We start from the raw sequence: 55,795 nt of genomic DNA, 5'->3' as shown, positions 1-55,795 counted from the left end.
ACCGAAGTCGTCACACCGCGGTCGGCAACTCGAGAATGCGGACCTCTTCGATTTTTCGTTCGACGCCGCCGACCTCGCCGAACTCTCGACGCTCGACCGTGGCGAGAAGGCCGCCCGCGACTCCGACGTCGAAGAGGAGTTCTGAGTTCAGCGCTTCGGCGCACCGTCTAGGGTGGCAGGGTGCAAGACCCAACCTCCGACGACGAGCACGATCACAAGTCACGGCACGAAGACTTCTCGACGCGCCACGCCCCGACGCCGATCGAGCTCCCCGTCGACGACGCGGAGGCCTCGACCGACGTCCCGCTCGCGACGCAGATCCTCCGATTCGTCATCAGCGGCGTCCTCTCGGGCATTCTCGACTTCGGTTTGACGACGATCCTGCAGTTCGGGGTCGGGCTGCCTCCGGTGGTGTCCAAGGCCATCGGCTTCATCTGTGGCACCACCTGCGCGTACATCATCAACCGGCGCTGGACCTTCCGTGCATCACCGAGTACCGCTCGGTTCATCGCGGTCGCGCTGTTGTACTGCTGCACGTTCTTCGTCAACGTCGGCATCTACACCTGGCTCGCCCACGTCTGGGAGCACACGTTCCTCAACAGTCTCATTGCATATGTGATCGCACAGGGGACGGCTACGGTCATCAACTTCGTGGTGCAGCGCACCGTCATCTTCCGGGTCACGTAGTCGTGTCGACCGCGATCGTCGTCGGCGCAGGTCCGAACGGACTCGCGGCGGCGGTCCGACTCGCACAGGCAGGACTCGACGTGACGGTCCTCGAGGGTGCCGAGACGATTGGTGGCGGCACCAGGTCCGGGCCCTTCGACGAGGCGCACCCCGAGATCGTCGTCGACCACTGTTCGGCGTTTCATCCGCTGGGCGTCTCCTCGCCGTATCTGCGAACACTCCCTCTCGCCGAGCACGGTCTGCGCTGGTCCTGGCCGGAGATCGACTGCGCACACCCACGCGACGACGGTGGCTCCGCGTTCCTCTTCCGCGACATCGAAAAGACCGCCGCCGGATTCGCCGACGCCGGATATCCCGGGGCGGGGGACAGGTGGCTCTCGCTTCTCGGCGCGGTCTCCAGGCGGTTTCCCGACATCGCCGACGACGTGCTCTCGCCGATGCTCTCGCTGCCGCGCCACCCGTTCGCGCTGGCCCGATTCGGACTGCCTGCGCTGGCACCGGCGACGAGCATCGCCCGGTTCCTCGGTCCGTACGCGGGCGCGCTGTTCACCGGCATGGCCGCGCACGGTTTCACCCGACTCGACCTGCCCGGTTCGTCGGCAGCGGGCCTCATGCTGACGGCGGCGGGCCACCACGGCGGCTGGCCGGTCGCGGTGGGCGGGTCGTCGGCGATCACCTGCGCGCTCGCAGGTCTGTTGCGTTCGCTCGGCGGCCGCATCGAGACGGGACAGACCGTCTCCGACATCGCGCAGGTCAGCGCCGACGTCGTCATCCTCGATGTGCTGCCGCAGGCAGCCGCCGACATCCTCGGCGCGCGTCAACCCGCCCGCGTCGCACGGTCGTATCGGCGATGGCACCGCGGGCCCGCCGCCTTCAAGGTCGACTACGTGATCGAGGAGGAGGTCGGCTGGACGGCACGTGACTGCGCTCGTGCGGGCACCGTGCACCTCGGCGGCGAAGCATCGGACATCGTGCAGGCCGAAGCCGACGTCGCCGCGGGACGGATGCCTCGCCGTCCGTTCACCCTCGTCGGACAGCAATGGGTGGCCGACCCGAGTCGAGCGCCGGGCAGACTCAAGCCGCTGTGGGCGTATGCCCATGTGCCGCAGGAGTATTCGGGCGACGCGACGGAGTATGTGACCGCGCAGATCGAGCGATTCGCACCCGGCTTCCGCACCCGGATCGTCGCTGTACGTGCGACGACGCCCGCCGAGCTCGAGCGAGCGAATCCGAACTATCCCGGAGGCGACATCGGCGGCGGACGCAACGACCTCCTCCATCTGGTGGCCCGCCCACGACTCACCCCGGAGCCGTACGCGACCGGCGTCCGTGGTGTCTACCTGTGCTCGGCCGCGACCCCACCGGGTGGTGGCGCGCACGGGATGTGTGGCTTCAACGCCGCTGAGGCTGCTTTGGCTGCACTGTCGGGCGCGTGAACGACCGACTGGTAACGCCGGCAGGTGTAACCACCGACACACCCAGTGTGCGCGCTCCGGCACAGCCGTGCGTGCACCGGTTCGGGAGCAATGCGGTATTCCGACCGAATGCGTTGCGGCAGTGATCTGTCGGCGTTGCCCACCAGCGGTGAGCTCGTCGGGTGCCGGTGCCGGGGCGCTCACAGGAAGTGGGTTAGTGTGGGGCCGTCGGGGCTGACACGTGCCGCGTGGAGCCCCCGAAGAGACGAATGGGATGCAATGTCGACAGCAGCACAGCCGACCACTACAACGACCGAGCAGGCCGAATCGTCCGATTTGTCGCCGAAGACCGGCTCGTCGTCGGATCGCTTGCTGGTCCAGCGCACGCTCTTCACCGGCCCGGACACACGGATCGAGCCGGGCATGTACGCCGACGTCGATCTCTCCCGGGTTCGACTCGATCGACGTCGCGCACACCTCGGGCCCGGCGCCCGACTGTCGGTGAACACCTACTTCGGACGTTTCCCCGCGTCGTTCTGGCAGAGCTACACCCGCGTGCGGTCGGTCCGCCTCGACTTCGACCACGACTGCGCACCCGGCACGACGCTGCGGATCGACATCCGGGCGTCGGATATCAGTGGTCGCGAACGGCCCGTACAGACCGCGGAGGTCTCCGGCCAGGGTCATGCGAGCTTCGACCTCGACGTCAAGCGCTTCGTCGACGGCGGTGCGCTCTGGTTCGAGCTGACAGCCATCGACGGTCCCGCCAGCATCTCCGACGTCGAGTGGAGTGTGGATTCGCGGGTTCGTGATCGCCCGGTGTCGGTGGTCATGTGCACACACAACCGGCCGGTAGACGCCGTGGCGACGGTGATGGCGCTCGCATCCGATCCCGTCGTGCTCGAGCGGGTTGCAGCTGTGTACATCGTCGACCAGGGCACTGACCGCGTCGCAGACCAGGAGCGGTTCAGTGAGGTGGCCACTGTCCTCGGTGACCGCCTGCACTACATCACCCAGCCCAACCTCGGGGGCGCCGGCGGATTCAACCGCGGTATCCACGAGGTCACCAAGGGTGGCAGCCACGAGACCGACATCGTCGTGATGGACGACGACATCACCTGCGAACCGGAATCCGTGCTGCGACTGACCTCCTTCGCCAACAGCACGGTTCGGCCGATGCTCGTTGGCTCGCAGATGCTGCTCGCGTCGGAGACGTACCGCGTGCACATGACCGGGGAGTGGGAGGCACTCGACGAACTCAAGGCTGGGCGGCCGGGCGCCTACGGCAAGCAGGGCCTCAACGCTCTCGAGAAGCAACAGGATGCGCGGACCGACGCCGGCTGGAACGGCTGGTGGTCGTGCCTGCTTCCGGTCGAAGCGGTCTATGCCGCCGGACTCTCGCTGCCGCTGTTCTTCCAATGGGACGACATCGAATTCGGTATCCGCGCGCGCCGCAACGGTTTTCCGACGGTCACACTTCCCAATGCCGGTGTCTGGCACGCCGACTTCCACCTCAAGGACTACGACGACTGGTCGCGCTACTTCAGTTGGCGTAACGCGCTCGTCGTCGCGGCGATCCACGGACCCTACGATCCGAAACACGTGGCCGCGGTCGTCGCCAAGGAGATCGGCTCGCACATCGTGTCGATGCGCTACGGACTGGCCGCGACCTTCCTGCTCGCCGTGAGAGATTTCCTGAGCGGGCCATCGATACTGGCCGACGGTGGCGTGTCGAAGCTGCCGGAGTTGAAGGAACTGCGCGCGCAGTATCCCGACACCGTCATCCGCGACAGCGCCGACGTCGTACTCGACGCCGACCCGAACACCAGGATCTCGCGACGCGGACCACTGCCCGACGAGGACAAGGAAACCCGCGTCCTGGTCAAACGTGCTGTGCAGCAATGGCTCGGGCGTGTCTCACCAGCGCCGGTCTCCATCTCCGCCGACGACGGACGCTGGTGGCATGTCGGACTGTTCTCGTCGGCCGTGGTGACCGACTCGTCGCAGACCGGGGTGCGGGTCAGGCGGCGCGACAAGCAGACCGCGGTGCGGCTCGGTCGCGACCTCGCCGAGTTGTGCGTGCGACTGCGTCGCGAGGGACTTGACGTGGCGGACCAGTGGCAGCGCGCCATGCCCGAACTGACCAGCCGCGAGAACTGGATGAGATTGTTTGACGGCGACTGAACGACTCCGCACTGTCCTGCCCGCGCTTGCGGTCGGGATCCTCGGAGTGTTCTTGTCCGCCATGGGGTCCTGGCGTCCCTCGCTCTGGTACGACGAGGCTGCGACGGTTTCGGCCATACATCGCCCGCTGTCGGCGATGGTCGACCTGCTCGCGCGGACGGACGCTGTGCACGCCCTCTACTACCTGTGCATGCATGTCTGGACCAAGGTGTTCGGACTGTCGGAGTTCTCGCTGAGGTTCCCGTCCGCACTGGCGATCGGGGTCGCGGCCGGCCTGTTCGTCGTCCTCGGTGAACGGTTGTGGGACACGCGCTTCGGCGTCATCGCCGGACTCGTGTTGCTCTGTCTGCCGCGGACCACCTGGGCGGGCTCGGAGGCCCGATCGTATGCCGGGACGATCGCGCTGGCGATCGCGATGACCTTGATCCTGCTGATCGCGCTGGACGTCGACGTCACTGCATCGCGGCGTCGACGTTGGGGTTGGTGGGTGGCGTACGTGATCGTGTGTGTTGTCGGCGTGATGTGGTTCTTCTTCACCATCACACTGCTCGCCGCGCACCTGATGATCGTCTGCGCACGGGCCCGCGGGGATGCAGGGAGGCCTCGACGGTTCTCGAGTGTGATCGCTTTCGTGATCGCGGCGTTCGCCGTCTGTCTGGTCATCGCGCCGTTCGCCCAGGTCGTGATCTCTCAGCGGGGCCAGATCTCGTGGGTGGAGCAGATGACCCCGCGGATGCTCGCCAATTACGCGAGATACGAGTTCTTCGACGGCGCAACCGTTTTCCTCGTCCTCGGTGCCGTTGTCACCGTGGTGGGGGTTGCCGTCGCAGCCGTTCGGGGCGCACGGGGGCGATGGTCGATCCTCGGTGTCGGTCTGCTGTGGGCGGCGGTGCCTGCAGTATTGGTTTTCGTCTTCTCGTGGCTGGTCGACGCGGTGTACACGCCCCGCTATCTCATCTTCACCGCCGGTGGCGTGGCGCTGATCCTCGCGTGGGCGGTACGACAGATCGCCCGCGACCGCATGTGGGCCGCAGCGCTTCTCGTTGTGGCCTTGGCCGCTGCCGCAGCACCGACGTATCTTGCCGACCGCAGCCCGTACGGCCGGCTGGGTGGCACGGACTTCTCCGAAGCAGCCGACTACGTCGGCGACAATGCCCGCCCCGGCGACTGTGTTGCATTCTCGTCGCAACCGACATGGAGTCCGGTGTCGCAACGGGTGGTCCTACGCGCCAAGCCGGATGACTTCGTCGGTCTGCGTGATGTCGGACCGTCGGTCGATGCGATCCGCGCCGACTCGCTCTGGGACGGCGACAAACCCGTCACCGCGTATCGACGATTCGCGGAGAACTGCACCGTGATGTGGGTGATCACCGACAAAGACCGCGATCGCGGCTACGTCACCTATCCCGGGGCGACCGCGTACTGGGTCTTCTCGCCCAACCACTTCACCTCGACTGCGCTGTATCAACAGCTTTCGGCGTCCGGCCTCCACGTCGTGCGGCAGACTCCGTTCAACAACTCGCAGGTCGTCGAGATGCGCCGCTGACGCCGAGTGTGCGCTCCGTGCCGCCGACAGTGCGCTCCGTGTCGTCGGCTGTGCGTCAGCGGTTGACCTTGGCGATCACGTTGTCGGCGTAGGAGTTGAGATGGTCGATCTTGGTCTGCAGCGGTTCGGTGTCGTCGCCCATGACGTACGGGAGCCGGAAACCGACGATCACGTCGGTGATGCCCTTGTCCTCTAGACGTTTACATCCGTCGACCGTGTACGCGTCGAGAGAGATGACGTGGATCTCGAACGGGTCGTTGAGCTTCCCCTCCGCCTTGCGGATGTCGGTGATCTTGTCAAGCAGGGCGTCGAGTTCTTCAGCGGGACCGCCACCGTGCATCCAGCCGTCGCCCCGGACCACTGCTCGGCGCAGCGCGGCGTCGGCGTGCCCTCCGACGAGCAGCGGGATCGGTTCTGTCGGAGCGGGGGTCATCTTGATGCGTGGGATGTCGTAGAACTCGCCGTGGAACTCGAAGTACTCGCCGGACGTCAGTCCGCGGAAGATGTCCATGCATTCGTCCATGCGCTTGCCGCGTCGGGCGAAGTCGACGCCCATGAACTCGTAGTCCTCCGGCCACGGACTGGTACCGACACCGAGTGCGAGCCGGTTATTCGTCAGGTAGGCAACGGAACTCGCCTGTTTGGCGACCAGCGCGGGCGGTCGTACGGGCAGCTTGAGAACGAAAGGCGTGAAGCGGATTGTCGACGTCACTGCTCCGAGCGCAGCGGCCTCGATGAATGTCTCGATGAACGCCTTGCCGTCGAGGAACTCCCGATTGCCGTCCGGCGTGTACGGATAGGTGGCGTCGGACTCCTCGGGATACGCGAGCGAGTCGGGGATGGTGAAGCCTGCGTACCCGGCCTTCTCGGCCGCCTGGGCGAGTGGTGCATAGAAGTTGGGATCTGTCATCGCTTCGGCGAAGGTGAACCGCATGTCTCTCCCTGTGTGGATCGATGTCTCTCACAGGTTAGAACACGTTCTAGTTCTGGTGTGGGCGGACCGCGAATTGCGCACGGCCGGCGGCACGGGGTGCACAGTCGACAGTAAGGAGCGCACGGTCGGCGGCAGGGAGCGCACAGTCGGCGGCACGGGGCGCACAGTCGACCCTTCAGTCGGGCCGCACGAACCGCTCGCGACGCCCGAGCTGCTGCAGGCGGAACCACTCGCGGAAGCCCGCGACGTCGCGCTGCTGCACGAGGAAGTACCAGCCGAACCGTGCGTATTCCTGGGGCAGCAGTTTGCGCAGACCCGGCTGATTCATCAGGAAGCCGCGGTTGCGATAGGTGAAGAACCGTTTGACCGCGTTGTCGGGGTACTGCGTGTGCATGCGGCCGCCGAGGATCGGGCGGAACTCGTCGGACCCGTACGGGTGGAGATACGCCGTGGTCAGGCACGTGCCGAAGCGCAATCCGGAGCGTACGAGGCGTCGATGGACCTCCACCTCGTCGCCGCGGAAGAACAACCGGAGGTCGGGGACGCCCACCACGTCGAGCGCGTGCGCCGAGAACAACGCGCCGTTGAACAGCGACGCGATACCCGGGAGCAGGTCGTCGTCGCCGGCGGGCTCGCCGTCGCCCTCGAACAACTCTGACCGCTTGCGCCGCCACGCCACTCCGCGGCGTAATGGAAAGGCGAGTGTGTCGGGGTCGTCGATGTTGACGACCACCGGCGAGACCTCGTCGAGCCGATGCCGCGCCGCGCAGTCGAGCAGCGTCGACAACACCTCACGACCCTCCGGGCGCCCGTCGTCGTCGGCGCACCACACCCAGTCGGCCCCGAGCGCCAACGCCTGCAGCATGCCGAGGGCGAATCCGCCCGCACCGCCGAGATTGCGCTCCGAACCCACATACGTCGTTGGAATAGGCTGCGTAGCAACGAGATCGGCCACCTGCTGCTCGTTCCCGTTGTCGACGACGACGAGGTGGTCGACGGGACGCGATTGCGCGGAGACCACGGCCAGCGACTCGGCCAGCAACTGCGCCCGACGATGCGTCACCACGACCGCGATGACCCGCGACGCCGTGCCCGCCGAACCACTCATGCCGACGTGCCGTCGGTCTGCGCCATCTCGTCGAGCACCTCGCGCACGTGCGCGGCAGCGGCCGGTCCCTCATAGGCGCCGACCACTTCTTCGATGCCGCCGTCCATCCGGATCTCACCGTGGTCGATCCAGAGAGCACGGTCGCACAGTTGCGCGAGGAACTCGTTGGAATGACTGGCGAAGACGAGGATGCCCGACCGTTCGACAAGCGACTGGAGCCTGGTACGCGCCTTCTTCATGAACTCGGCGTCGACGGCGCCGATACCCTCGTCGAGGATGAGGATCTCGGGATCGATGCTGGTCACGACGCCGAGCGCGAGCCGGACGCGCATACCGGTCGAATACGTCCGAAGCGGCATGTTGAGGTAGTCGCCGAGTTCGGAGAACTCCGCGATCTCGTCGGTCTTGGCGAGCATCTCCTTACGGCTGACACCCAGGAACATGCCTCGGACGATGATGTTCTCGTAACCGGAGATCTCCGGGTCCATGCCGACACCGAGGTCGAAGACCGGAGCCACCCGGCCCTTGACCCGACACGATCCGCGGGTCGGCTCGTAGATGCCCGACATCAGCCGCAGGAGCGTCGATTTGCCGGCGCCGTTGTGGCCGACGAGGCCGATGCGATCGCCGTGTTCGAGGTGCAGGTTGATGTTCTTGAGCGCCTCGACCACCACGACGTTCGACGCGTTGGCGCCGATCACGCCTCCCGCGGCGCCGAGCACGGACTTCTTCAGCGACCGTGTCTTGGCGTCGAAGATGGGGAAGTCGACGCAGGCATCCCACGTGTCGACGCGGACGGAATCGTTCTTGGAGATGGCTTTCGGGGAGTCGGACACGATGCTCACACCCAATACGGAACTCGGGCGCGGTAGTTGCGCATGATGAACAGGGCGAGCAGGCATCCGACGACGGTGCAGCCGATGACGATCGCCCAGTGGTAGAAGGCCACCGACTCACCGAGCAGTGGCCCGCGCGTGATCTCCAGGTAATGGAACATCGGGTTGATCTCGACGATGCGTGCACGCGACGATCCCTCGCCTGCGACCTTGTGCAGCGACTGCGCGCTCCAGATGATCGGCGTCATGAAGAACACCAGCCGTACCGCGGTGGTCAGCAACTGACCGATGTCGCGGAAGCGGGTGGTCAGGATGCCGAAGACCATCGCGACCCACACGCTGTTGATCACGAACAGGATCATCGCCGGGATGATCAGCACGACGGTCCAGCTGAGGTGGATGTGCTTCCAGAAAATCGCGAGCAGCACGAGGTAGATGACGATGTTGTGCGCAAAGATGATCAGCTGTCGCCACGCGAGCCGGTAGACGTGCACCGACAGCGGGGACGGGATCTGCTTGATCAATCCCTCGTTCTTCGCGAACACCTCGGAACCGTCGAGGATGGAGCCCTCGATGAAGCCCCAGAAGATGAAGCCGAGGGTCACGTACGGCAGGAAGGTGGTGATGTCCTCGTCGAACAACTGCGAGTACAGCAAGCCCATCGCCACGGCGGTGATGCCGGTCGCGATGGTGATCCACAGCGGCCCGAGGACGGATCGCCGGTACCGCTGCTTGATGTCCTGCCAGCCGAGCAGCGCCCACAGTTCCCGCGCGCGCAGTCCGTCGGAGAGGTCCTTGAACGCCCGCCGAAACGACCTCGAATCCGACGTCGTGGGTGGTGGCGGAACTTTCCGCTCGCTGACTACCGCTGACACGGGGATTCAGCATACAAGCGAGTAGTTTGACGTTCCGGAACGGGCGCCGTGGCAGGGACCGGATCTGGACCGATGCTCAGAGGTATTGACCGGTGCTCGGCCCGCCGCCGGGGCCTCCCGGGCCTCCAGGAGCGACGATGCCCGGGGGTAGCGCACCCTGCCGCATCTGCTCGAGTTGGGCGCGCGCCGCCATCTGCTGGGCGAAGAGTGCCGTCTGGATTCCGTGGAAGAGTCCTTCGAGCCAACCGACGAGCTGGGCCTGCGCAATTCGCAGTTCGGCGTCCGACGGCGTCGAATCGTCCGAAAAGGGCAGTGCCAGGCGTTCCAGTTCTTCGCGCAGTTCAGGTGCCAGGCCGTCCTCGAGTTCGCGGATCGACGTCTGGTGGATCTCGCGGAGCCGATTGCGAGACGCCTCGTCGAGAGGAGCCGCACGGACCTCTTCGAGCAATTGCTTGATCATGGTGCCGATGCGCATGACCTTGGCGGGTTGCTCGACCATGTCGGCGACGCTGTCTTTCGATTCGCCGTTGTTGTCCTTCTGATGTGCGTGGTCACCCGGACCGACAACCTCGACGTCGTCGTGTGCGGGGGAACCGAAACCGCGGGGATCGAACGCTCCGGACGATGTGCCTTCGCTAGCCATGCGTCCCATTGTGCCGAAAGCCTCTGACGCCCGTTGCGAGTCGTGGGTATTGACGGCGCCGAGCGGCGGCACGAATGTCCACACGTCGATCCGACGACCTGTCCGAACTCGCCGACCGCGCCGTCTATCGTGGCTGGCATGAGTCTCGATGTCGCCGCGGTGCGAGGACTGTTCCCCTCGCTCGGCGACGGTTGGATTCATTTCGACGCCCAGGCGGGCATGCTCATCCCCGACGCAGTGGCGAGCGCCGTGTCCTCGGGATTCCGGCAGCTCGGTGCGGCCCCCGGGGGTGTTTATCCGGGAGCGGTCCACACCGCGGAGGCGGTCGACGGTGCGCGCAGAGCGGTGGCTGACCTCGTCGGTGCGCGGGCGGCGGGCATTGTGCTCGGACCGTCGCGGTCGGCGCTCATCTGGGCGTTGGCGGAGTCGATCGCGCCCAACACCTGGCTCGGCGGCGACGTCGTCGTGAGTCATGCCGACGACGAGCCCAACATCGTGCCGTGGATGCGCGTCGTCGGACGCTATGGCGGGTCGGTGCGGTGGGCGGAGCTCGACGTCGAGACGGGTGAGTTGCCCGTGTGGCAGTACAAGAAATTGATCGGTGCGCGGACCGCGGTGGTCGCGGTGACACTGGCGTCGTCGACGCTCGGTGCGATCACCGACATCCCGGCGATCGCGCAGATGGCGCGCACACGCGGCGCGATGCTGGTCGTCGACGCGACGAATGCTGCGCCGTACATGCCTCTCGATATCAACGAACTCGGCGCAGACGTCCTCGTCGTGTCAGCGGAACGGTGGGGCGGTCCGCGGGTCGCCGCCATGGCGTTCCGGGACCCCCGCACGATGGAACGGCTCGTGCCGATGTCGGTCGATCCGCGTGCAGTCGGACCTGCGCGCCTCGAACTCGAACCGCTACAGGGTGGATTACTGACCGGCCTCGTCGCGTCGATCGAGCACCTGGCCTCACTGGATGCCGGTGCCATCGGAAAGCGGCGTCGACGGCTCGTCGCCTCCCTCGACGCGGTCAGCGAGTACCTGGACCGGCTGATGGTCTACCTCACCACCACACTCGAGCAGCTCAGCCAGGTGTCGGTGGTCGGATCGCCCGGTAACCGCGTCCCGACGCTGAGCTTCACCGTCGATCAGGTGTCGGCCGACAAGGTCGTCCGACGCCTCTCCGACAACGGGATATGTGCGCTCGCCGACCTGCCATGCCGATCGCTGACACGGATGGGCGCGAGCGACTTCGGGGGTGCGGTGAGTATCGGTCTGGGGCCCTACTCGACGCCGTACGAAGTTGACCATCTGGTCAGGACGCTCGGGTCGTTCGGTTAGTCGATTTCTGCGACGGGGCGATGTGGGTCGGTCGATCCACACGGTTTCGCATTACGCGACAATGCATACTAAGTTGGCCAATGTGAACGATCCCGGATTGTCGCCGCGTGCATCACGCACAAGCTCTTGGCCGCTCCCCGGATCGCAGGTGCCGAGCGCCCCGATGTCCACTTCCGACGACGGCCTGACCCCCGAGCAGACCGCTCTCTGGCACTCGTTCGTCGACGGCGGCTGGGCTCTGATGGCCCAGGTCAACAGCGTGTTCAGTGCTCATGGATGGACGACGACCGATCTGCGCATCCTCGAGGTCCTCGCGTCGCGTCAGCAGTTCGGGATCAGCGAACTCGCGACGACCGTGCACATGGGCGTCAGCACCGTCTCGCGCCAGATCGGTCGGATGATCGACACCGGCGACGTCGTCCGTGTGCGTTCCGACCTCGACGGCCGGCACCGTCTCGTGCGGATCACCGACGACGGCCGCGCCACCCTGTCTCGGATCGCAGCCGTCCGCGATCACGTGGTTCGCGAGTACGTCGTCGACGTGCTCGGTGTCGACGACTTCACGAAGGTCTGCCTCGCGATGCGGAAGGTTCGCTCCTCCTGGACATGATGCCGGCCGTGCAAGCCTGTGCCGTGTGCCTTTCTGCGCGGACTGAGGCAGCATCGGTGACATGCGTGCAATCAGTGTCGAGCCCGATACCGACTCTCTGTTCGTCGCCGACGTGCCGGACCCGACGCCGGGACCTGGCGAGGTCCTCATCGAGGTCGCGGCCGCCGGGGTGAACCGTGCCGACCTGCTGCAGAAGCAGGGTCTCTATCCGCCGCCCGCCGGGGCGTCGGACATTCTCGGTTTGGAGGTTTCGGGGCGGATCGTTGAGCTGGGTTCGGAGGTCACGCAGTGGTCGGTCGGCGATGAGGTCTGTGCGCTGCTCGCGGGTGGCGGCTATGCCGAACTCGTTACCGTGCCCGCTGCGCAGGTGCTGCCCAAACCGTCGAACGTTGATCTGATCGAGGCGGCCGGTCTGCCCGAGGTCGCCTGCACCGTGGTCTCGAATCTGCTGCTCACCGCGCACCTGCAGCTCGACGAGTTGGTGCTGATCCACGGCGGATCGAGTGGGATCGGCACGCACGCGACGCAGTTGTGCCGCGCGCTCGGAGCGCGGGTCGCCGTGACCGCACGCACACAGGAAAAGCTTGCCCGATCAGCGGAACTCGGCGCGGAGATCCTCATCGACTACTCGTCGCAGGACTTCGTCGAGGTGATCTCTGAGCACGGTGGCGCCGACGTCGTCCTCGACATCATCGGCGCCGCGTACCTGCCGCGGAACGTCAAGGCGCTCGCGACCGGAGGTCGACTGGTCATCATCGGCATGCAAGGTGGAGTCAAGGGTGAATTGCCCATCGGCACAATGATTTCCAAGCGCCTTTCGGTGTACGGCACCGCGCTGCGGTCACGACCTGTGACGGGCGCCGACGGCAAAGCTGTAATAGTCGAGAAGACCTACGCGCGCACCTGGCCGCTGATCGAGGCGGGCTCGGTGGTTCCGGTGACCGACTCGGTGTTCGAACTCGCCGACGCCCAGGCCGCCCACGAGCGCCTCAACAGCGGCGATGCAATCGGCAAGGTGCTGCTGCGGGTGGGCTGATGACGACGCCGCGCGAGCGCTCACGTACCCTCTTCGGCAGGGAAGCGTGGCAGAGCGGCCGAATGCACTCGCCTTGAAAGCGAGCGTGGGTAAAACCACCGGGGGTTCAAATCCCTCCGCTTCCGCAGCAGGTCAGGGGCGGTTTCTGGGTTAGCCGGGAGCCGCCCCTTTCTGGTTCATCTGACACGAATCTGACACGCATAGCTACGCTAAAACCATGGCGAAGCGCAAAGGCGTAGAGAAAGTCACGCTGGATTCCGGCGATATTCGGTATGAGGCGCGGCTGGACATGCCGCTGCCCGACGGCGGCCGCAGGCAGCAGAAGCGGCGGTTCCGCACGGCCAAGGCGGCCGCGGACTGGCTGGCCGACGCGCAGGAGGCGGCACGGGCAGCTGCGACACCGAAGAGCTCGATGACGGTGAAGGATGCTGTGGAGTCCTGGCTGGCCGGCCGCCGGATCACCGAGACCACCCGGGCCGCGTACACGGCGGCGTTGGCACCTGTCGTCGACAGGTTCGGGGACACGAGGGTACAGGTGCTCGAGGCGGCCGACGTCGAGGAGCTGATCGCCGACCTGCAGCAGGGGAAGGGGCCGGGTGAGCGTCGATGGAAGCGGACGTCGATCAATCCGATGCTCACGAAACTGAAGAGCGTCTGGCATGACCTTGAGCGACGGGGCGTGATCGAACGGGATGCCATCCAGTGGATCGAACCGCTGCGCAAGCGTGACGACGAAGAAGCGGCCGAGGGCGCGATGGATGTCAGCGACCGGCTCTCCGATGCCGAGGTCGAGAAGCTGCTTGACGCGCACATGCTGACCAAGGAGCTTGAGCTGGCGGCGGCTGTGGGTGGACCCCGGTCAGAGGTCGTGATGGCGGTGGCCAGGGCACCGTTTGTCGAGCTGGCGTTGTTGGGGCTGCGCCGCGGCGAGATCGCTGGGCTGCGCTGGGGCAGCGTCGATCTGGACGCGGGGACGATCCGCGTGGCTGAGCGGACACGCGTTGTGGTGAGCGGACGCCAGGTCGACGGGGTGAGTGCGCCGATCATCGACCGCAAGCGCGGCAAGTCGCGGTCATCGACGCGAGTGTTGCCGCTGCCAGCATCGACGCTGGCGGTGCTGCGGGCGACGCGGGAGCGTCAGCGCAGGTGGCGTCGGGATGCGATGCACGAGGGCAGACAGTGGGGCAGTGGCCGTGACGGTCACGTGTTGCTGCACGCCGTGGACGGCCGACCGGTGGCACCACGGACGCTGGATGACTGGTGGACTGAGGCGCTGGTGTTCGCGGGCGTGACGCACCGGCGGCTGCATGCCAGTCGCCACACGGCGGCATCGAGGCTGTTCGCGGCGGGACTCAGCGCCGCCCAAGTAGCGGAGTGGCTGGGGCATTCCGACGGCGGGGTCCTGGCGCTGCGCACCTATACACATGTTGCGGGGTCGGAACTTACTGCTGCCGCGAGTGTGTTCGATCGCGGTGGCAACGACGAGGACAAGAAGTAGTAGCCCGTCACGCGGCGGCGGTGGCACACCGAAGGGCGGCCGGACGACGGTGGATGATTTCCTATCGGCATCGGCGCCCGTCGACTCAATCGACGTAGCCGCAGATTCTCCGGGCGACCTTCTCGTCCCACCCGCCCTCGAGTGTGGAGCGGATGCTGCCGTCGGGGCGCAACCACACCGCGCTGCCGCCCGGGCCGAATCCAGCGGAGGTGAGCCCCGCCCGGCGGGCCTCGTCGGCGTCGATCCGCTCGCCTCCGAGCTGATAGCTGATGCTCTCGTCCGTGATTACTCTGTCCGCGCCGGCACCCGTGATGGTCGCAGTGGTGGTAATCACAAAGCCGAGGATGTAGGTCAGGTCATCCTCGTCGATGTAGTAGCGGACCTCTCCGGTCTCCGGGTCGGTTCGTTGGATGAGGATTACGTCGAAGTACCGACCGTCGTACAGCTCGCCGTCGATGATGCGATCCGGATCGAGCCGGTAGGTTTCTTTGCGTGCCAACATGATTCGCCTCTTCCTGTCACGCAGCAGCCGTGGTTGCGAGCGCCTTGATGCGGTCGGGGCGGAATCCGGACCAGTGCTCGGCACCGGCGATGACGACCGGAGCCTGCAGGTGGCCGAGCGACATGACGAAGTCGCGGGCGTCGGCGTCGGTGCTGATGTCGACGACCTCGTAGCGGATGCCCTGCTTATCGAGGGCTCTGCGGGTGGCGCGGCACGGCCCGCAGGCCGGGCGGGTGTAGACGGTGATGGACATGGGGATCAGCTCCTTGTCGCTGGGGATCGATTCTGTGTCCATTCTACCTCGAAATACGTTGTGGCACAAGGTATTTCGCGACATTTGTACTGCTTTGGGGTGGTTTCCGGGGGTGGCTGGTGGGGGTGCTGCACGCTCGTCCGCAGGGCGGGTCGCAAGTAACACATCGGACAGATGCATGGCTGTCCGCAGCCCCCGGTTGCACCTTTCCTGTGTGTTCGTTCCGCAACGCTCACCGCAGGGCTGTTCGCGAGAACCACATCGGACAGATGCAGCCCCCGGTTGCACCTTTCCTGTGTGTTCGCTCCGCAACGCTCACCGCAGGGCTGTTCGCGAGAACCACATCGGACAGATGCAGCCCCCGGTTGCACCTTTCCTGTGTGTTCGCTCCGCAACGCTCACCGCAGGGCTGTTCGCGAGAACCACATCGGACAGATGCAGCCCCCGGTTGCACCTTTCCTGTGTGTTCGCTCCGCAACGCCGGATGTAGCACTTTTTCGTGTGTGTAGCACTTTCCGTTCTGAAAAGTGCTACACGCTTCGAAGCTGTTTCCGCTGGTCACAGCCTTTTCGCAAATTGTCTTGTAGCACTTTTTTTGATTGATTTTGAAAAGTGCTACATAGCATTGCGCTGTTTCCGCTGGTCACAGCGATATTGATGTCTACTGATGCCGATTTGTAGCACTTTTTAGCAACCCCTGCTACTAGGATTCTGATGTCGCCGTTCTGCGCCACTCTCGGTCCCCCTCCGTGACCGTGTTGCGGTATGCCCGCTGCATCGTCGTTATCTATGCCACCCAGGACCGCGGGCCGAAAAGTGCTACATTCCGCCAAAAAGCACCCTCTACCTGCGGCGATGCTGTAGCACTTCCAAAAAGCGGAAATGCTACACGTCTCCGATATGCCTCTGACCTGCGATGATGCAGTAGCACTTTTGGCTTCAAAAGTGCTACACACACGAAAAAGTGCTACAGCTACCGATCCGGCCGCATCACGGCACCCACCCGTACCAAAAGTGATCTGCATCACATTTTGAGTGACGTTTGGTTATTCGGATTGGTTATTCGGATCGCGCCTTCCACCTGCGAAATGTCACCTCGTTTGAGCGCATCCTGCATTATTCGCTTGAGTTTGTCAGATGCGTTGTGCGGCATGCGATTTGGTGTCTGAGCTGCGTAATGTGGTTCCCGAGAGATCACGAAAGAAGGAAAGGATCTGCAATGTCGATGCTGCAACCGACACAGCTACAGCCACCGCGGGTGACTGTTGCCTGTGCGGCCACGCTGTGCCCACCCGTCGCGCCCGTCGTGTCCGTAGTCATTCGGCCTCTCGCGGTGGATACCGATACGGCGGGTGCCCTGATCGGCCGCGCCCCGCGCACCCTGGCCAATTGGCGCAGTGCTGGTACGGGGCCGGCATACATCAAAACCGACGACGCGGGTGGCGTCGTGTACCTCGTCGCAGATCTAGAGGCGTGGCTTGAGGAACGCCGCGCCGCAACCGCGGCGCGAACTCCCGCCGCCGCCTGAAAGCAAGAAGCCCCGGCTGCAACCGGGGCGTCTTGATCAAACTCGAGAACTAGGACTGGGTATGTCTGCAACTGTTCCCTGCAATAACCATGCTACATCGTCATCTTCGTCGCAACTGCTTCGGGCAGGTGAGCCGCAATGACCGACTTCACCGACGACAGCCACTTCGACGAAGAGTTCGCCGCCCAGGATGCCGCGGACCTCGAGTACGAGGATCTCGACTCCGTCGGAGTCGATGTGGCCGACTGCCTTCGCGACGCCGACGGTCGCCAGTACACCGCGACCACCGCGATCATCGCCAAGCGTGTCTGTTCGGAATACCTGGCTCAGGCCAACCTGGCCGCACTGCGCGAGGCCGATCCCGAGCAGGTCACCGATGGGTTGCTCGGTCGCATCAACGACGCGATCGCGCTGCAGAACGCCGCTCTCAAGGCCGACGAGCTCGTCGGACTGAAGCTGGTACCCCTCAAACGACTCGGATTCGCCGAGGTAGCCCGCCTGGTGCTGGCTCTGCATACCGTGCGCGTCTTGCGCCCCGGGTCGAGTGCGTCCGATCCAGATACCTACTACCCGATCGTGTATGACGGCGACCCAAACAGCCCGCACTGTGGCACCTACCGGACAGCACATGTGGAACTGCGGCTGGTCGCACGGCGGTACTGCCCGGACCTGACCGCCAAGGAGTTCGCCGAGGTGCTGAATGTGCTGCGTGATGCCGGGTCGCCGGTCGATCGCGGCCAGAACCAGAACCTCATCGCGGTGCGCAACGGCATCGTGGACTACTCCACCCTGCGTGTGGACGACTCGCTGCCCTTCGACGACCCGAACCGGGTCATCACCATGCCCACCTTCAAGCCGTTCAGTCCCGACTACGTGTTCCTGGCCAAGCTCGACACCGACTGGAACCCCGACGCCGAGAACGTCACCATCCACAACGACGACGACGGTACCGACTGGGACGTCGAGAGCTGGATGCGCGGCTTCCACAACAGCGTGGATGCCGACGGCAACGAGATCGCCGCCGACGAGGAGATGATCGAGCTGCTCTGGCAGATCATCGGCGCCGCCACCAGGCCGTACGTGTCCTGGAACAAGGCCGCGTTCCTGTACTCCACCCAGGGCAACAACGGCAAGGGCACGCTGCTGAGCCTGATGCGCAACCTGCTCGGCGGCGGGAACTACGCCTCCATCCCGCTCGATGACTTCGGCAAGGAGTTCAGGCTCGAGCCGCTCACTCGGACCAGTGCGATCCTGGTGGACGAGAACGACGTGGGCGCATTCGTCGAGAAGGCGGCCAACTTCAAGGCGGTGGTCACCAACGACGTGATCACGATCAACCGGAAGAACCGACCCGTGATTGCCCACCAGCACTTTGGATTCATGGTGCAGTGCTTGAACGACAAGCCGATCTTCAAGGATAAAGGTGGTTCGATCTACCGACGGCAGTTGTTCGTGCCCTTCACCAAGTGCTTCACCGGCGCCGAGCGCAAGTACATCAAGGACGACTACCTCAAGCGGCAAGAGGTTCTCGAGTACGTGCTCAAGCGGGTGCTGACCATGCGCTACTACGAGCTCGCCGAGCCCGAGGCCACCAAGCTGCTCCTCGAGGACTTCAAGGAGTTCAACGACCCGGTACGCGCCTTCTGGAACGACGTGAACCGGCAGTTCGCCTGGAACCTGCTGCCCTTCCAGTTCCTCTACGACCTCTACCGGGGCTGGTTCTCGAGAAATGTCCCGAGTGGCAAGCCCATCGGGCGCAACAAGTTCATCGACGAGCTGGTCACCCTGGTGAACGCCGACGAGACCGGGCCATGGGAGTGCAAGGACCGCGGCGTTAGCCACCGCCCCGGAGCCAGCATGATCCGGGCCGAGCCGATGATCGTCGAATTCGATCTGACTGACTGGGTCAACCAGAGCGCCCCGCAGAGCAAGCCGCTGCTGCGCGCAACGCTGCGCTCTGACCAGTTCAAGGCCAGCTACCGCGGCCTCGTTCGTCGAGAGAAAGACCCGATGCTGGCCATCGCCAACGAAGCCGGACACCGCCCGTCGGCGGGCATCGGTGGCAGCGCCACCGCGACGAGCCACGCTGAATCCAATCCTGTCGGTGAGGAAAACCAGACCAGCACCGAGAACACAGAGAACACCGGACAAACCGCATCACAACTAGACGCTGAGGTCCGGGCCGCAGTCGCCGGCACAAAGCTCGACGGCCTGTTGTTACCGCACTCCGGACAACCCGCCGTGGTGATCGGTGCGGAGTCATGACCGCCACCACACCCCGCGAGCGCGTCATCGAGACATACCTGCGCGACGCCTGCAAAGCCCGCAACGTCCTCTGCCTGAAATTCGTGTCCCCAGGCCACATCGGCGTCCCTGACCGAGTCCTGCTCGGACTCGACGCCGACGGCCAGCCCGTCACCCTCTTCATCGAAGTGAAGCGACCCGGCGGCAGGCCGCGGCCATCCCAACTCCATTGCCACGCCGAGCTGATCCGACACGGTGCCCGGGTCGCTGTGGTCGACACCAAGGCCGGCGTCGACGAACTCCTCGACGCTGCGTTCGGGCCGGCCGGGCGCGACGACCGGACGGCACGGAGCGTGGACCGGATCAAAGGTGTCGCGGTAGTTGCCGCGATGGGCACCAGCACGAAAGGAGGACCACGATGAAGATGGTCAATCCGTTAAGTCTTGACACCGATGTCGAGACCTACGGCTATCGCTACTACTTCGCGACGCTCGTGGGATTCGCGACCCTCTCGGTGGCCGGCAACGTCCTGTACGGCGTGGCCCCGACGGTGCCGCCGTGGGTTGTCGCCGTCAGCCATGGCGCGCCGCCTCTGGTGTTCGCGCTCATGGTCCACCTGGGTGCCGTCATGGCCAACAGCTTCGGTGGAGCGATGAGGCGGCCCGGGCCGCGACCAGAACACGGCGAGCGCCACGTCGACTGGTCGTCGGTCATCGTGGTCGTGCCGCTCGTCCTGGCGGTGACCGCGGTGGCGGCGATCGCTCTCTACGTCTCGTTCGAGGGTTTGACCGGCCTGGCGGCGACGATGGGCTGGGGTGCATATTCGTGGACGCTGCCACTGCTGCTCGACATCCCGGCGGGGGTGGCCACGCTCGGCGTGCTGCTCGCGACGCACGCCATGCGGTCGGACGAGCATGCGGTCGACGGAGCGGATCGGCAGTCCGTTACCGCCCCACGGACCACGTTGGTCACTGACCAGGGTGACCACGTCGCGGACCGGCCCGTCGCCGTGGTCACTGACCACACGGACCAGTCAGTCAATGACCAGCTGACCAACCCAGTGACCACGGCGACGGACCAGGCGGTGACCACGCCGGTCGTACTCGTCACTGACCAGGTGGACCACCCTGTGACCAGCCGTGCGGATCGGGCGGTGACCACCGCGACGAACCGGGGTGATCATGCCCCGGTCACCGCCGCTGAGCTGGTCGAATCCGTGGTCAGTGACCGTCCGACTGCGGTCACGGACCACCGTGACCATGACGGTGACCGCGTGGTCACGGACCGGGTGACCACGCTCGACGGACCGGTCACTGACCACGATGACCAGGTGGTCACTGACCAGCTGACCGCTGTCGCGGACCACACGGTGACCACGGCGGGAGAGGAGGCCACCGAGCCGGTCACGGACCAACCGGTGACCGTCCCCCTCGACATCCGATCCGTCGCCGAACGTGTGCGGGAGGAACGCGATCTCGACGTCGCCGTCGACGTGCTCGCCGAGGCGCTCGGTCTGTTGGCCGAGGGCATCAGTCGTCGCAAGGTGGCAGATCAGGTCGGCGTGGGATCACACAACACTGTTAAGAGGTGGGCTGACGCGGCCGCCGACCTCGATCCCGCCTACGCCGCCGCGATCGGGCGGCCCCGGGAGCCGGGCTTGGTTGCCGTGGGATAGCTCGCGACGACCGCTTGGGAAGACCCCGCCGGACCACACCGGCGGGGTCTTTCCTCTATCTGCGGCCCGTGCTAGTACATTCTGTGCCTTCACGATTGGCCGTACCGACGGCGAAACATGGCTACGCCAAAGGCATCTCGACGGCGTGGCCGCCTTCCCTCTGCCTTCAGCCTGCCTTCGCGTGTGCCCGAAACGGTGTCATACCCTCCGTCTGCCTTCCATCTGCCCGTGTGTTGCCTCCAATACGCCTTCTGTCTGCCTTCCGCATGGTCGATACTGAAGGCGGAACGCAGGCAAACATATTGTCTGCGTTATTGTTTCGGCCCGATCTGGCCGAATGTGCGATATTCAATTTCGATATTCCCCGCGGCTCCTGATGCCTACACCAAACCGGGCCAGTTGACGGGCCATCACTCCCGACCGAGAGCCCCGTATCCACGCGGTCACAGCCTCCTCGGTCCGGCTCCGACCCCAAAGAGGGCCCGGTACCCCTCGCATCATCACGGCCGCATCATCGCCCACGGCACCGCGCTCGGCGTCGACCCCGATCCGGTACTCGCCGACGGGGTACATCCGATCCGCTACCTCTGCGCCAACATCCCTGGCACAGTCCACGGCTCCGGGATGGCGTACGCGGGGCGAGCGCGTGCGCGAGGCCCGTGTACCCGTCGAGCCATCCGGCCGTGCCATCCTCACGGCGCGGAGTCCCGTGGCAGGGCTCTCGGAGCGGTGCCCTGTCACAGAGCTCTCTCCCGCGCGGGCGCGGGCACCGTGTTGACATCGGCCACGTGGTGGCCGATCCACCACCCGGCGACAGGACGCGAGCGAGCGAGTGTTCGGAGGCGGTGCGTGGGTGACGTTGGCGCGCAGCGCCATCCGGGCGCAAGCCCGGTCCAGCCCCCGGCGAGCGCCAGCGAGACCGGCCGCCCGCAGGGCGGCATCAGACAGGCGAGCGCAGCGAGAAGGAGCGCAGCGACTGTCCTGTCTTATGGGGCCCTATGACACCGATGCGGATTCCTGTTTGAGACTGTATAGTTATCCGCATAGTCGCATAAGAATGCAGCAGCTCGGGCGGTGGTCCGGGAGCGGAGCGAGGGGCCCGGACCGCCGCCCGGGATCGAGTCGAGAGAGAGGAGGCGCGGGTATGGCAACGGATCGTGCATCGCGCGCCTCGATGGATCACTGGGGTTTGCGCTCACGCGGGGCGGGGCAGGATCGTGGCCGCCGTGCGGCGATCATGAAGGAGGCTGAGCGCAAGACCGCGGGCATGGAGGAGACGCTCAAGCAGGCGGCGCTGAATCCGGCGATCAATCCGGAGATGACGTGGGCGAACGTCGACATGGTCAACGATGGCGACGGCGGCTTCAAGCCGATGCAGTCGATCGAAGAAGCGTTGCAGTACGGCGACGCCCGGGTAGCTCGGTTGACGAAGACTCCCAAGGCCGGGACGCCGAAGCCCGACGCCAAGACGCGGGATGCTCGTGAGGGCACGGGTGAACGGATCGGCGACACCATCGTGGGGCAGCTGCCGCTCGGAATGTGCGAGCCCGACGGCACCTATTTCAATCCGCGCGATCCGAAAACCGGCCGCGGCAAGGTGTACGCCAAGGGCTCCAAGGCCGGTGAGCCCATTATGCTTCCGCGTTATCGCGCCAAGGACATGGACCAGGCGGTGCGATATTTCGAAGCGTTTGTCGCGTTCCAGGCCCAGCTGCTCCCCGGCGGCCAAGAGTCGATCCACTGCTACTCGTTGCAGTTTGACGAGGGAAGACCTCACGTGCAGATGCTCTGCGACGTGTTCGAGGACGACATCAGCAAGAAGAACCCACAGGGGTTGAAGTCCGGCTACCAGAGGGCATTCGGATCGCATCGCAGCGATCGGCTGGTGCAGTCGACGGATCGCCGGACCGGGACGCCGCTGTTCGACGAGCACGGTGACCCGAAGATGGTCCGAGAGGCTGGCAGCCGCAAGATGTCGCGGTACCACGAGGAGTTGCGCGAGCACATGCTCGCTCTCGGGTATGACATCGAGTCCGAGATTGACGTGGACCGGCACATGCGCCGCCTCGATCACGCGGATTACCAGGCGCTGTTGGACGCGCAGGCTGAGCACGAGGACGTTGTTGCCGAGGACCTCGCGTTCGTTGCGGCCACCGCGAGCGAGATCGAGGATCACCGCGATGCAGTAGTTGATGCGCTGGTCAATGCTCACGAGGCCGCGGCAGAGGTGAGGCGGGACGAGATCGAGCTATCGATGCGGGAAACGAACTTCGGTGAAGAGGCCGCCGCGATCCGCCTCGCCCTCGACGACAGGGTCGCGGAGATCGACGCCGCCACGGTCGCGCGTACAGCACAGCTGGATCAGCGCGAAGCCGCGCTCGATGAGCTGGCTGCAGAGATTCCGCGACTCCGCGCCGCTGCCGTCGATGAGGGCCGCGCTGAAGGCCGCGAAGCGGGTCGCGCCGAGGTGGCGACGGAGCTCGCTGCGGCAACTGCGGCAAAGGACTTGGCTGAGCAGGCCCGTGCAGCCGCTGCCGAGCACGAACGGCGCCAGCGGGAAGCTGCCGATGAGGCCGAGGTCGATCGTGCTGCGGCGGCCGATGATCGCCGTGCCGCCGCCGCCGAGCGACAGGCCATCGGCGAAACCCTGGACCGAGTCGACGATTTGGCCAGCCGGGCTGAGAAGTGGGCGGACTACGACCATGGCGCGGCGACCGAGGCTATCCCTGACCCGCACATGCGGACCGCGCTCGCCATAATCCCAGCCTTCGAGCAGACGCCCGCTGGCTATACACGCGGGCCGGACGGCAAGCCGGTGAAGAGCACCGCGTTGGAGGTCGCCGGAATGCTGGCACCGGCGCTGGCCGAACGGGACCGCCAGGCTGCGGCACAGGTGCGCCGGGCCGACCGCGACGTTCGTGTCGAGCTCGAGCGCCGAACAAACGGCGGCTCTACGGCCGACGCCATCGCCCGCATCGAGGAGGGCGAGCGGACGATGGCTCAGCAGGACCGTGCGCGCGAGCTCGACCCGCCGGATCAGTCCCAAGGACAGGATCGGTGATGGCGACCGACGAGACGGGATACGGCACGCCGATGATCGGTACGCCCTCGGTTCGCGAACAACTCGCCGCCGCCCGCGCCAAAGCCCACGGCGAACACCGCTGCGGCTGGTGCAGCGAGTTGGCCGTAATGGTCGGCACGGTGTACGACCGGCCCCCGGGCCGCGACTGGCCCCTGTTGCGCTGCGACGACTACGCCTGCTTCGACCACATCCGCGACCTGACGGCGCGCATGGTGCGGCGGCGGGCCGCGCTACCGCGTTGGATCTGAGAGCTTCCCGACCGCCCGGTCGGGATGTAGGTAGAGAGAGGAAGAACCGATGCCCGAGAACAACGGCACCGCCACTGCGCGGTTGCGTGAAGCAGAGGCCCAGCGGGAAGCCGAGGCGCGCCGACACCAGCGTGAGGAGCAGACTGCGAGCGATGAGCTCGATGAGCAGCGTGAGGCCGATCAGGCGATCCGCGCCGCCTCCGGCCAGGAGAAGCGCGACACCGCCGACATCGACAAGGAGCGGTTTGATGAGATGCGCGATCTGCTGAGCCGCCCTGGCGGCGAGGCCGCGGTGAAGAAGAAGTTCGGCGACGGCGCGATGAACTCGCCGGAAGCCCGGTTGGTCAAGCAGCAGCAGGCGACGGTGAATGCCCGCGTTCGGCAGCAGATCAAGGACGCGAACGAGGCGGTACAGGACCCGATGAAGACGGCCTCGACCGCTGCGACCGGCGTCGACGTAGACGCCATCGACCGCATCGAGGCGGCTGAACGGACCATGGCCGAGCAGGATCGGGCCGCTGCCCGGTCGCGCGGTCTCGATCAGGATCGCGGCCTGTCGCGATCACGGTGACGCGGAATGCAGACCCCGCCGCCACGAGAACCCACAAAGAGACCCCCGGAGCCGCTTGCTCCGGGGGTCTCGTCGTCGCTGGCGTCACCGACGGAGGTCGGTGGCATCCAGGTCGGGCAGCCGAACACGGACGCCGGCCATCCCCGAAAGCAACAGACGTCCGAATCCGGGTTCGACCGCATTCAAATCCGCGACAGTGAGAGCGGCTCCGCGTTCGCGCGCGTGACTGGCCTGGGCGCCGGTGCGCGACGCAGTGCCGCGCTCTTCGGTTGGGGTTAGCGTGACTGCGCGTTCGAGTAGCTCGATTTCGTTCGAGCCAAGCAGTAACAGAAAAGCGGGGAACGTGTTGCGCAAGATTTCGCACGACGCGTCAGACCAAACTCGTTTGAACTGAGAACTATTTTGCAGCCCACCGAGCAACCTGATCTTCCAACCGCGCCCCTGTGAAACCCAACTCTCAAACAGTCGAGCGGGCGGAGCGGCCGCGTTGGCGAGCTCGTCCAAAACATAAAGGACAGTGCGCAGATCGTCGTAGTGGATGCTCCAGTGCTGCGTGATTTGCGCAAGCGTAATCGACGCGGGTGGTGCTGCGGCTCCATCGCTCGGCGCGACGATATAGAGCGTCGCGCCCTTGGTCGCCAGCATCGACGGTTCGAACGGTGTGTGCCCGGTTGCGACGGCGTCCGAAGACCAGCTCGACATCGCGGATTGACAATTCATCCCGATCGAATCCCGCTGTTTCGCGTCCATCGATCGAGCCGCGAGAAGGGATTTCGTGTGTCGTGATCCGAGCACCAAGCACCTCCGGATTGCGACGCTCCAGTTCGCGCTGTCCATGTCGCGCGGTTCGGGTGCGGCGGCAGCGGTCGCGTCGACGCCCTCCTGCGTGATGCCGACGCCGACCTGTTCGACGCCCTCCATCGGATCAGCTGCAGCAGGTCCCACGTCCTCGCAGGCATCCAGCGCCCAAGCGACCCCGCCGCCCCACACGCGCTGCTTGGTGTACGGGTCGGTGTAGTAGCCTCCGGCCCGCAGGAAACACGCTAATCGCCTGCGCGCCAACGATTTCCAGAATGATGAATCCCCGCCGCCCCCACCGTCACCGCCGTCGCCCATCTCGAGCAACAGGTCAGCGAGGCGGATCGCGTCATCGTCACAGGTCAGGGCGGCGCAGGGATCTGCGGAGACGGGTGTGACGTCGATACCCCGCAGTTCACTGGGGCGCACCCGTCCGGCCAAATCCATGACGTAGACAGGGCCGTAGCGGGCGCGTCGCTCGATCGTCAGCTCGCACAAGTCACCTTTTGAGCTCATAGCCACGACCGGCCGCGGCCCCCAGGCCAGCACATTGGGTGCCAAAATCGAACGAGTTTTCGAAGCGCCCGTTTCGCCCGCCACCAGAACGTGTGGCGGACCCGCAGCGAGATCACCATCGACTCGCCCGCGGTTGCGCCAATCACGCACCACCGGTCGGCCATCAGGCAGATCGATGATGCCCACGTACGGATTGTCCGGCAGTGCCGGTGGCGTCGTGCCCGCGGCGTTCCTGCTCATGATTTTCTTCATCATTGCTCCTTCTCTGTATGTCCCGGTGTCGCGGCCCACCGGGCCGCGATGGCCGTGGCGCCTGCGGCGCTGGCCCTGTCGGCTGCTTGATCGCGGGCGTCATCGACGACGGCCGCGAGATCGTCGGGCGGGATGGTCTGGCTCGCCCACAACAACAGCGCCCTTGCCAACAGCCCGGGCGTGATGCCGTGCTCGCGCGCAAGTCCCCGGAGTCCGTCGAGTTCGTCGACGGTAAGCGGCACCCCCTGCCTGGTGGTCAACGAGTCCGACATCGGTTATCTCCCTTGGTTATTCGATGTACTCGAATCATGTTCTCCACCTGCACCTTTCGGTCTGCCGATTCCTGGAATGTAGTTATTCATATGCATTATTCCGTTGTGCTGCAACATAATTCGTGCTTGCAGTGCGTCACGTGCTGAGCGTAACGTAACCGGCATCGGCAGTACAGCCATAGGAATCGAGAGGAGGCAGATATGGTGCAGACGCAGTCCGGTCGCAGCATCATCGGGATGATCGTCAACGCCAAAACCATTGTCGCCGCAGTAGTTTTCATCGCCGGTGCATTTGTCGGCGGCAGCCTGGTCGGCGACGAAGGTGGCAAGGATGCGGACCGGCAGCGAGTCACGATTGAGCACTGCCTACCGCTTCAGACGGCCGAACAGCTGGCCGCGTGCCTGGGCGGTGCGAAGTGAGGGCCACCCGTTACGAGCGCGAACGGGCGAGCTGGCTCGCTCGTCACTCGAAGGACGGCAGCGTACTCCGCCGCCACAGCCAGATTCTCGATCGTGCCGCCCGCCGCGCTGAGCTCGACGGAGCGGGCGTCGCCCAACCCGCGGGTCAAGATGAAGTCGAGCGTCACTGGATCAAGGTGCATCTGCTGGGCGATGCGTTCACGTCGAACCGGATGTTCGTCACCGTCATCGTCGCGGTCGTCGCGGCCGTGACGGTGCTACCCGGCCTGGTCATCGGCGCAGGAATCTATCGAGTCCTCTGGCTCGCTTCACCGCGAATCACGCGGCCGCGTATGTGGCCCAGTGTCGCAGCGGGTATGGCGGGTGCGGCCGCATTGCTGGCAGCAACGCTGTGGCTCTTCGACGTTCCAATGCGGTTCGTGAAGCTGCACGTCGATCGCTACTTCCCGAGCAATTTCTTCGAGTTGAACTCGATCTCCTCATGGGGGTGGCAGTTGGTGATCGGCCTCCTGTTCGCCACCTGGCTGTTCTATAGCTGGGGCTGGGCGGGCGTACCGAAGAAGAAGTTGGTCGCGGCGAAGCAGCTTCCGGACGGCACCTGGGAGCGCATCGACGACAAAGACCTGGTTCGCCTCGATCCCGGCGTTGAGCCGGACGAGGAAGCGAAGGAGTCCGAGGAGCCGCAACGTCAGCTCGAGGCTCCGAAAGCCCAGGCCGTGCCTGTCGAACCGGAACCGGTCGTGGTGCCGAAGCTGCCGGAATTGACGCCGGACGAAATCGCGGCCCAAGAAGCCGTGATGGACGAATCCCTCGGTTTCGGTCATGCCGGCGAACCCGACGTTCTCGACCAGATGCCGACCGACATCGACGATGAGCCGGAGTTCAGCCACGAGGACGAACGAGACGACGAGGAAATCCGATGAGTGACACCGCAACCACCACCGACACCGCAGCCGTAGACAACCTGCAAGCTCTGCAGCTCGCGCTGTTCCTGATCGACCACGACGCCGACTCAGACGACGAGGGATTCCAATGACCCGCGGACGCCTGATCGGCATCGCAGCCCTCCTCGTCGTGCTCGGCCTCCTGGCCCTGATCGTCACCGGCGCCGTGCTCGGCGGCGGGTGGCGTTGGGCCGGGGCGGGCGCGGGGGCGGCATGTGCGGCGCTGATAGTCGCGGGGTTTGTGGCGGGCGGACGAGACAGCAAGGGAGGCAGCTGATATGAGCAACCAACAGCCAATCACGGTCCACGTCCAGACCGGCACGGGGGAAGTCCTGCGCATCGTCGGAACCATCATGGCGTTCGGTGGGATCGGGATGGTGGCCTGGGCCTTTGGCCAGGGATCGTGGGCGCCCTACATCAGCGTCGCGTCGACGGCCGCACTGGTGTTCTTCGTTCGACAGCTCTGGGGGCGGCGGTTGATCGGGCTGCCGACCAGGGCGGCCACCGGAAGCGACGGTTGGGTGGTCGCCGACGCCATGTCGGGCGCGGCGCAGGGCCGTCTCGCTCGGACCAAACTCCCCACGCTACTCGCGATCTCGGTCCTGTACGGCGGTGCGTTCCTCGCGGCGCGAGAGCTGATCGCGGTGGGGTTGCGACCGATCACCGGGGGACCGGTCGCCGGTTACGCCAGCATCGCGATCACTGCGGCGCTTACCTTCTTCGTCGGCCAGATACTCCGCCGTGCTCGCACCACCGGGGCCGCCACTCAGGCGCCCGCCTGGGCGGCTGTGATGGCAGGTCGCGAGGACCAAGGTGATGAGGAGTTCGTGCTGGCCGTCGCCCGGTGGGCGGCCCAGGCAGCCACTGTCTATCTGCAGCGGTGCAACGTCGCGGCCCTGGCTGTGGCCTCGGTTGGATACGGGGTCGGCTTCCTCGGAGTGCGGCAGGCGATTTCGATTCTTCTGCACATCTTCTCGAACCTATACATCGCTGCTGGTGTTTCGCTTTTGCTGGGATCGGTGGTGGTCATGCCGGCGCTGTGGCCCAACATGATCGCGAGCCTGCGGCGCAACGGCGTGATCCGTTCGGCTCAGCCTGCGGCGGTGGCGGTACAGCAACCGTCCGCACCTGCACCAGCGCCCACATCGACACCGGTCGTCGAGCATCCGGTTGCCTCCGCACCCACGCCCACTCCGCAGGCCGTCGAACAACCGGCCGCACCCGCTCCCGCCGTCGCACCCAAGAAGGTCCGCAGGGTCCGCAAGGTCGAACAGTCCATGCAGGTGACGGTCGTGCGCAAGACCAATAAAAAGGAGAACTCCGATGTCCAAGCATGAGTTTCGCGACGAGGATGGCAACATCGTCGACCCGAGTGAGATCGAGAGCGGTGGCTACGAGGTAGTCGATGATGTACCCGCCGCCGACGCACTCGCTACCGCCAACCCGGCACCGAAGCACAAGGGCCGCAGAGTCGTTGCCGTCAGCGCCGCGGTCATCGCCCTGTTGGCCGGTGGCGGAGGTGCTGCCTATGTCCTGACCAGTGGACACAACGACGCTCCGGCGCCCGCGGCGACCTCATCGTCGAATATGTCGTCGGTGGCCCCGTCGTCGACACCGAGCAGCCCGTCGAGCTTGGTACCCGCAGCGGCGAACGGTGTCAACGCGGTTCAGCCGCCGCTGCTCGCTTGCCAGTCCGGAGTCGACAAGGCAGCGTGGCCCGCGGGTGACTCACGTCCGAACGCAATGTTGAAGGTCATCGATTCGGTCCAGCTCCCGCCCTCGTTCTCAGGTCGGGTGGGCGCACAGCTGTCCGAGCAGATGCACCGGGTGCAGATCCTCCAAACCGGTGACACCGGCCTCGGAATCTACTGGGACGAGCGCGATTCGCCGCTGAGCTCCGGCTGGTGGAAGGTCAGCGTCGAGACGGGCTCAGGCCGCCCCGTGGTCGCGGGCGAGGGCAGGGGCGCCGGTGGCGACAAGGACTTCCCGGGAGCCTGCACGTCGTTCTTCAAGCCAGACACGTACCTCGTCGTCGGGAGCGGCGTCCCGGGAGCGGCACAGGCGGATCAGCCCGGCCAGATTCCGCTCAGCGCGCTCAAGGTGGATGCGTCGTCGTTGAAAGCTGGCGCACCGCAGGTGGTGTGGGCGGTGGCTCGCGACAAGCTCCTGAAGACGGAACTGATGTGGGCCAGTGGTGGGAGCGCCTCGAGTTCGTCGAGCGCGTCCGTTTCGACCACCCCGGCAACCGGGGAGGGTGAGCGATGAGCGACGAAGAGGAACTGTACGTCGACGAAGACGGCAACGTGATCGATCCGTCTGAACTCGAGGCTGGTGGGTACGAGATCGTCGATGACGCCGACGCGGCGTCGGATCATCCTGCGGCACCACCGATGACGGAAGTTCCGACATCGACCGGCCCGACGCCGAAAGCGCCGAAAGCTCTGCTCGCTGTCGGTGCAGCAGTTGTGGCGCTGGTCCTCGGCGGCGTGGTCTACGGCGCGCACGCGATCGGATCACAAAACACTGCCGGCGACATCAAGGCGGCGGCGAGCAGCAAGAAGGACGAGCTCGAATCCCGTTACCAGTCCGAGTCGGCGTCGGTGCGCGGTAGCGCCGAAGCCGAGCGTGCAGAACTCGCACCGACAGCGTCGTGTGGTGAATACACCGGCAAGGGCTTGGCCTCAGCGCAATGGACAGGCTCCGACAGGCCGTCGATGCGGCTGAAGGTTACGAGCACCACCGATCTCCCATCAGGATTCACCAGCCGCGCCGGTGATCTTCTGAAAGGTGGTGCATCGCAGCCCTCACCGATCTCGACCTGGGCAGACCCTTCACAGGGTGCAGGGCCTGACGGCGGTACCGGCCCCCGCGTAGTGCTCTTGCAGCTGACCACGGATCAGATCGGTGCTTACACCGGCAGCGGAGGTGCGACTGAACAAGGCGGGAGCTGGTGGAAGGCAACGGCTTCCACCTCCCCGGTGCGCATCGCCGGTGAAGGCCCGGGCACCGGCACCGATCAGCCGATGCGCGGTGCGTGTCGGACCGACTTCCAGCCTGGCGATTACAACGTCGCCAGCAACGGCTCGACCGGCGATCGCACCCGACTCGCGGCGGTCATCGCCAGTGGTGAGTCGAAGAGCACGACCGCCTGGGCCATCGTCGGCACCAAGTTGGCCCAACTGACCCTCGAGCACGACGGCTCTGCCAGCTCGAGTCCTGCACCCACCCCCGAAAACTGAAGGAGCACAACGACATGAACACGAAGTCACGCATCGTCGCCAGCACTGTCGCCGCAGCAGCTGCACTGGCAGGTCTCGGCGTCGGCACCGCATCAGCCTCGATCCCCGACGGCCGCTACGTCTTCACCAGCAGCGCAGGCGCCCACGCCCCCGCCACCATCTCCCGTGGTCATCTCCACTACCTCGGCCAAGACCTGCCGATGCACCCGACGCGAGCCGGCGCGACGGTCGACGTGGCGGGCGATGCGATCACCTACCGACTCACCCAGCGGGGCCGCGGATTCAGCGGCCCGTCCCTGATCCTCGGAGTACCAACGGGGGTGACCATCACGCTGACGCCACGGTAGGCAGATCGAAACAGCTAGCTAGACAACGTATTCAACGCAAATCAGGCATCAATGCAAGGAGTCAGAGAATGAACACCAACAAGATCAAGACCGCCACCGTCGCTCTCGCCGGAGCCGCCGCCATCGCTGGTCTCGGAGCGATCGGCGCAGGGACCGCCGCGGCCGACGTGCAGCCCGGCAACTATGACGCCGAAGTTCACGCAGTCCTGGGCTTGGCGCCGATCCCGCTGGGTCATGTCCCGGCGTCGATCCACGGCGACGTGATCACCATCGGCGGGCAGAGCGGTCACCTGACCCCGACCGCAGACGGTGCGCGGGGGTCGATTGCCGGGGTGCCCGTGGTCGTCGAATCGATGGGGGACGCCGACCCGGGTGCTTACACGGTGCATGTCGGTCCGGTGGCCAACGCCATCTACCTGCGCCATCGGTGACGCTTGGCGCACAACAGTATTCGAGCCCCGTGACGGACCTTCCGTCACGGGGCTCGCGTCATTCAAGCGGTGGAGATTTTCAACAGATGTTGCGAGAGCGTGCTAAGCCGTCGACTCTGGTGACACACCCGCGTGGACTCTCTGAGCCGCGATAACTGGACAGCCCCCGACGCCACTCTGGCGGCGGGGGTGACCATTCGCGCACATTCAGAGAGAGAGCAATCCAGTGCCCACAACATCTTTCGACGACCTCCTACATTCGATGCGCAGGTTGACGCCACATGTCGACCCGACCGCCCCCACGCCTGAAACCGAGCGGATCGTCGCCGCCGCGGCGACGCTGCCCACCACCCATGTCACCCCCGCAGACCTCGTGGCGTGGGTGGTGGCGCATCCGAGGGATGTTCCCGTCCTCGGCTTAACAGTCGGCCTCTCGCGCGAAAAGCTCATCAACCTCTTGCGTCATCAATTCGGCACGCCTGCATGGGCCGTGATCGCGCGCGAGCAGCCCGAGGCCCTTATCGCCTGGCTCGACGAGGAGTTCGAGGTGGTCGCGTCCCTTGACGCGCAGGCGTCTCGCGACTACACGCTCGCCGACGTGCTCGTGGCCCGCGCTGGCACCCGAGCCACCGCGATCCGTGCCGGTCACGCGGGTAGGTATATCGAGGACGAGATCGAGGATCTGGTGCGCGAACTCGGTCTGCCTTACGTTGTTCGCAGCCGCTTCATCGGCCGTGACGGTTTTAGCGCACCCGCCGATCTGATCATCGGCGAACTCGGATCGGGACGCGAAATCGTCATCCCGGCAAAGGGATTCGACTCTACTGGCAGCAAGTTGACCGACGCTGAGAGGGAGATCGCCGCGGTGGCAGCGGTGCGGCTACCGGGTCAGGCCGTGCTCGCCGTCATCGACGGGATCGGTTGGAATATGCGAAAAGCCGATCTTCGTCGGATCTACGCGATGGCCGTCGATGGCCGCATCGACGGTGTCTACACGTTGGCCCAGATCGACGAGCTGCGGGATCACCTGATCGTGCTCGCCCGAGAGCGGGGGCTTCTCCCGTCATGACCGGTCCGAATGTCTGGCACCCACAGGTCAGGCTCGACCGCGGATTCAGCGTCGACGTGGAGATGGTGCGGATCATCGAGAGCTGTTTCGAGCGTGGTTGGATCACCAGGTTCTCGTGCCAGGGTGGGGTGATGTGGGAGCGACGGGTCACATGCCCTGCATATGTGGCTTTCGCCCGCGATGATCATCTCGCCTTGGTCGACTTTGTGGCGCAACAGCTTCCGCCCAACTCGATCGAGGTGATCGGCGGTGATGTCCCGGCCGTCTACTTTGAGCCTTCGCTCATCCCTTTGCTCGAGCGAGCACTAGCCGGTTAACGCGTTCGCTCAACTGGATGGACCACTGAGTGGGTGCCTGGAGCTGGCGTTCGGTGCGTTTCTCGGTACCCGAATACGGAGTAGGGCCGCGGGTTGCCGAGACAGTGCTCACCCGTGGCCGCCTCTGATCGCTAACAGGAACCGACGGTCATCCTCGACGGTGGTGACGAGCTTGGCAGGACTCGAGCGGCGTTCGCGCATAGCCGCGAGGGCTGTCGGAGGTGCGCAGTAAGCTTGCCGATCAGGCGAAACGACGGATGGGACTTGTCTGTGAGTGGTGACAACGATGGGGATCTCCGGCTGTATGAGCCATTCCGTCGCACTTTCAGCGGGCGCACCATGGACGAGGAGACTGAGTGCTTCAAGAAGCAGGCGCGTCGACTGCTGGAGGAGGTCCGCGCCGAATTCACCGCCGACGATAACGGCGTCGCGCTGTCGGGGAATGAGTTCGAGATCCGGCGTCGCCTTGTGGCCACGTTGTTCCGTGACCTGATCGACCTGAAGAACCGCGCCAAGCAAGGTTGTGTCCATGGCAGCGGACTACGGGGCGACCGGGATTCTGAGTGGTGTTTCCCGCTCGAAGGCAACGAAAATCAACTGGGTGAGCTTCGGCACCCCGTCACCATCGACGGCGAGGGTGAGACCGACATCTTCGGGTGGCAGTTCCGCATGTACTTCGCCGCACCCCTGGTCGAACCCGCCTTGCTGTTGTGGCTGGTCTTCGCGCGTAAACCCTCTGGCAAAGTCTCCGACGAATGGCGCGACATTCAGTCTGTCCACATAGGCCAGTCGAAGGCCGAGTTCTCCAAGTGGCGCGATGCCCGATCTGGCAACCGACTTACACGCTGAGCGAGTAGAGGTTATTCTCTACCGCATGGGAATCTTCGAGGAACTTGCCGATGAATTCGGCTTGGGCCCAGACTCCGCCGAAGCCGACCTCGCTGCCGACCTGGCTCGCGCCGACGAACTGTTTCTGACTCAGCTCGTCGCGCTCAGGCACGCGGCGGGCTACACACAGGAAGAGTTGGGCCGCGCCTGGGGGCGGCACAAGACAGCTGTCAGCCAGTTTGAACGCCCCGGCGCTGACCCACGTCTGTCTACGATTCGGCGGTACGCGGCCTCAATCGGTGCCGAGTACCGGCATTTCGTCATGCTCAGCCCCGCCTTCCACGACCATATTCACGCAGTCGATCCTCGGAAGGTGTTCCTCATGTGGAACCCGCACGAGGAGGCCGACGGCGCACTGCCCGAACCGGCTCGATGCGAGTTCAGGCTGATACCGATGGCCTCTTCTGATCGTGTCACTGATCAATCTGGTGAGCAGTTCTGTGCCTATCAGTAACAGCACCGAGCATCGCCCCCCTGGCGAGATTTGGGACAAAACGACCTCCATTGATCACCACACCTTCGTTGCGGTTGCTCGCGCCTACCGCGCGGACCGGGATGACGCACCAAATGACAACGACACCGGCGGCATAGCCCTCACGCCTTACATCGGCCAGAACAAGGGCGATTGGTTCGTGATCTCACTCAAGGCGTCCTCGAAGCTCCCCGGCCATCTCGTCGAGTTCGAGGAGGCTGCGCAAGTCGTGCTCGATACCGATCTCCAATTGACTTTTGACGAGTTGCGAGAGTTCGGTTCGGAGTACGTGCTGCCGTTCCTACTTCCCTACGTCGAGAGCGGGTTCACCCGCATGTGTAGGGAGGTCGACGAACGTCCACCACGTTTTCCGTTCATTACCATGCAGGGCATGCTGCTCAAGCACCCGGCGTTCTCGGAGGCGTCCGAGGCTGGCGATGACGAGGAGCAGACCCGGGGCAGGCATTCGCGAGACGAGGCAGCCAGCTCCGCTGGTTGATGAGTGCGGCCCGGGTTACGTTGGCCTGGTAAGCAGCCGAGCTTCGCAGAGCGCGTCGATCAGCTCGCTCCCGCACTTCGTCGTCGCGGCGCGACTCTGCCGTTGCACAAGGCCATCCGAACGGCGCACGTTCAAACCCTGACCGACGAAATAGTCTCTCTACCAGTTACTTCGGTTCGCAGTGGCTCACATCTGCGGACTGGCCCAACTTGGTCCAATCATCAGATGCGAACAAGGTGGCGCGATACAGCTTGGTCCCACCGAGCAGCAGAACCCATAGCTTCGTGTTGTCGAACTGATCGCGGAGGATGCTCAGGGCCGCGGTCTGGTTCTTCTGCTGGCCCTTCGCCGCGGCGGGAATGTCGATGCCGCTCTTGGCCTCGATGCGGTAGTAGCCGTAGTCGTTGGCGGTCGCCTCTGCGGCGGGCTGATTGCCGAAGGTTTGGCCGCTGTAGGTAGCGGTGGAGACGACTCGGCCAGATTGGTCGAAGATGGACAGTGTCTCGTTCGCGGGCGCGTTGACAGAGTTGGCGCCCAACCGGCCCGCGCCGACGCCGACGTTCTTGTCGGCGTACTGAGTCAGCCGGACTGCGTCGATCGGGTCGGACAGGTCGGCAACCTGCGTGACCAGCGCCGACAGCTGCGGCGGCAGATCGTATTGGTCGGTGAGCATCACAACTCGCGTCGGCTGCCTGGACCCGTTGCGGGTCCAGGTTTCATCCCACTTGGCTTGGCGCAGACCGTCGATGTTCTCATACCTGCTGCTGGTCTCGTCGACCCAGCATCTGAACGCTGAACTCTGTCCTGCACCCGGGTTGGCGGCATTCGTTGTGCTCTTGTCGTCACCACCACTGGTCAGCGCGACGATGATGCCTACCAGCGCGATAACAACCACGACCGCGGTGATCGCGACCAGAGCCGCGACCGGTTTCGATAGAACTCGGCGAGGTGCGGTCGGCGCAGGCCGACCGGATAGAGCAGCCAGAGTCGCCTCGGTGATGGGCGGTGCAGCCGGATCATCCAGCTGCTGGTCGTACCGTGCGCGCCGCTGCGGGTCACCGAGGATCACGCGCGCAGTCTCAATTCGGCTGCGCGCCAGCTGGTCTCGTGGATCGGTGCGAGACAGCTCATCCGTCAGCTGTGCGGCGAGAGCCTCCGGCGGTTGTCTCCGGTCCAGCCGGTGAATGACGTACAGATCTATATCGGGCATGGTGTGTCGTCCCCTCGTTGTCGTCAGAGGGAGGGCATGCGGGTTGTGCGGCTATTCGAGTGTCTCGGCAGCAGCCTGATCGGATTCGGCCGCAGCGTAGAGCTCGCTCGGTCGGGTGCCGAGCGCCTTGGCCAAATCCCAGATGCGGTCGCTGCTGATGCTCGCCTCGCCTGCCTCGAGCCGGGCGATGGCCGACCTCGATAGACCGCTCGTTTCTGCGAGCCGCTCCTGAGTCAGGCCCGCTCGCTGCCTGGCCGCGACCAACGCCTGGGCCAGCGCGTTCCTACGCACAGCTCGCACCGCCAGTTGGTCTGGCGTGAGGGCGTCGTCGGGCACTGGCACCCGATGATCGTCCCATGTCGCTGCAGGTCTGCTGCATGTCTCCCTCGGTGTCTGCAATCTCTGTGTCGCTAGCGACACAGAGACACAGTATGTCCGATCATCGGGGATGTAGGCACCAGCGACGCGTCGGTCGGTCAGGTGAATGGCATGGCGGCGTTTCGCCGGTCGTTGCGTTTTGCTGCGCCGTGGTCGCGCTCTCGTTCACAATGAGTGCTCCTCGCGGAAAGGTGCGGATTGAGCATGAACCAACCCCCAGGCTGGTATCCCGATCCACAGTCGAGAACCCAGATGCGTTGGTGGGACGGGCAGTCGTGGTCAGCGCATACAACCCCACTGGCCGCGTCGTCGGCACAGTCGTCTCAGCGGCGCACATTACTCATCGTCGGGGTGCTAGTCGGCGTGAGCGGCCGAGGAGGCACTCGGTGAGCCGTTGCCGCCGCGATGGGTCGCCTACCTGACCGGGCCGAGCGTCCTCGAGTTCGCCGAGGGCGAGGAGTACCTGGACATCTTCACTCCCGCCGACATCGCCGATGTGACCAACGCCTACTACGAGTGGGTGCCACGCATCGGTGCGGCGATGATCGCCGGTGACGGGGGTTCGGGCCGGCTCATGCTGGATACGCGCGTCGGCGACGACAGCCCGGTCGTGTCCTTCTACCCTGGCTACGACGGTTGGGAGGGCACCACCGTGCAGGCCGACAGCATCGACGACTTCATCCGATCGGCGGAGGCGGGCACGTTCGAGATCGTCTTCGACGACGCACCGGAGTATCGCCCGAACTCGTGATCTGGCGGGCTGGTGCAGGGTGAACAAGCGATCTCGTAGGCCGCTCGCGCATGGGACACGGGGCACCTGCTTCCGAGTGACGGCGCAGCTGAACAACGATGGCCCCACGTAAGCGAGTTCGGAGGATGTGCGTGTGAAGTTCGATGAGATTCGCAGGTCTTTCTACGGGACGTGGCACGCGACCTACCAGGCGCTCGACGACTTGACTGCTCAGGAGGCGCGGGGCATGCCCGCGATCTGGCGGGAGTTGGTGACCTCTGGCGATGAAGCGGGAGAAGCCGTCGCCTCGCTGTGGCGGCAGCTGTGCCCGCGCCTTCCTCGTGTCGCAGACTTCTTGGAGGAGAACCTGATTCAAGTCGGGCTGTCACGGATGACGACTCCGCACCACGTAGTTCGAGGCTTCCAGCTGGGCGACCGTGCCGGCTATGACACCACCGAGATCGCGCTGGTGTACATCACTCGGGACCTAGACCACGTCGTGCCATTCAACGCCTGGATCGGACGCCAACCGTTTCGACAGGAGTTGCCAGCGTGGTGGGATTCGGTCCGGTCAGTGTTGGGTGATCTCGCGACTGAGTTCCACGACGGCTTCATGCTCGACTCGTGGGAGCAGGGACTCCTCGCGATTCCGGACATGCCGACAATGTCCGAGCTATGGATCGACTACGTCGACCCCGACGCGGAGATGATGTACGTCCACCGCGAGGCCGACTACCAGGCCGCAGTGCCGCGCGAACAATGGCCGGACTTCTCGCAGCTGCGAGTCATCGCCGAGGGCACGACTAACCGAGCGTGGGCAGTCGACCAGCGACGAGCCGACAACACCGGCTGGGGCGACGGCGCCGACACCCTCGCTCCCATCAGCGATCTCGCGCATTCGATCGAGGACATGCTGTGCGAACTCATGATTCCCAGGACTTAGTGTTCGAGACGTGTCGATCGACTAGACGAAACGAGCGCAGGCTGCTTCGCTAGGGCACCGCTGGGTGCATTCGGATGCGATGCTAGCGGACGTGTTTGGACGAAACGCTGACCCTGCTGTCGTAGCCGAGAAGATGGCGCGCATCCGCGATCCGCACGTTGCGCCGCTGAATGCGCTTGCCGACGAGATAGCTGACTATCTCGATATTCCGCGTGGCCATGTCCCTTACGTCGATCCCGATGTCGGTGGCGTCAACGCCAGGATGCTGGTGCTGCTTGACAACCCGTCATCGAGAGCCGAGGCGGGCACGGGGTCGGGGCTACTGAGTCTCGACAACGATGACCGGACCGCGCGAAACTGCCGAGAGGCCTACGCTGAGCACGGCATCGACTGGTCAGACGTCGTGCATTGGAACGTCGTGCCGTTTCCCGTCGCGGACACCAATGGCGGCTCGACCCCCGGAGAGCGCGGCCGCGGTGCCCGGTGGACCCGCGAACTCGTCGATCGGCTGCCGCATCTCGAGATCGTGCTGCTGCTCGGATACGCGGCCCGCGACGGCTGGGACCGAGCTGGCATCCAACGCGTCCTGTACCGACCGGACCAATTCGTCCCAGGCGGCAAGGTGCCGCACTGCTCGCAGCGCGGCCTCGCCGACCCAGACCGACGGCAGGCATTCCACACGGCGCTCGAGGATGTCGCGGAAAGACTTAGGGCGAAGCTGGGGTCTATTCCGACAGTGTGAGGCGGAAGCCCGGCGTGATAGCGGTGATCTTGGAGAAACCTTCCCGGTGCTCAAGGACTGTGTCCCCGACGCGCTTGCGCATCACCGCCTTACCGATCTTTGAGGAGTACCCCTCGGTCGGATATGTCGAGTCGGTCGTTCGGGCGGTGAGCACGAACGTGTACTGCCGACCGCGCGGGTGAACGATAGTGACAATCGACCCGGGCAGCACTCTGTCGTCCGTGGAACCCTCGGCGGCGACGTGGTCACGATCCCTGAAGTATCGCGTGAGCTTGTCATCCAGGTCACGGTGAACGGCCTGCGAGGCCAAGCCCGCGAGGCGATGCTGTTCGAGTTCGTACTGTGCCAGCTCGCGGTCGAAGGCACCCCGAGACTTGATACGGTTTGCTCTGTCGAACGCCACCGCTCCCGACTCCACCCGCAACTGACGGAGCTGCTCGTCGTAACGTCGGTAGTCCTCAAGCCGTTCCCACTCGTCGCGGCAATCGTCGAGCTTGGCTTCGAGTTCGCGAATCTGTTCAGCCTGCTTCCTCAACTGCTCGTCGTAGTCCCGGGCCTTCGAGTCGTATATGAACTCGTAGCTCACCTCACCCAGCACCTCCACGACGCGGTCACCTATGGAGGGCCATTTTCCTTCACCAACGGGTGCGCCTGTCACGCCGCCGCACCGTTCTCCATGAGCACTTTGTGCACCGTCCCCACCGAGACCCCGACTCCGGCGGCGATCTCACGGATCGACTCGTCGCGGTCGCGGCGGGCCAGGATGGCCGCGCGCTTGTCGTCGTCGACGACGCTGGGTCGGCCACCGACCACGCCGCGCCGGCGTGCGGCCTCCAGGCCACTGCGGGTCTTGCGGGCGATGTCGCGGCGCCGGTCCTCGGCGATGGCCAGGGCCATGTCGAGCACGAAGCTGCGTTCGGTGTGCTCGCCGGCCGCGATGCCTTCGAGGACCTTCACGCCGACGCCGCGGGCGAACAGGTCGGCCAGCACGCTCAGCCCCTCCGGCAGGTTGCGGCCGAGGCGGTCGACCTCCAGCACCGTGAGCATGTCGCCGGGACGTAGGTAGTCCAGAGCCGCCTTCAGGCCGGGTCGGTGGTCGACGTTGAGCTTGCCCGAGACCTTCTCCTCAAACACCTTCACACAGATCGGGTCGAGCGCGTCGTGCTGACGCTGGACCTCTTGGTCCTTGGTACTGACCCGGACGAGTCCGACGAGATCGCCCATCACGAGGCCTCCTGTTCATCAAAGGTGTTCACCGATGGCTTCGGCGGCACACTCGACACTACCAGTAAATGAACGGGTTTTCGAACGCTTGAGGACTGTTCGGGCGCGACTGACCGGTGGGAGCGGTGCGATGTTCAGATCGTCGGCAACCGACCGTTTGTTGAACGGTCATTGGTCGTCGGAACTCCGTGGCACATTATGTCCGTGGCCATAAGGAATGATGCCAACGACCCGGTCGACCTCGCGCGGCACTACGGCCTGTGGAACTCCCCGCGGCACTTCTGCTGGAAGCATTGGATACCCGAGGCTGAGAGTGACGATCCCGGGGAGCTCGCCGCCTACTGGGTAACCCTCCGCAAAGAAGCGAACAGTGGTGTCGTCCCGAGGAAGGCGATCAAAGCAACGCGAGGCGTGATCGCCGAGAAGGTCGGTGGGCACTGGATTCCTCGCTACTACGCGGTCTCAGTGGCAGGCACCAGCGAGGCCACGCCGATCACAGGTCGTAGCGTGGTGTTCGAGGGTGTTGAATGCGCCGGGCAAGCGAGAACGTACGCGGCCGCCCGGCGCGACAATTCGTGGTCGAACGACAAACACAGCCCCGACTTCGGCGATGTCGACTGCCCTGCCGCCGTGAGGGACTTGGACGCGAGTGGTGCCGAGGCTGATGGGGCTGAGTTCGCAGATCTAGAGCGTCGCTATGCCGAACGTGTCGTGGCCCAACGACTTCATCAACCAGAGCTTCGCAGACAGACGCTCGCGCACTACGGAACCGCCTGTGCGTACTGCGGATTGGACGTCCCGCAGATCATCGAGGCTGCACACCTCATCGCCGATTCGCAGGGTGGTGCGGCGAGCGTCGACAACATGCGCCCCATGTGCCTGAATCATCATCGCGCCTACGACGCGGGACTCTTAGTCTGGGATGCGGCTGGGGGTCGGTTCGAGCCTGCGCCTGGGGCCGCGCAGGTAGCTCCTCTCCGCGCCGGCAGTAGTGCTGTCCAGTAGGGGGCCACAAATGCCAACCGAACCGAACGGGTCTTCCGAGACCCAGTGAACCGGACGACGCTAGTCACGCCCCTACTAAGTAGCTGGCACCTCTTCGAAGCAGAGCTAAACGTCGTACCTGCGGGCTATCTTTCCAGCTATGGACGGCACTAGAGCAGAAGAGTTCGACCACGATGTATTCGAGTGGGCGCATCGATACAACGGGTACACACGTATTTCCGGTAGTCCCGGAGAACTCATCACTGTGCTGCGGCCGCTAGTCGAGGTATATGACCGCGACGGCGAGATTCCGGAGTGGGCGGGTATCGATCTTTTAAGGGGGTGGGCGTTCTACCTCGCGCGTGAATGGCGTTTCTGCGGGTACGGGCGGCCGTTCACAGAGGACTACCCGCAGGTGCGTGACATCGCGGCAGCTGTCAATGCGCGAAGCGATGCGACAGTAGAGGACGTGTGCATGGCGCTGCCTGGCTTCGAGCGGCGTTACGCCACGGACGCGACGGGCATCTTCACCACCGAACCCATGATCACCCGGGCGCTCGCCGCCGAAATACGGCACGATCCAAAGCGACTTCTCGACCGCCTCGCCCGAGACTTGCCCGACGACGTTGCGCATCTCGAGGTTGAACGAGTCGAGTGCGAGAGCACCGCCCGCCTCGACATCGTCTTGCACCTCGACGAAGGCCGGACGATCGGGATCGAGGCGAAGCTCGACCACGAACTCTCCGACGCGCAGATGTCCAAGCAACTCCGCGCCGTCGACTATCTCTTCCTACTGGTGCTCGACAAGGCCGACGCCGGAGTATACGAGGAACACGTTCAAGGCGTACTCACCTGGACTGAGGTCATCAGTTGTTTCACGGCTCCTCGATTGCGCCTAGACGATATTGAGGCCGTACCTATCCAGAAGGTGACTGTTGAGCGAATGTTGAGGCCGCTTGCCCAGTCACTCGGTGAGCAATTCGGACCCGAGTGGAAGGTCGCAGTCGGCCGGGGCGGAAGCGGGATGTCGGCAATCACGGTCTGGAGCCCACACCTGCCCGACAGTCGACGTCTGCGTGGACAGATCCAGGTAGTTGGGCGCGGCATGCCCACGAACTCAGGGGACCTTCAGTTCGAGTTCCACGTCGGCATCGAGACCAGGCCGACGGCCGCGGACTTCCCCGCCGCCGATACGGCAGACGTCGCGCCGGAGTGGCTGAACCATCTGATAGTCCTTCGCGACGAGGTCATCCAAGGTGACCTCGCGCGATTCCGCCTCCGACAAGGTCGAGCCGGCAATGGCCGACAGGGGGTGGGGAAGAACAAGCTACCGCTCGTCAAAAAGTTCCTGCCGGATGATCCGTGGCTCGCGCAGGGATACTTCGATTGGTCGCTCGGTCCCAAGTCGGAGCCGGCCACGCCGGATGAGCTTGAGAGCCTCGCGAGCTGTGCCCACCGGCTCTTCGTGCAGTGGTACTCGGCATCGACCAACGCTGACTGACGTCGCCGGTCTCGTTCGCGCCTACGAGGCCCGCCAGACGATGTCAACCGTAGTGTCTACGGCACTGTTTGACGCGATACGCAGGCGAGTTCGCCGTCTCGTGTGGGTGTACCCCAGTGCGATGACCTCGATTACGCGTAGGCGTCGTCAACACGCGGTCAGTCATGCGATGAATCGCCGTCGAATACATCATTCGCGACCATAAGCGAGGTGACCGAGAGAGGGGTCGACTGCGCGCTCCAGTCGATCCCTCTCGGCGTGTGCCATGCCGTAGAGTCATCTCTTTCGTTGCTGCCACGAGGCAGCGGTCTACCGCCGCTTACGCGCACGTTTCGGGTAGATCGCCGAGTACCACGTGTCGCAAAGCTCTGCGTAGACGCCCATCGAGGACAGCAGGCGGTACATCGGCCCACCCAGGCCAGACTCGTAGTCTTGCTCTTCGTCGAAGGCCCCGGCATGTTCGCCGCCGTCGTGAAGGAGGATTAACAGCGACCCTGTTCCCCATCGCTCGCCGCGCTCGGCCCACTCCTGCGGGCTGCGGAAGCCGCCGCCGCCGTCATCCGTAGCATCGTGCTCGGCCAGGAATTGAGCGATCACCTCGGCGACCGCGCGGCCCTTCGGTGAGAGTCCGTCGGGGATCTTCCAGGCGTCGGCGACCGGTACCGGTTCGTCATGTGAAGTCGCGCCGGGACCGACGGCAGCGTAGTCGAGCGAACGTGAGCCACTGATGGCGATCAACATTTGCTCTTCGGTTAGCACTGGGTGCTCGTCGGGCGTTTCGGGACCGATGAATGCGTCGAGTTCCTTCTTGGTCATTCCCTGGTGGTCGTGCACGGACAGGCAGCGGTCAAGCGGTGTGGGGCATCGCTCGGCGTTGATCCGCTCGCTGTTGCCCATGATGTAGCCGTACTGATTCCTGGTGCCGGCGGGGATCGTCTTCTTCTTCATTGCGTCTGCCCTTTCTTGCGGGATGTGAGGTTGATTCGTAACTCGGGGCGTCTCGCGGCCGGGCGCGTTCGTGTGGTCCTGACTGATGGTCAAGCGACACCGCCATCGGCGAATATCACTCGGTAGACCAACCCGGCCTCGGGACCGAGCACGAGGCCAACGAGCTCGATCAGCGTGCGAGCGAACCCGGGACCGTGCCCGGCACCGCTGGAGTCGTCGAGGTGGTGGGCGATCTCGTGGAGGACGACCAGTTCCCGCAGCGCCCACCGGCCGGACGGCGAGTCCGGGACGGCGATGACGTGGGTATCAGGCTCGTAGTGGGCCTTTCGGTGACCGCGCCGGGGCCGCACACGCACCGTTACCGATGCCCGCGGCCACGACTGGGCGACCGTAGGCATCGCCAGGACTCGGCGGACGTAGTCGTCGACCGAGTCCACCGAGGCGAACCGAGCCTCGGGCGGCAGCGTCAGTTCGGCCCCTGCCAGCTGGACGGTGCCGCCGTGGTCGAAGAGGCGCAGCGCCATGTCCTCTGCCGCGTACAGACGCGCGCGGCCAACGTCCAGCAGCGTCGTGGCGGTCATGATCCGATCGCTCCGCGAGCGCCACCGAAGGAACCCTGTCCGCTGATGCGGGCACTGCGACCGGCACTGTCCCCGGCGCGCCGGGCGCCGTCGGAGTAGCCGGCCGAGGCGCGAGAGCCGCGCCAGGAGCCCCGGGCATCGGAGGTCTGCTTGTGGAAATTAGCGACCTCGATCTCCTTGTTGCGTAAGGCGATGGCGGTCGATGCCGGCGCCGCGTCGGCTCGTTCGCGGGCGACGGCCTCCTCCCGTGCCTCATTCCGGGCGTCTGTCAGCCTGGCGCCGATCCGCTCGGCGAACGCGGACTGGAAGTTGATGCGCGCGGTGCTCGCCGCCACCGGCTTGTCCTCGACCACCCGGTACGGACGGCCCCAATCATTGCGCTTGGTGACCAGGCGCTGCACCGTCTCCGACTTGTATTCGCCCGAACGCAGGTAGGCGCTGCTGGCGGCGACCATCTGCACCACGAGCGAGGAGTAGAGCGCCTCGACCGCGTCGATGTCGGCCTCAAACCCGAATGCGATGACGTAGGTGGAGTCGTGGGCGATGTCGACCTGCACATCGTTGGCGCGAGCGATCGCCAAGAACAACTCGACGAAGGTGCGCAGCCCGCGCTTGCCCTTTTCGCCTACGGCGATCCGCCTCGACAACGGGGCCGAGCGCTTGCGCGCGGCCGGGTCGTGGGCACGCGCCACGGCGAGATCGATCGAAGACGCGGTCGCCAGTCGCTGGGCCGCCTGCATGAAGGCCTGCGCCTCGTGCTCGTTGTCGGTCCCCTCGGCCTGGCGCAGCAGCCCGCTGATTCGGGTCAAGAACTTGTCGTCACGCATGTCGTGCTCCTCGGTGTCGTCCGCCATCGTCGTATGTGGCATCTCCAAGAATGCACCGGTACCGGTTCACTGTCAACTATTTGACCAGTTAGACGCACATGAAGCGCACCGGTAAAGGTGCTAGCATGTCGTGCATGGTCAGCTATGGGCTCTCGATCTCCCAGGTCGCCGAGTACCTCGGCGTGCCAGTCGAGACGGCGCGGTCGATGCAGCGGCGAGGGCGCCTCCCACCTGCCGACGTGGTGATAGGCGAAGGCTCGCCGAGGCCGGTGCGCGGCTGGTCGCGCAAGTGTCTCGACGACTGGGTACAGCGAAGGGCGAAACTCATGGAGAGCCTCACCACGGAATCATCGCTCCGCTACAAGCTCTGACGCTGCCAGTGGTCGCGTGAGCACATGAATCGCGGCGCTATGGGATGTCCGTGACGTGACTCCAGCGGGAGAGCACACCACGAGACGGGTTAGGGCGCATGCGAATACTGATACGTGAGAGCCGGGACCGCGAAGTTCAGCTGCGGCCGTCCCGATGGTCTATCGGGTGACGCTGCCGAATCCAGGGCGCCAGTAGGGAGTTGCCGTCACCCTCCCATCGCTGAGCATTGGCGCGAACTGGGCTTGCGAACGCCTTCCAAAGGTGGTTTCGGCACGTCGAAATGTACTGTCACCGACCGGCCCACGGACGGTTGCAAAGTATCCGATCGTTGAGCTCGATCTTGGATGTCCAAGCTGCAGTGACCGGTCACTTCGGGGCCGAGTTAGCGACCACCTTTCGGGTGAGATCGGCCGCGGCAACGCCGTAGTAGGGCGGAGAAGCCTGCGACTTGTAAGCACTGGTGTGGATGGCGACTCCGGCGGCCACAAGCTGGGCGACCAGCCCAGGGGCAGCAATTGGTCCCGCCCAAGTCCCGACTGTTTTAACGAGTGAGTAGTCGCAGACCACGTCACCCGCCACGCAGATCGAGTACGAGTTGCTGGCGTACGCACCAGTCGGCTTCTTCCGAGACGCTCCAGTTCCCGGGAACTCTTGCGCGATGCCCATGGCAAGACTGCTGGAGGGGCTCTTGTTCAGACCATCGCCACGAAACTGATCAGGGTCGGCAAAGAGAATTGCACCACCCCAATACGAGCCCAGAGCGAGTCGATGGCCTGATTCCTCGAGCCATGTAGGGTCCTGCAAGAATCGGTGGACAATCAGCGCGCCCTGCGAGTATCCACCAAGTACGACCTTGGCGTTGCGACAGTTGACTCCCTTTTCGCTGGCCCAGATGAGTTCGTTGAAGATCAAGCGAAGTTTCGATCTCAAAACTTGTAGCCCTGCGTCGTAACTTCCCTTGTAAACCGCTGGATTCGGAAGCATAGCCGCCACATTGGCTGACGAGTAGTCGATATTCTTGAAGACGGTGGTGCGCCCGGCTCGCTTGGCCGCAGGTTGCAACGACTGCTGGTAGTAGTTCCACACCTGCTCTCCCATGCCGGAGGTCTGGCCTGAACCGCGCACACCTATGTAGATGATGTCGGCCAACTCCTCACCAGAATTCGGGTTGTAACACGACTTCTTAGTCTGCGGCGCACCTGGAGTGGGCGTCGGAGTCGTTGGAGTGGGTGTCGGAGTTGGTGTCGGGCTCGGGTTGGTCGGCACGTACCCCGCCGCCTCCGACGACACCTTCAGCGGCTGCCCGTCGTACTTCAACCTCAGAATGGTGTCATTGTTGTATTCAACAACCTGCGCACCACCGCTGTTATCGGGCAGGAAGCAGCTGATCCAAGCTCCGGTTTCGTACACAGTGGAGAGCTTGTCCGGGTGGCGAGCGAACCACGTACCGCTAGCGGATACGTTTGCTCGCGCGGCCGTTGAATAGCCGAACCCGTTCCGCACCGTCAGTTGGCACTCGCGAGGTCCCCCGATTCCGGGGCGGAAACCCTCCCCGGTCACCTGAAGGTATCCGTCGTCGGTTATTTCAACGGTGATCTTGCCCTCTAACGCCTTGAACGGAGCGATGGTCGATGCGGCCGCTGGCGCCGCCGCAACCAAAGCCGCGCCCACCGCCGACGCCAGCATCGTGATCGCAAACAAACAATGCAGACTAAATCGCGCCATTGAGCGAGACCCTTCCTCGGGAAGATGTGCCATTCGGAGAAAGCCTCGCACGAGGACCGTAGGGCCACCAGCCCGAAGTCGCGGATTCGTACGTTTGGACGGCACGGGTCTGCGCGCTCGGGGCGCCCGGTGTCTCACCGGCTTCCTGGATGTAGCTCGATCGAGTGATCACCGGGTTCGATTCCCAGACGCCCCCGCGTGGCGGGGGTGCGGCGGTTCTCACGCCTCGTACAGTTCGCGTCATGATGCGGCGCACGGAGCGACAGCATGGCGCGTAAGAACAGCACCGAGACACGCATGACCCTCTACCGCTTGATCGGCTATCCGTCCCTGGCCAAGGTGATCCGTGAGAAGTACTCGAACTTCGGCGAGCAGTTGGTGGTAGTCGGCGACCGCCAGGCCGTCCTCCACTGGGGCCAGACGCCGGAGAAAACCGTGAAGTGGGCCGAGACCGTGAAGGGCCTGTCGGGGGCGAGTGTCGATCTGACGACCGGGGTTCCCGCCGCTGTGCTGGTGATACCGGGGTCGAACAACGAGTCGGCTGAGCCGTTCGCGTGGGCCGTCACGTTCGGGATGGGGTTCCAACTACTCGATCAGCGATACGTGGACGCCGGTTTCGGCCAGAGGGTCGCTATCCGGGGCGCCGACCCGACTCGGCTGAACTCGATCACCAAAGTGACATTGGACGAATCCGCGAAGACGGATCGGTCGTCGATACCCGTTGGCGCGTCACTGCGCAGCTTCGGTTTCGAGGACATCGGTGAATTGGCCACACGGATCGTCACGTCGGGAGCGGTCGCGGGAATCGGGTCCGGCGGAAAGGCCGTGACGATACGGGGCGCCGACGCGCTCAGCATCCCGATGTCAAAGAAGCCCTACGAGTTCATAGCCGATCTCGACAAGCTCGTGGCAATTCTCGACAAGGCTCCCGCGAGCGAGGAACTGGCGGACCTGGAGAGGTTGGTCTTGATCAAGGACAAGCCTCTGATCGAGAGTCTCGACAACGCACTCGTCGAGGCGATCGCCGAGGAAGCGCCGAAACGACTGGGCATCGCCTGGCCCCATGAGGCCGTCGACGAGTTCGGACTGGCGCAGGGATTCAAGGTCACGCACTCCGGCTATCGCGAGGTGCAGGACGGATTGCCCACGCTCGACGACCTGCTAACCCCTGTCAGGAAGTCGGACCAGAGCGTCTGGGGCAAGCGACTCGGCGAGATCGGCGTGTACCTATATGAGAGCGCCGACTCCGATAGCCTCGTGAGTTCCCGAATGCCGGTGAGGAAGTGGCTGACGTTCGAGGTGGAGAGGGACGACCGCAGATACTTCCTGCACAGCGGGCGCTGGTACCTGATGGACCAGAGCTACGCGGAGACGGTCGCCGAACGGACCCGTGAGATTTTCGCGAGACCGACTCCGATCGCGAACCTGCCGCGCTGGGAATCGGGCATGGATGAGGCCGGCTACAACGAGAGAGTTGCCCAGGCCGTCGGTGGACTCCTGCTCGATCGGAAGTTGATCAAGGGTGAGACGACGAAAGGGCGGTTCGAGGCGTGCGACATCCTGCTGGACCACGGCACGTTCGTCCACGTCAAGCACGTCCAGTCGTCGGCTCCGGCCAGTCACCTACTGGCACAGGCACTCGTCTCCACGGAGGTCCTCACACACGATAAGAAAGCCCGTGGCGATCTACGCAAACGTATTCGCGAGCAGGGTAAGGATTCAACGCGGTACGAGTCCAAACCGAAGAGGGTCGTGGTCGTCCTTGCGAAGGAGGGTGCGGTGATAGACGCCGAGTCGTTGTTCACCTTCACGCAGGTGAATCTGGGACGACAGGACCGGTCGCTGAAGTCACGGGGCGTTGACCTATCGATCGTCTCGGTGCTCAAGGAATGACCGGGCCGGGCTGACATAAGCTGCCGTACCGGGTCACCCCCACCGGTCTGTCTCGATGAAGCACCGGCCGATCTGGCCGAGGTCCGTAGTTGCCGTTCGGCGTCGGAGCGCTCACCTTGTCGCCGGAGATGACCGCGGGGGTCTCGATGAAGTGCAGCGTCTCGCCCTCGGCAGCTCCCTGAGTGCGACACGCCATCGGATGGGGCTTACGGACACCATTCATAGCTGGTCGGGGTTTGGTCGTCAGGAGTGTCCGTTCACCGACCGGCTTGCGGACGTGGTGCCGCTCGGGGTGATCGATATAGTGCTCGACGTGTACCCCGGTAAGCGCGTTCTGGTTGTCGCGGCATCGAGTTCGCGACTGTACAAGTGGGCCGCATCCACGGCCGGGTGCGAGGTCGTGGCACGCGGCAACTCGCCGCACAGCCTGCAAACCGCCATCACGCAACTGGACCGGCGCGGGGAGGAGCCGTACGACCTGGTCGTGCTCGACGGGCACGGGAATGGCGACGACGACAGTCCGGCAACTTTCGACAGCGGCGTCGCGAACGGCATCGAGCTCGGCCAACCGGTGATCTCAGCCCGCGGGATTGTCCTGAGCCTATGCTTCGGTGGGACGAAGAAGTACGTCGACGCGGTGACCGCGCGGAACCCGGGGATCGAAGTGGTGGGCCCAGAGAAGGTGATCTACGGCGGAAGTTTTCCCGCGGTCGTCAAGCCCCTAATCGAGGGGGTGCTTCGAGGCGAGCTCCTGCACGATCTCGTCAACGGGGTGAGCGGGTGGAAGTTCATGGTCACCCCCAACGATCCGTCTCGATGAAGCACCAGCCAATCTGGCCGAGGTCGTAGTTGCCGTCGGCGTCGGGGCGCAGCTTGTCGCCGGAGATCACGGCGGTGGTGTCGATGAAGTGCAGGGTCTCGCCCTCGGCTGCGGCGATGACCGACTCCAGCACCTCACGGGTGACGACCGGCGTGGCCCAGCCGTTCCAGGGACGGCCGTAGCGCACGGCTGTCCAGACGTGCTCGGGCTCGAAGCCGTCGAGTGTGAACGAATCGCTCATCTGACGAGTATGCCGCAGGCTCCCTGTTAGCTGGTCTATCTTGCCCATATGACTTCCCCACGCGGCTTCTACAAGGCGATCAAGAAGACAAGAACCTATGACGTAGATGAGGTATCCCGCTGGTTCCACTCGGTAAATCCCGACACAGTCGAACGAATTGCGACGGCGATGGAGACGTACATCTCACTCAACCTACCGAAAGCTATCCGCAGCAAGTCAAAGCTCGCGGACTATCGAACCAGTCCTTACGTGTTGATGGCCACCGCAGGTGCGCTCCAGCTAGATGATCTACACGCTCTCTCGAAGTTCTTGGTCGACATCAAGCTCTATATGGGACTCGAAACTTCGTTCGGTAAGTCTATTGAATCGGTCGTGATGCGTCAGTATCCGACCGACTTGACCGGTGCGACGCGATGGGCGGAACCAGAAGAGAAGCTCGCCGAGTTCGCCCTACTCAAAGGGCTGTCCAACGAAGAGAAGTCGATGAAGCGCGTGGATTCGATTTGGCGCGAGATCGATGCAGCCTGCGTCGATGGCGGACGGCGACACCTGCTCACAATCAAGAGCGGCACTTCGACCATCAATGACACTCAGGTCGGAGGGATGTTTACCGCGATCCGCGACAATCACCGAGAATGGCTGCGGGCCAGCGTCGACAACTACGGCGTCGATGGAATCGATGTTGTAATAGGGCTCACATATGGCACCGACCGAGCCACGAACAATAAAGAGAACCAGATTCTTCAGAAGCTCACGACGGCGGGATTCGCGGAGGTCGACCGACAGAATCGACCAGGTGTGCTGTCAAACCCGGATGGCACTGTCCGTGTGTCACGGTCGATCGGTGTGGACTACTGGGCCTACGTGGCCAACCCCGAGAATCCGTCGCTGACACAACATGCGTTCCTTGAAGTGCTTCTGGGTCTCGCGGTGGCACTCCGACGGGCAAACACGCAGGCAGACATCGGTGCTGCGTTGAACGAGCGGTTAGACCTGCTGGGTGATGCGATGAAGCAGATCAGGTTTCCCGAGGGCGACGCACTGCCGTCATGGATCGGACGAGAATTAGGCATCACTGAACTGACCTGGCTGGCGGCTGCGATCAATGCGTTCTTTGACGACGTGCAGAACTAGAACAACTTGTCTTGGACAGGTCGCTTCGCTGAGTACTCCGCCGATCCACCCGCACCGTCCCATACGAATGCTTGACCCGCCTTATACCACTGGCGGGTGCGGACATGCGACTTCAAGTACGTCCGCCGAAATGGCGGCATCTCCTCGGCTCCGCCATCATCCTTTGCTGCGGCATCGACCAGCACCTGCCCCGCGACTGACCCGAGACGCGCAGGAACGGCGTTGCCGACCTGTTTCATTTGCTGCTGGGGAGAGCCAACGAACGTCCACCCGTCTGGAAACTCCTGGATGCGGGCGCACTCGCCCACGGACAGAACGCGCACCTCGGCAGGGTGACACATACTCGTGCTTGAGTGATTCGGGAGAGTGGTTATGGTGGGACACGGAAGATCCCATGACAGTCGTCTCCACCAACCGGACCGACCACCCTTAGCGAAGTACGCCTTCCCCATCGACTCGCGTGCGACCTCATCAGGCAACATCCGCCAGTTACCTCCCGGCGGAACCTGACGCAAGAAGCTCTTCTTACGTGGACTGAAGTCCATGAGCACTTGCTCTTCCTCGGTGAATCCGTCGAGAGCGTCGGCGAGGCTACGGTACGGCTGCCCGTCCTCTCCGTGCGTTGGTGCAGGAAAATCGAGCACCTGTGACCGTCGGTTGCCGAAGATCAGCACCCGTTCGCGTAGTTGTGGGGCCCCGTAGTTGACCGAGTTGACTTCGAACAGGTCCGCTCTGTACGCCGACGAATCGATTTTGAGAAGATCAGTGATCCATGAGTCCATGACAGAACCAGGCAGTTCGTCATCTGCGAGCGGCGGACCGCCCCGTTCTGGACGATCTGCGATTGGCCTGTGGCGCAACGCAGCAGAGAGTAGACCCCTCACGTTCTCCATCAAGAAGTACCGGGGTTTCAACGCGTCAACGAACCTAAGAAAGTCCCACAGCAGAAGACCGCGAGGGTCTTCTACAGTCCCTCGGCGACCAGCAGTACTGAACGATTGACACGGCGGACCTCCAACCAGGAGGTCAAGCTGACCCGGTTCAAGTCCTAAGCGGTCCATGAGATCGAACGGATCGAGCTCGGACAGATCCGCGCAAATGACTTGGGTCTCCCTGGAACCGAACAGGCCGTCGTCGCGATTGCGCTCCAGCGTGGCGCAGAACTGTGAGTCAACCTCAATACACGCGAGGAGGTCGAAAGCGCCCACCGAGTCTAGGCCAGCGTCGAGCCCTCCAGCGCCAGAGAACAACGAGACGGTTTTCAGCCGTGTAGTCATGTGGTCATCGTAGGCGGGATCGTTCTCTCGGAACGCGGACGGCGCGGAGTGTTAGTTATGGAGTTGGTTATCAACAAGCCGCTAGATACAGCACCGATCGAAGAACTTTGTGAGATGACGCCCGAAGAGCGGCGCGCCTACATCGAGGCGCTGCTCACGAGGTCGCCGGCTGGTCCGCCGAGCTCAACCGCCGCCTGGCGCGATCGGCGCAGCGGACTCACCCGCCGATACGAGATCGCGCAGGATGCGCTCACACGCGGAGGACGGCGTGATCTCCTCGATGATGCCGAGCGGCAGGTATCCCGGCGGCAAGCACGAGTCGCTCGCGTGGCCCATGCCGAAGACCACGATCACGCCGAGGTTCGTCAACTGAATCGCCAACTGCAGCAGCGCATTCCGGTCGGCGTCGATGGATCGCAGTGAACGGCTGTAGTCGATCCCTCCGCCGCGGTAGACCACCAGGACGTGACCCTGGCCACCGCCCCGACCCACATGCTGGGCCTGGTCCACCATCGCAGCTAGGGTCATGATCTGCGGCTCGTAGGTGCAGAACTCGTAGCCGGGGAAACACACGAGATGCTGGGCGTCGATGATGTTGGCACCCCGACCGAGAACATGGTGCACGTCTGCCAGGGTCGAACCCCCGCTGGCAGGGCCGAGCGTCGTGACCCGCAGCCGGGGCAGGTCCAGGGGCACGGTTGGCGGCGGGGGCGCGGCGAGTCGCGCGAGGTGCGGTAGCGCACTCGCGAGTGCCGGGATCGGCAAAGTCGTCGACATGGTGGCCCCCGGGGACGGTTCGACGGCCAGCATATCGCCAGGTGGAGCCTACCGTCGATGCTCGCGTTGAGCGGGTGGTCATCCGTGCGAATAAACGACGGCACCGGCTGATGTCGTCATGGCCAGGATCTAGTCGGTCAGCGAGCGGTTCATCGCGGCGCTCGCGCCGTCGCGCTGACCGTGGGCGTAGCCGGCTGAGTTGTAAGACATCTCCGATCCGGATCTTCTGCAGGTGCGGGGGTTCGCCGCCTCCAGCGCGGCGGTGGCGAGTTCGGCATCGCGCCGGTAGAGCACCAGCGCGGCTCCGCCCGCGGAGTCGATCACTTTCTCCTCCTGGTCCTCGATCCGCGTCCGCACTCTCTCGCCGAACCCGGCGACCCACGAACGTCGGTACCGGAGCGTCTCGGTAGCGGTGAACCTGGTGCGGCCCTCTTCCGCCGGACGGACGTGCTCGACCAGCCGCAGCATCTGTGGCTGGAGAATCTCCCAGAGGAAGCGCACCCGGTCGAGGTGGCGGGGGAGCCCGTAGACAAAGACCTCGTAGTGACTGCGGTGCGGGATGTAGACGACATCGCAGTGCAATCTCTGGATCATCCCGAACAGCAGCATCGACTGCTGCGGAATGTACTTGCCGTCGATCTTGACGGCCCACTCGACCGCTCGGGGTCTCTCGGTGGTCACGTCCAGACCGTTCCTGGCCTGGTCGATGGCGATCATCGAGAGCCCGTACCTGGCGACCAGCTCGAAAGCCTTGGCCTGAAACACCGCCTCCTCGGGCGTCCCGGCCACGTCTTCTGCCTGACGAAGCAGCTTGGCGACCTTCGTTTGCATCTTTCGGGCGCGCTCGTCCATGAGGCTCCTATCTAAATGGGTGTCAACGGAATTGGATCGTCGGGGGCGTGTCAGTCGCCAGCATGGAACACCAGCACGTGTGCACTGCCCGACGCCTCCCACATCGTGACCGTCGACGGGTCCATGTCCCGGTACCGCAGCGCGGCTTGTGCCGACTCTCTGTCGGGGTAGATGCCGATCAAGGTTGCCGGGCCATCAGCCGTCGCCGCCCACGCCTCTGCGGCCTGGCGCATGGCCCGATCGATGGGCAAGGCGTAAGGATCTGCGCGCGGCTCGATCTCGAGGTAAGGGTGTTCGGGAGCCGGAGGCTCGAAGCCGATCTCGTCGCGCTCGAAGTCGCCGTGGTCCTCGTCGTCGTACTCGGTGGGCTCACAGTCGGTGCAGTGGTTCGGATGGTGCGACCACTGCCACTCGCTGTTCTCGCGCCGGACGACGAATTGACCGTCGGCAGAAACGAACTCAGTGTCGTCGTCAGGATTGTCGGGCGAGCCTGGTTGGGCATCTTCGGCGAGATGCGGGTGCAGGTGCTGCACGGTTTGCTCTATGTCGACGCCGACGCTCGGTCCGATCAAGTCGCGATACGGATCGTAGGGCTTGCGGTCCCTGTGGGCCTGGTCGTAGAGGTTAAGGCGGGCGGTCAAGTCTGCGACGCGCTGTTCAGGCGTCATCGCGGCCAACCTCGCACGGGCCCGGCAGGTACGGCAGCCGAGGCGATCGTGGGCGGTGCGCTGGCCGCACCTGTCGCAGTGCAGAAGTGCCTGTGCCGCAGGCGGTGCCGGAGGACCACTGAGGTCGGGATCGTCGGTCACGCCTGCTCTCCGTCCCGCTCGCGTGCCTCGAGTTCGAGTGCTTGATTCTCGGCGTCGATGAGCCGATCGAGTGCTTCGAACCTGCACCGTCGACACGTCTCTTGAGCGTCATAGATTGCGGCCCGGCCGCACCGGAAGCATCGCTCGAGATGCACCGTCGTCGGGTGCGAGGCGGTCGTGGCCATCACCGTGCCGATCACATGCGCGACGATGATCCGCCTGTGGTCGACGTCGACGAGAGTGGCCAGGTCCAGTAACAGCGGTAGATCCTGCTCGGCTTCGGCCACGATGCGGTCCTTCTCGTCTTCGGTTGCGGCAGTAGTGATTCGGCGCAGTATCACTGTCAGGCCGCTCATCAGAGCATCTCCGGATCGGTGATGACGCGGACATCGTCGGGGCGAGCCAGCGCGCAGGTCATGATCGAGAGCGGACCGTTGCTGCGGCGGTCGGTGAGGTGTAGGTGGAACAGGAGGCGGCCGTCGACCAGCGCCTCGCGGCCGACGATGTGGCCGGACACGTCGGGACCGAGGTCCAGGAGGATGTCGCCGATCTC

Annotated in this window: 62 protein-coding genes and 1 tRNA gene (2 of these 63 cut by a window edge); 39 read left to right on the top strand and 24 right to left on the bottom strand. The window is 64.6% G+C overall.

The annotated features are described in order from the left end of the window. The 5 genes from LK459_RS07690 to LK459_RS07670 form a co-directional block, all read left to right on the top strand. A protein-coding gene (locus LK459_RS07690; protein WP_227922545.1) for an aldo/keto reductase crosses the window boundary here: on the top strand, positions 1-145 show its 3' portion. The gene continues 686 nt to the left of window position 1, outside the view; the window shows 145 of its 831 coding nt (coding positions 687-831); its start codon lies off the left edge, out of view; the stop codon is at positions 143-145. 35 nt (positions 146-180) lie between these two features. Next, positions 181-687, top strand: a complete 507-nt coding sequence (locus tag LK459_RS07685) for a GtrA family protein (protein WP_007241040.1) — start codon at positions 181-183, stop codon at positions 685-687. A gap of 2 nt (positions 688-689) precedes the next feature. Next, on the top strand, positions 690-2,123 hold the full coding sequence (locus tag LK459_RS07680; protein ID WP_227922543.1) for a phytoene desaturase family protein: 1,434 nt from the start codon (positions 690-692) through the stop codon (positions 2,121-2,123). A 258-nt stretch (positions 2,124-2,381) separates the two neighbouring features. Then, entirely contained in the window at positions 2,382-4,286 is a 1,905-nt protein-coding gene (locus tag LK459_RS07675; RefSeq protein ID WP_227922540.1) for a glycosyltransferase, read from the top strand. Next, positions 4,273-5,832: a glycosyltransferase family 39 protein gene (locus LK459_RS07670; RefSeq protein WP_227922539.1), complete on the top strand. Its 1,560-nt coding sequence runs from the start codon at positions 4,273-4,275 to the stop codon at positions 5,830-5,832. The genes LK459_RS07675 and LK459_RS07670 overlap by 14 nt, the downstream gene beginning before the upstream one ends. 55 nt (positions 5,833-5,887) lie before the next feature. Here the strand turns inward: LK459_RS07670 and LK459_RS07665 are convergent, their stop codons facing one another. From LK459_RS07665 to LK459_RS07645, 5 genes are all read right to left on the bottom strand, one after another. Further along, positions 5,888-6,766 (bottom strand): TIGR03619 family F420-dependent LLM class oxidoreductase, encoded by an 879-nt coding sequence (locus LK459_RS07665; RefSeq protein ID WP_227922538.1) that lies wholly within the window; start codon positions 6,764-6,766, stop codon positions 5,888-5,890. Between the two features lie 175 nt (positions 6,767-6,941). Further along, positions 6,942-7,874: a galactofuranosyltransferase GlfT1 gene (glfT1, locus tag LK459_RS07660; protein WP_227922536.1), complete on the bottom strand. Its 933-nt coding sequence runs from the start codon at positions 7,872-7,874 to the stop codon at positions 6,942-6,944. Further along, complete coding sequence (wzt, locus tag LK459_RS07655) at positions 7,871-8,719, bottom strand: galactan export ABC transporter ATP-binding subunit Wzt/RfbE (RefSeq protein WP_407648743.1); 849 nt, start codon at positions 8,717-8,719, stop codon at positions 7,871-7,873. Before wzt ends, glfT1 begins: the two co-directional genes overlap by 4 nt. After that, a complete protein-coding gene (gene wzm, locus LK459_RS07650; protein ID WP_007241032.1) occupies positions 8,716-9,585 on the bottom strand; it encodes a galactan export ABC transporter permease subunit Wzm/RfbD in 870 nt (289 codons plus the stop codon). Before wzm ends, wzt begins: the two co-directional genes overlap by 4 nt. A gap of 76 nt (positions 9,586-9,661) precedes the next feature. Continuing rightward, positions 9,662-10,228 carry a bacterial proteasome activator family protein gene (locus LK459_RS07645; RefSeq protein WP_227922535.1) on the bottom strand — a complete coding sequence of 189 codons (567 nt, stop codon included), beginning with the start codon at positions 10,226-10,228 and terminating at the stop codon, positions 9,662-9,664. 138 nt (positions 10,229-10,366) lie between these two features. Here LK459_RS07645 and LK459_RS07640 point away from each other — a divergent pair, with 138 nt between their 5' ends. The 5 genes from LK459_RS07640 to LK459_RS07620 all read left to right on the top strand — a co-directional run bounded on the left by LK459_RS07640 (position 10,367) and on the right by LK459_RS07620 (position 14,707). Then, the gene (locus LK459_RS07640) at positions 10,367-11,563 is read left to right on the top strand and encodes a cysteine desulfurase-like protein (protein ID WP_007241030.1); all 1,197 of its coding nucleotides are present in this window, start codon (positions 10,367-10,369) and stop codon (positions 11,561-11,563) included. Positions 11,564-11,726: 163 nt separating this feature from the next. Further along, complete coding sequence (locus tag LK459_RS07635) at positions 11,727-12,173, top strand: MarR family winged helix-turn-helix transcriptional regulator (protein ID WP_007241029.1); 447 nt, start codon at positions 11,727-11,729, stop codon at positions 12,171-12,173. Positions 12,174-12,234: 61 nt separating this feature from the next. Next, positions 12,235-13,209 carry an NAD(P)H-quinone oxidoreductase gene (locus LK459_RS07630; RefSeq protein ID WP_227922533.1) on the top strand — a complete coding sequence of 325 codons (975 nt, stop codon included), beginning with the start codon at positions 12,235-12,237 and terminating at the stop codon, positions 13,207-13,209. 40 nt (positions 13,210-13,249) lie between these two features. After that, a tRNA-Ser gene (locus tag LK459_RS07625) sits at positions 13,250-13,334 on the top strand. Positions 13,335-13,426: 92 nt separating this feature from the next. Continuing rightward, on the top strand, positions 13,427-14,707 hold the full coding sequence (locus LK459_RS07620) for a tyrosine-type recombinase/integrase (RefSeq protein WP_227922531.1): 1,281 nt from the start codon (positions 13,427-13,429) through the stop codon (positions 14,705-14,707). A gap of 85 nt (positions 14,708-14,792) precedes the next feature. Here the strand turns inward: LK459_RS07620 and LK459_RS07615 are convergent, their stop codons facing one another. Together LK459_RS07615 and nrdH are read right to left on the bottom strand one after the other, a co-directional pair. Continuing rightward, on the bottom strand, positions 14,793-15,209 hold the full coding sequence (locus tag LK459_RS07615; RefSeq protein ID WP_227922529.1) for a hypothetical protein: 417 nt from the start codon (positions 15,207-15,209) through the stop codon (positions 14,793-14,795). Between the two features lie 16 nt (positions 15,210-15,225). Further along, complete coding sequence (gene nrdH / locus LK459_RS07610) at positions 15,226-15,462, bottom strand: glutaredoxin-like protein NrdH (RefSeq protein WP_227923615.1); 237 nt, start codon at positions 15,460-15,462, stop codon at positions 15,226-15,228. A 1,219-nt stretch (positions 15,463-16,681) separates the two neighbouring features. On the opposite strand from nrdH, the gene LK459_RS07605 reads away from it, so the two are divergent. The 7 genes from LK459_RS07605 to LK459_RS07575 all read left to right on the top strand — a co-directional run bounded on the left by LK459_RS07605 (position 16,682) and on the right by LK459_RS07575 (position 24,810). Next, positions 16,682-16,990 carry a hypothetical protein gene (locus LK459_RS07605; protein WP_227922527.1) on the top strand — a complete coding sequence of 103 codons (309 nt, stop codon included), beginning with the start codon at positions 16,682-16,684 and terminating at the stop codon, positions 16,988-16,990. Positions 16,991-17,128: 138 nt separating this feature from the next. Then, positions 17,129-19,255, top strand: a complete 2,127-nt coding sequence (locus LK459_RS07600; protein ID WP_227922525.1) for a DNA primase family protein — start codon at positions 17,129-17,131, stop codon at positions 19,253-19,255. Continuing rightward, entirely contained in the window at positions 19,252-19,656 is a 405-nt protein-coding gene (locus LK459_RS07595) for a VRR-NUC domain-containing protein (protein ID WP_227922524.1), read from the top strand. Before LK459_RS07600 ends, LK459_RS07595 begins: the two co-directional genes overlap by 4 nt. Next, positions 19,653-20,909 carry a hypothetical protein gene (locus LK459_RS07590; protein WP_064902905.1) on the top strand — a complete coding sequence of 419 codons (1,257 nt, stop codon included), beginning with the start codon at positions 19,653-19,655 and terminating at the stop codon, positions 20,907-20,909. The genes LK459_RS07595 and LK459_RS07590 overlap by 4 nt, the downstream gene beginning before the upstream one ends. 1,144 nt (positions 20,910-22,053) lie before the next feature. Continuing rightward, complete coding sequence (locus LK459_RS07585) at positions 22,054-23,970, top strand: coiled-coil domain-containing protein (protein ID WP_227922522.1); 1,917 nt, start codon at positions 22,054-22,056, stop codon at positions 23,968-23,970. Next, positions 23,970-24,239: a hypothetical protein gene (locus LK459_RS07580; protein WP_227922520.1), complete on the top strand. Its 270-nt coding sequence runs from the start codon at positions 23,970-23,972 to the stop codon at positions 24,237-24,239. The genes LK459_RS07585 and LK459_RS07580 overlap by 1 nt, the downstream gene beginning before the upstream one ends. A 49-nt stretch (positions 24,240-24,288) precedes the next feature. Next, entirely contained in the window at positions 24,289-24,810 is a 522-nt protein-coding gene (locus LK459_RS07575; protein ID WP_227922518.1) for a hypothetical protein, read from the top strand. 84 nt (positions 24,811-24,894) lie between these two features. Here the strand turns inward: LK459_RS07575 and LK459_RS07570 are convergent, their stop codons facing one another. Together LK459_RS07570 and LK459_RS07565 are read right to left on the bottom strand one after the other, a co-directional pair. Continuing rightward, positions 24,895-26,379, bottom strand: coding sequence for a type IV secretory system conjugative DNA transfer family protein (locus LK459_RS07570; protein ID WP_227922517.1), 1,485 nt, complete (start codon positions 26,377-26,379; stop codon positions 24,895-24,897). Further along, a complete protein-coding gene (locus LK459_RS07565; RefSeq protein WP_227922515.1) occupies positions 26,376-26,648 on the bottom strand; it encodes a hypothetical protein in 273 nt (90 codons plus the stop codon). Before LK459_RS07565 ends, LK459_RS07570 begins: the two co-directional genes overlap by 4 nt. A 201-nt stretch (positions 26,649-26,849) precedes the next feature. On the opposite strand from LK459_RS07565, the gene LK459_RS07560 reads away from it, so the two are divergent. The 12 genes from LK459_RS07560 (at position 26,850) to LK459_RS07505 (ending at position 35,274) form a co-directional block, all read left to right on the top strand. Beyond that, a complete protein-coding gene (locus LK459_RS07560) occupies positions 26,850-27,068 on the top strand; it encodes a hypothetical protein (RefSeq protein ID WP_227922513.1) in 219 nt (72 codons plus the stop codon). After that, positions 27,065-27,991, top strand: a complete 927-nt coding sequence (locus LK459_RS07555; RefSeq protein WP_227922511.1) for a hypothetical protein — start codon at positions 27,065-27,067, stop codon at positions 27,989-27,991. The genes LK459_RS07560 and LK459_RS07555 overlap by 4 nt, the downstream gene beginning before the upstream one ends. Before the next feature lie 109 nt (positions 27,992-28,100). Next, positions 28,101-28,289: a hypothetical protein gene (locus LK459_RS07550; RefSeq protein WP_227922505.1), complete on the top strand. Its 189-nt coding sequence runs from the start codon at positions 28,101-28,103 to the stop codon at positions 28,287-28,289. A gap of 1 nt (position 28,290) precedes the next feature. Beyond that, positions 28,291-29,349 carry a hypothetical protein gene (locus tag LK459_RS07545; protein ID WP_227922503.1) on the top strand — a complete coding sequence of 353 codons (1,059 nt, stop codon included), beginning with the start codon at positions 28,291-28,293 and terminating at the stop codon, positions 29,347-29,349. Further along, on the top strand, positions 29,336-30,277 hold the full coding sequence (locus LK459_RS07540; protein ID WP_227922501.1) for a hypothetical protein: 942 nt from the start codon (positions 29,336-29,338) through the stop codon (positions 30,275-30,277). Before LK459_RS07545 ends, LK459_RS07540 begins: the two co-directional genes overlap by 14 nt. Continuing rightward, positions 30,274-31,251 carry a hypothetical protein gene (locus tag LK459_RS07535; RefSeq protein ID WP_227922491.1) on the top strand — a complete coding sequence of 326 codons (978 nt, stop codon included), beginning with the start codon at positions 30,274-30,276 and terminating at the stop codon, positions 31,249-31,251. Before LK459_RS07540 ends, LK459_RS07535 begins: the two co-directional genes overlap by 4 nt. A 14-nt stretch (positions 31,252-31,265) precedes the next feature. Continuing rightward, on the top strand, positions 31,266-31,598 hold the full coding sequence (locus LK459_RS07530; RefSeq protein ID WP_227922490.1) for a hypothetical protein: 333 nt from the start codon (positions 31,266-31,268) through the stop codon (positions 31,596-31,598). A gap of 68 nt (positions 31,599-31,666) precedes the next feature. After that, a complete protein-coding gene (locus LK459_RS07525) occupies positions 31,667-32,029 on the top strand; it encodes a hypothetical protein (protein ID WP_227922485.1) in 363 nt (120 codons plus the stop codon). 262 nt (positions 32,030-32,291) lie between these two features. Next, on the top strand, positions 32,292-33,098 hold the full coding sequence (locus LK459_RS07520) for a hypothetical protein (protein ID WP_227923613.1): 807 nt from the start codon (positions 32,292-32,294) through the stop codon (positions 33,096-33,098). Between the two features lie 587 nt (positions 33,099-33,685). Continuing rightward, the gene (locus tag LK459_RS07515) at positions 33,686-34,264 is read left to right on the top strand and encodes a hypothetical protein (protein WP_227922475.1); all 579 of its coding nucleotides are present in this window, start codon (positions 33,686-33,688) and stop codon (positions 34,262-34,264) included. 25 nt (positions 34,265-34,289) lie between these two features. Continuing rightward, positions 34,290-34,757, top strand: coding sequence for a helix-turn-helix domain-containing protein (locus LK459_RS07510; RefSeq protein WP_227922473.1), 468 nt, complete (start codon positions 34,290-34,292; stop codon positions 34,755-34,757). Next, positions 34,714-35,274: a hypothetical protein gene (locus tag LK459_RS07505; RefSeq protein WP_227922472.1), complete on the top strand. Its 561-nt coding sequence runs from the start codon at positions 34,714-34,716 to the stop codon at positions 35,272-35,274. The genes LK459_RS07510 and LK459_RS07505 overlap by 44 nt, the downstream gene beginning before the upstream one ends. A gap of 166 nt (positions 35,275-35,440) precedes the next feature. On the opposite strand, the gene LK459_RS07500 is transcribed toward LK459_RS07505, so the two are convergent. Beyond that, positions 35,441-36,343: a hypothetical protein gene (locus LK459_RS07500; protein ID WP_227922470.1), complete on the bottom strand. Its 903-nt coding sequence runs from the start codon at positions 36,341-36,343 to the stop codon at positions 35,441-35,443. A 192-nt stretch (positions 36,344-36,535) separates the two neighbouring features. Next, positions 36,536-36,826, bottom strand: a complete 291-nt coding sequence (locus LK459_RS07495) for a helix-turn-helix domain-containing protein (RefSeq protein WP_227922468.1) — start codon at positions 36,824-36,826, stop codon at positions 36,536-36,538. A 240-nt stretch (positions 36,827-37,066) separates the two neighbouring features. On the opposite strand from LK459_RS07495, the gene LK459_RS23260 reads away from it, so the two are divergent. The 4 genes from LK459_RS23260 to LK459_RS07475 all read left to right on the top strand — a co-directional run bounded on the left by LK459_RS23260 (position 37,067) and on the right by LK459_RS07475 (position 39,277). Next, complete coding sequence (locus tag LK459_RS23260; RefSeq protein WP_227922465.1) at positions 37,067-37,252, top strand: DUF2510 domain-containing protein; 186 nt, start codon at positions 37,067-37,069, stop codon at positions 37,250-37,252. Positions 37,253-37,256: 4 nt separating this feature from the next. Further along, entirely contained in the window at positions 37,257-37,613 is a 357-nt protein-coding gene (locus LK459_RS07485; RefSeq protein WP_227922463.1) for a hypothetical protein, read from the top strand. A gap of 133 nt (positions 37,614-37,746) precedes the next feature. Then, complete coding sequence (locus LK459_RS07480; protein WP_227922460.1) at positions 37,747-38,535, top strand: hypothetical protein; 789 nt, start codon at positions 37,747-37,749, stop codon at positions 38,533-38,535. A 79-nt stretch (positions 38,536-38,614) separates the two neighbouring features. Further along, positions 38,615-39,277, top strand: a complete 663-nt coding sequence (locus tag LK459_RS07475) for a uracil-DNA glycosylase (protein ID WP_227922458.1) — start codon at positions 38,615-38,617, stop codon at positions 39,275-39,277. Here the strand turns inward: LK459_RS07475 and LK459_RS07470 are convergent. Further along, on the bottom strand, positions 39,261-39,935 hold the full coding sequence (locus LK459_RS07470; RefSeq protein ID WP_227922456.1) for a GreA/GreB family elongation factor: 675 nt from the start codon (positions 39,933-39,935) through the stop codon (positions 39,261-39,263). The two genes, LK459_RS07475 and LK459_RS07470, sit on opposite strands and share 17 nt — an antisense overlap. Continuing rightward, complete coding sequence (locus tag LK459_RS07465; protein WP_227922455.1) at positions 39,932-40,501, bottom strand: recombinase family protein; 570 nt, start codon at positions 40,499-40,501, stop codon at positions 39,932-39,934. Before LK459_RS07465 ends, LK459_RS07470 begins: the two co-directional genes overlap by 4 nt. 204 nt (positions 40,502-40,705) lie before the next feature. Between LK459_RS07465 and LK459_RS07460 the strand changes: the two genes are divergently transcribed. Next, positions 40,706-41,506: an HNH endonuclease gene (locus LK459_RS07460; protein ID WP_227922452.1), complete on the top strand. Its 801-nt coding sequence runs from the start codon at positions 40,706-40,708 to the stop codon at positions 41,504-41,506. Positions 41,507-41,645: 139 nt separating this feature from the next. Beyond that, positions 41,646-42,986, top strand: coding sequence for a hypothetical protein (locus LK459_RS07455; RefSeq protein WP_227922450.1), 1,341 nt, complete (start codon positions 41,646-41,648; stop codon positions 42,984-42,986). 309 nt (positions 42,987-43,295) lie between these two features. On the opposite strand, the gene LK459_RS07450 is transcribed toward LK459_RS07455, so the two are convergent. The 3 genes from LK459_RS07450 to LK459_RS07440 form a co-directional block, all read right to left on the bottom strand. Continuing rightward, positions 43,296-43,934, bottom strand: a complete 639-nt coding sequence (locus LK459_RS07450; RefSeq protein ID WP_227922449.1) for a hypothetical protein — start codon at positions 43,932-43,934, stop codon at positions 43,296-43,298. 89 nt (positions 43,935-44,023) lie between these two features. Continuing rightward, positions 44,024-44,515 (bottom strand): TIGR04338 family metallohydrolase, encoded by a 492-nt coding sequence (locus tag LK459_RS07445; protein ID WP_227922447.1) that lies wholly within the window; start codon positions 44,513-44,515, stop codon positions 44,024-44,026. After that, complete coding sequence (locus LK459_RS07440) at positions 44,512-45,342, bottom strand: DUF2786 domain-containing protein (RefSeq protein ID WP_227923612.1); 831 nt, start codon at positions 45,340-45,342, stop codon at positions 44,512-44,514. Before LK459_RS07440 ends, LK459_RS07445 begins: the two co-directional genes overlap by 4 nt. 125 nt (positions 45,343-45,467) lie before the next feature. On the opposite strand from LK459_RS07440, the gene LK459_RS07435 reads away from it, so the two are divergent. Next, positions 45,468-45,713 (top strand): helix-turn-helix domain-containing protein, encoded by a 246-nt coding sequence (locus LK459_RS07435; protein WP_227922445.1) that lies wholly within the window; start codon positions 45,468-45,470, stop codon positions 45,711-45,713. A 367-nt stretch (positions 45,714-46,080) separates the two neighbouring features. Here the strand turns inward: LK459_RS07435 and LK459_RS07430 are convergent, their stop codons facing one another. Continuing rightward, positions 46,081-47,415: a cutinase family protein gene (locus LK459_RS07430; protein WP_227922444.1), complete on the bottom strand. Its 1,335-nt coding sequence runs from the start codon at positions 47,413-47,415 to the stop codon at positions 46,081-46,083. A 291-nt stretch (positions 47,416-47,706) separates the two neighbouring features. Here LK459_RS07430 and LK459_RS07425 point away from each other — a divergent pair, with 291 nt between their 5' ends. Next, positions 47,707-49,332 carry a DUF6119 family protein gene (locus LK459_RS07425; RefSeq protein WP_227922441.1) on the top strand — a complete coding sequence of 542 codons (1,626 nt, stop codon included), beginning with the start codon at positions 47,707-47,709 and terminating at the stop codon, positions 49,330-49,332. Positions 49,333-49,531: 199 nt separating this feature from the next. Further along, the gene (locus LK459_RS07420; protein WP_227922440.1) at positions 49,532-50,152 is read left to right on the top strand and encodes a hypothetical protein; all 621 of its coding nucleotides are present in this window, start codon (positions 49,532-49,534) and stop codon (positions 50,150-50,152) included. Here the strand turns inward: LK459_RS07420 and LK459_RS07415 are convergent. Further along, entirely contained in the window at positions 50,127-50,393 is a 267-nt protein-coding gene (locus LK459_RS07415; RefSeq protein ID WP_227922438.1) for a hypothetical protein, read from the bottom strand. The genes LK459_RS07420 and LK459_RS07415 overlap by 26 nt on opposite strands. 48 nt (positions 50,394-50,441) lie before the next feature. Here LK459_RS07415 and LK459_RS07410 point away from each other — a divergent pair, with 48 nt between their 5' ends. Next, on the top strand, positions 50,442-51,527 hold the full coding sequence (locus LK459_RS07410) for a PDDEXK family nuclease (RefSeq protein ID WP_227922436.1): 1,086 nt from the start codon (positions 50,442-50,444) through the stop codon (positions 51,525-51,527). On the opposite strand, the gene LK459_RS07405 is transcribed toward LK459_RS07410, so the two are convergent. The 6 genes from LK459_RS07405 to LK459_RS07380 all read right to left on the bottom strand — a co-directional run. Beyond that, entirely contained in the window at positions 51,524-52,804 is a 1,281-nt protein-coding gene (locus LK459_RS07405) for a DNA cytosine methyltransferase (protein WP_227922435.1), read from the bottom strand. The two genes, LK459_RS07410 and LK459_RS07405, sit on opposite strands and share 4 nt — an antisense overlap. Positions 52,805-52,987: 183 nt before the next feature. Next, on the bottom strand, positions 52,988-53,581 hold the full coding sequence (locus tag LK459_RS07400) for a hypothetical protein (protein ID WP_227922433.1): 594 nt from the start codon (positions 53,579-53,581) through the stop codon (positions 52,988-52,990). 129 nt (positions 53,582-53,710) lie between these two features. Further along, positions 53,711-54,433 carry a DUF2786 domain-containing protein gene (locus tag LK459_RS07395; protein ID WP_227922432.1) on the bottom strand — a complete coding sequence of 241 codons (723 nt, stop codon included), beginning with the start codon at positions 54,431-54,433 and terminating at the stop codon, positions 53,711-53,713. Positions 54,434-54,483: 50 nt separating this feature from the next. Next, positions 54,484-55,101, bottom strand: a complete 618-nt coding sequence (locus LK459_RS07390; protein WP_227922429.1) for a hypothetical protein — start codon at positions 55,099-55,101, stop codon at positions 54,484-54,486. A 137-nt stretch (positions 55,102-55,238) separates the two neighbouring features. After that, on the bottom strand, positions 55,239-55,598 hold the full coding sequence (locus LK459_RS07385; RefSeq protein ID WP_227922427.1) for a hypothetical protein: 360 nt from the start codon (positions 55,596-55,598) through the stop codon (positions 55,239-55,241). Beyond that, positions 55,598-55,795, bottom strand: the end of a protein-coding gene (locus LK459_RS07380) for a hypothetical protein (RefSeq protein ID WP_227922426.1). 300 nt of this gene lie beyond the right edge of the window; the window shows 198 of its 498 coding nt (coding positions 301-498); the start codon falls outside the window, past its right edge; the stop codon is at positions 55,598-55,600. The genes LK459_RS07385 and LK459_RS07380 overlap by 1 nt, the downstream gene beginning before the upstream one ends.

It is taken from the genome of Gordonia otitidis (genome assembly GCF_020735545.1).
GTDB lineage: Bacteria > Actinomycetota > Actinomycetes > Mycobacteriales > Mycobacteriaceae > Gordonia > Gordonia otitidis.
The sequence above is the reverse complement of the archived record's forward strand: the minus strand, read 5'-3'. Positions and strand labels throughout refer to the sequence as shown.

Bases quoted from the DNA above. Each gene is read 5' to 3' on its own strand.
- LK459_RS07420 (WP_227922440.1), top strand. From the start codon at position 49,532: ATGGGGCTTACGGACACCATTCATAGCTGGTCGGGGTTTGGTCGTCAG.
- LK459_RS07540 (WP_227922501.1), top strand. From the start codon at position 29,336: ATGTCCAAGCATGAGTTTCGCGACGAGGATGGCAACATCGTCGACCCG.
- LK459_RS07570 (WP_227922517.1), bottom strand. From the start codon at position 26,379: ATGATGAAGAAAATCATGAGCAGGAACGCCGCGGGCACGACGCCACCG.
- LK459_RS07390 (WP_227922429.1), bottom strand. From the start codon at position 55,101: ATGACGCCTGAACAGCGCGTCGCAGACTTGACCGCCCGCCTTAACCTC.
- LK459_RS07590 (WP_064902905.1), top strand. From the start codon at position 19,653: ATGAAGATGGTCAATCCGTTAAGTCTTGACACCGATGTCGAGACCTAC.
- LK459_RS07395 (WP_227922432.1), bottom strand. From the start codon at position 54,433: ATGGACGAGCGCGCCCGAAAGATGCAAACGAAGGTCGCCAAGCTGCTT.
- LK459_RS07455 (WP_227922450.1), top strand. From the start codon at position 41,646: ATGGACGGCACTAGAGCAGAAGAGTTCGACCACGATGTATTCGAGTGG.
- LK459_RS07475 (WP_227922458.1), top strand. From the start codon at position 38,615: ATGCTAGCGGACGTGTTTGGACGAAACGCTGACCCTGCTGTCGTAGCC.
- LK459_RS07445 (WP_227922447.1), bottom strand. From the start codon at position 44,515: ATGACCGCCACGACGCTGCTGGACGTTGGCCGCGCGCGTCTGTACGCG.
- LK459_RS07665 (WP_227922538.1), bottom strand. From the start codon at position 6,766: ATGCGGTTCACCTTCGCCGAAGCGATGACAGATCCCAACTTCTATGCA.
- LK459_RS07385 (WP_227922427.1), bottom strand. From the start codon at position 55,598: ATGAGCGGCCTGACAGTGATACTGCGCCGAATCACTACTGCCGCAACC.
- LK459_RS07550 (WP_227922505.1), top strand. From the start codon at position 28,101: ATGACCCGCGGACGCCTGATCGGCATCGCAGCCCTCCTCGTCGTGCTC.
- LK459_RS07545 (WP_227922503.1), top strand. From the start codon at position 28,291: ATGAGCAACCAACAGCCAATCACGGTCCACGTCCAGACCGGCACGGGG.
- LK459_RS07435 (WP_227922445.1), top strand. From the start codon at position 45,468: ATGTCGTGCATGGTCAGCTATGGGCTCTCGATCTCCCAGGTCGCCGAG.
- LK459_RS07405 (WP_227922435.1), bottom strand. From the start codon at position 52,804: ATGACTACACGGCTGAAAACCGTCTCGTTGTTCTCTGGCGCTGGAGGG.
- LK459_RS07615 (WP_227922529.1), bottom strand. From the start codon at position 15,209: ATGTTGGCACGCAAAGAAACCTACCGGCTCGATCCGGATCGCATCATC.
- LK459_RS07580 (WP_227922520.1), top strand. From the start codon at position 23,970: ATGGCGACCGACGAGACGGGATACGGCACGCCGATGATCGGTACGCCC.
- LK459_RS23260 (WP_227922465.1), top strand. From the start codon at position 37,067: ATGAACCAACCCCCAGGCTGGTATCCCGATCCACAGTCGAGAACCCAG.
- LK459_RS07560 (WP_227922513.1), top strand. From the start codon at position 26,850: ATGGTGCAGACGCAGTCCGGTCGCAGCATCATCGGGATGATCGTCAAC.
- LK459_RS07565 (WP_227922515.1), bottom strand. From the start codon at position 26,648: ATGTCGGACTCGTTGACCACCAGGCAGGGGGTGCCGCTTACCGTCGAC.
- LK459_RS07605 (WP_227922527.1), top strand. From the start codon at position 16,682: ATGTCGATGCTGCAACCGACACAGCTACAGCCACCGCGGGTGACTGTT.
- LK459_RS07595 (WP_227922524.1), top strand. From the start codon at position 19,252: ATGACCGCCACCACACCCCGCGAGCGCGTCATCGAGACATACCTGCGC.
- LK459_RS07675 (WP_227922540.1), top strand. From the start codon at position 2,382: ATGTCGACAGCAGCACAGCCGACCACTACAACGACCGAGCAGGCCGAA.
- LK459_RS07425 (WP_227922441.1), top strand. From the start codon at position 47,707: ATGGCGCGTAAGAACAGCACCGAGACACGCATGACCCTCTACCGCTTG.
- LK459_RS07525 (WP_227922485.1), top strand. From the start codon at position 31,667: ATGAACACCAACAAGATCAAGACCGCCACCGTCGCTCTCGCCGGAGCC.
- LK459_RS07620 (WP_227922531.1), top strand. From the start codon at position 13,427: ATGGCGAAGCGCAAAGGCGTAGAGAAAGTCACGCTGGATTCCGGCGAT.
- LK459_RS07510 (WP_227922473.1), top strand. From the start codon at position 34,290: ATGGGAATCTTCGAGGAACTTGCCGATGAATTCGGCTTGGGCCCAGAC.
- LK459_RS07630 (WP_227922533.1), top strand. From the start codon at position 12,235: ATGCGTGCAATCAGTGTCGAGCCCGATACCGACTCTCTGTTCGTCGCC.
- LK459_RS07640 (WP_007241030.1), top strand. From the start codon at position 10,367: ATGAGTCTCGATGTCGCCGCGGTGCGAGGACTGTTCCCCTCGCTCGGC.
- LK459_RS07450 (WP_227922449.1), bottom strand. From the start codon at position 43,934: ATGAAGAAGAAGACGATCCCCGCCGGCACCAGGAATCAGTACGGCTAC.
- LK459_RS07600 (WP_227922525.1), top strand. From the start codon at position 17,129: ATGACCGACTTCACCGACGACAGCCACTTCGACGAAGAGTTCGCCGCC.
- nrdH (WP_227923615.1), bottom strand. From the start codon at position 15,462: ATGTCCATCACCGTCTACACCCGCCCGGCCTGCGGGCCGTGCCGCGCC.
- LK459_RS07440 (WP_227923612.1), bottom strand. From the start codon at position 45,342: ATGCGTGACGACAAGTTCTTGACCCGAATCAGCGGGCTGCTGCGCCAG.
- LK459_RS07415 (WP_227922438.1), bottom strand. From the start codon at position 50,393: ATGAGCGATTCGTTCACACTCGACGGCTTCGAGCCCGAGCACGTCTGG.
- LK459_RS07645 (WP_227922535.1), bottom strand. From the start codon at position 10,228: ATGGCTAGCGAAGGCACATCGTCCGGAGCGTTCGATCCCCGCGGTTTC.
- LK459_RS07535 (WP_227922491.1), top strand. From the start codon at position 30,274: ATGAGCGACGAAGAGGAACTGTACGTCGACGAAGACGGCAACGTGATC.
- LK459_RS07575 (WP_227922518.1), top strand. From the start codon at position 24,289: ATGCCCGAGAACAACGGCACCGCCACTGCGCGGTTGCGTGAAGCAGAG.
- LK459_RS07400 (WP_227922433.1), bottom strand. From the start codon at position 53,581: ATGTCGACGACTTTGCCGATCCCGGCACTCGCGAGTGCGCTACCGCAC.
- LK459_RS07585 (WP_227922522.1), top strand. From the start codon at position 22,054: ATGGCAACGGATCGTGCATCGCGCGCCTCGATGGATCACTGGGGTTTG.
- LK459_RS07530 (WP_227922490.1), top strand. From the start codon at position 31,266: ATGAACACGAAGTCACGCATCGTCGCCAGCACTGTCGCCGCAGCAGCT.
- LK459_RS07410 (WP_227922436.1), top strand. From the start codon at position 50,442: ATGACTTCCCCACGCGGCTTCTACAAGGCGATCAAGAAGACAAGAACC.
- LK459_RS07635 (WP_007241029.1), top strand. From the start codon at position 11,727: ATGTCCACTTCCGACGACGGCCTGACCCCCGAGCAGACCGCTCTCTGG.
- glfT1 (WP_227922536.1), bottom strand. From the start codon at position 7,874: ATGAGTGGTTCGGCGGGCACGGCGTCGCGGGTCATCGCGGTCGTGGTG.
- LK459_RS07520 (WP_227923613.1), top strand. From the start codon at position 32,292: ATGCGCAGGTTGACGCCACATGTCGACCCGACCGCCCCCACGCCTGAA.
- LK459_RS07465 (WP_227922455.1), bottom strand. From the start codon at position 40,501: ATGGGCGATCTCGTCGGACTCGTCCGGGTCAGTACCAAGGACCAAGAG.